Origin of the sequence: Bdellovibrio sp. (assembly GCF_047637665.1) — a bacterium.
Taxonomy (GTDB): Bacteria; Bdellovibrionota; Bdellovibrionia; order Bdellovibrionales; family Bdellovibrionaceae; genus Bdellovibrio.
The window spans coordinates 1-45370 of record NZ_JBLJBT010000001.1 but is presented as its reverse complement, the minus strand read 5'-3'; the positions used below and the strand labels follow the sequence as shown (position 1 = coordinate 45370).

The 45370-nt window shown below is 47.9% G+C and carries 39 protein-coding genes, 1 tRNA gene and 1 pseudogene; 13 read left to right on the top strand and 28 right to left on the bottom strand.

Features of this window, described 5'->3' with window-relative positions:
• The 8 genes from ACM64D_RS00205 to yihA all read right to left on the bottom strand — a co-directional run bounded on the left by ACM64D_RS00205 (nt 1) and on the right by yihA (nt 10894).
• Nucleotides 1-58: transfer RNA gene (locus tag ACM64D_RS00205), tRNA-Ala, on the bottom strand.
• 91 nt (nt 59-149) lie between these two features.
• Complete coding sequence (locus ACM64D_RS00200; protein WP_415061157.1) at nt 150-2417, bottom strand: thiamine pyrophosphate-dependent enzyme; 2268 nt, start codon at nt 2415-2417, stop codon at nt 150-152.
• A gap of 3 nt (nt 2418-2420) precedes the next feature.
• Nucleotides 2421-3449, bottom strand: a complete 1029-nt coding sequence (locus ACM64D_RS00195) for a 2-oxoacid:acceptor oxidoreductase family protein (RefSeq protein WP_415061156.1) — start codon at nt 3447-3449, stop codon at nt 2421-2423.
• 147 nt (nt 3450-3596) lie between these two features.
• Nucleotides 3597-6824, bottom strand: a complete 3228-nt coding sequence (locus ACM64D_RS00190) for an efflux RND transporter permease subunit (protein ID WP_415061155.1) — start codon at nt 6822-6824, stop codon at nt 3597-3599.
• Between the two features lie 99 nt (nt 6825-6923).
• Nucleotides 6924-7904, bottom strand: a complete 981-nt coding sequence (locus ACM64D_RS00185; protein ID WP_415061159.1) for a KpsF/GutQ family sugar-phosphate isomerase — start codon at nt 7902-7904, stop codon at nt 6924-6926.
• A 16-nt stretch (nt 7905-7920) separates the two neighbouring features.
• Nucleotides 7921-9525, bottom strand: coding sequence for a CTP synthase (locus tag ACM64D_RS00180; RefSeq protein ID WP_415061158.1), 1605 nt, complete (start codon nt 9523-9525; stop codon nt 7921-7923).
• A gap of 56 nt (nt 9526-9581) precedes the next feature.
• Complete coding sequence (gene kdsB / locus ACM64D_RS00175) at nt 9582-10322, bottom strand: 3-deoxy-manno-octulosonate cytidylyltransferase (RefSeq protein ID WP_415061154.1); 741 nt, start codon at nt 10320-10322, stop codon at nt 9582-9584.
• The gene (gene yihA / locus ACM64D_RS00170; RefSeq protein ID WP_415061153.1) at nt 10319-10894 is read right to left on the bottom strand and encodes a ribosome biogenesis GTP-binding protein YihA/YsxC; all 576 of its coding nucleotides are present in this window, start codon (nt 10892-10894) and stop codon (nt 10319-10321) included. The genes kdsB and yihA overlap by 4 nt, the downstream gene beginning before the upstream one ends.
• 155 nt (nt 10895-11049) lie before the next feature.
• Between yihA and ACM64D_RS00165 the strand changes: the two genes are divergently transcribed.
• Complete coding sequence (locus tag ACM64D_RS00165) at nt 11050-12279, top strand: sigma 54-interacting transcriptional regulator (protein WP_415061152.1); 1230 nt, start codon at nt 11050-11052, stop codon at nt 12277-12279.
• Here ACM64D_RS00165 and ACM64D_RS00160 read toward each other — a convergent pair.
• Nucleotides 12269-13246, bottom strand: a complete 978-nt coding sequence (locus tag ACM64D_RS00160; RefSeq protein WP_415061151.1) for a flagellar basal body-associated FliL family protein — start codon at nt 13244-13246, stop codon at nt 12269-12271. The two genes, ACM64D_RS00165 and ACM64D_RS00160, sit on opposite strands and share 11 nt — an antisense overlap.
• Nucleotides 13247-13349: 103 nt before the next feature.
• Here ACM64D_RS00160 and ACM64D_RS00155 point away from each other — a divergent pair, with 103 nt between their 5' ends.
• Nucleotides 13350-13985, top strand: a complete 636-nt coding sequence (locus tag ACM64D_RS00155; protein ID WP_415061150.1) for a hypothetical protein — start codon at nt 13350-13352, stop codon at nt 13983-13985.
• Between the two features lie 10 nt (nt 13986-13995).
• On the opposite strand, the gene ACM64D_RS00150 is transcribed toward ACM64D_RS00155, so the two are convergent.
• Nucleotides 13996-14604: a hypothetical protein gene (locus ACM64D_RS00150; protein WP_415061149.1), complete on the bottom strand. Its 609-nt coding sequence runs from the start codon at nt 14602-14604 to the stop codon at nt 13996-13998.
• A 103-nt stretch (nt 14605-14707) separates the two neighbouring features.
• Here ACM64D_RS00150 and ACM64D_RS00145 point away from each other — a divergent pair, with 103 nt between their 5' ends.
• Nucleotides 14708-15520, top strand: a complete 813-nt coding sequence (locus ACM64D_RS00145) for a TIGR02147 family protein (protein ID WP_415061148.1) — start codon at nt 14708-14710, stop codon at nt 15518-15520.
• 3 nt (nt 15521-15523) lie between these two features.
• Here ACM64D_RS00145 and ACM64D_RS00140 read toward each other — a convergent pair whose 3' ends face one another.
• The 4 genes from ACM64D_RS00140 to ACM64D_RS00125 are packed head-to-tail and all read right to left on the bottom strand — an operon-like array spanning nt 15524 to nt 18438.
• Nucleotides 15524-16270 carry a hypothetical protein gene (locus ACM64D_RS00140; protein WP_415061147.1) on the bottom strand — a complete coding sequence of 249 codons (747 nt, stop codon included), beginning with the start codon at nt 16268-16270 and terminating at the stop codon, nt 15524-15526.
• Nucleotides 16239-17312, bottom strand: a complete 1074-nt coding sequence (locus ACM64D_RS00135) for a hypothetical protein (RefSeq protein ID WP_415061146.1) — start codon at nt 17310-17312, stop codon at nt 16239-16241. The genes ACM64D_RS00140 and ACM64D_RS00135 overlap by 32 nt, the downstream gene beginning before the upstream one ends.
• A 7-nt stretch (nt 17313-17319) precedes the next feature.
• Entirely contained in the window at nt 17320-17880 is a 561-nt protein-coding gene (locus ACM64D_RS00130) for a YceI family protein (RefSeq protein WP_415061145.1), read from the bottom strand.
• 12 nt (nt 17881-17892) lie between these two features.
• Nucleotides 17893-18438, bottom strand: a complete 546-nt coding sequence (locus ACM64D_RS00125; protein WP_415061144.1) for a hypothetical protein — start codon at nt 18436-18438, stop codon at nt 17893-17895.
• A gap of 321 nt (nt 18439-18759) precedes the next feature.
• Here ACM64D_RS00125 and ACM64D_RS00120 point away from each other — a divergent pair, with 321 nt between their 5' ends.
• Nucleotides 18760-19167: a hypothetical protein gene (locus ACM64D_RS00120; RefSeq protein WP_415061143.1), complete on the top strand. Its 408-nt coding sequence runs from the start codon at nt 18760-18762 to the stop codon at nt 19165-19167.
• Between the two features lie 82 nt (nt 19168-19249).
• On the opposite strand, the gene polA is transcribed toward ACM64D_RS00120, so the two are convergent.
• The 9 genes from polA to ACM64D_RS00075 all read right to left on the bottom strand — a co-directional run bounded on the left by polA (nt 19250) and on the right by ACM64D_RS00075 (nt 27785).
• Nucleotides 19250-21820: a DNA polymerase I gene (polA, locus tag ACM64D_RS00115; protein WP_415061142.1), complete on the bottom strand. Its 2571-nt coding sequence runs from the start codon at nt 21818-21820 to the stop codon at nt 19250-19252.
• Nucleotides 21821-21881: 61 nt separating this feature from the next.
• Complete coding sequence (locus tag ACM64D_RS00110; RefSeq protein WP_415061141.1) at nt 21882-22181, bottom strand: XRE family transcriptional regulator; 300 nt, start codon at nt 22179-22181, stop codon at nt 21882-21884.
• Nucleotides 22182-22279: 98 nt separating this feature from the next.
• The gene (locus tag ACM64D_RS00105; RefSeq protein WP_415061140.1) at nt 22280-22585 is read right to left on the bottom strand and encodes a septum formation initiator family protein; all 306 of its coding nucleotides are present in this window, start codon (nt 22583-22585) and stop codon (nt 22280-22282) included.
• Between the two features lie 97 nt (nt 22586-22682).
• Nucleotides 22683-23951: a phosphopyruvate hydratase gene (eno, locus tag ACM64D_RS00100; protein ID WP_415061139.1), complete on the bottom strand. Its 1269-nt coding sequence runs from the start codon at nt 23949-23951 to the stop codon at nt 22683-22685.
• The gene (locus ACM64D_RS00095) at nt 23944-24936 is read right to left on the bottom strand and encodes a hypothetical protein (protein ID WP_415061138.1); all 993 of its coding nucleotides are present in this window, start codon (nt 24934-24936) and stop codon (nt 23944-23946) included. Before ACM64D_RS00095 ends, eno begins: the two co-directional genes overlap by 8 nt.
• 158 nt (nt 24937-25094) lie before the next feature.
• Nucleotides 25095-26201, bottom strand: coding sequence for a CpaF family protein (locus tag ACM64D_RS00090; protein WP_415061137.1), 1107 nt, complete (start codon nt 26199-26201; stop codon nt 25095-25097).
• Between the two features lie 18 nt (nt 26202-26219).
• A complete protein-coding gene (locus ACM64D_RS00085; protein ID WP_415061136.1) occupies nt 26220-26732 on the bottom strand; it encodes a cupredoxin domain-containing protein in 513 nt (170 codons plus the stop codon).
• Nucleotides 26692-26970 (bottom strand): cytochrome, encoded by a 279-nt coding sequence (locus ACM64D_RS00080; RefSeq protein ID WP_415061135.1) that lies wholly within the window; start codon nt 26968-26970, stop codon nt 26692-26694. Before ACM64D_RS00080 ends, ACM64D_RS00085 begins: the two co-directional genes overlap by 41 nt.
• A 170-nt stretch (nt 26971-27140) precedes the next feature.
• Entirely contained in the window at nt 27141-27785 is a 645-nt protein-coding gene (locus ACM64D_RS00075; protein WP_415061134.1) for a hypothetical protein, read from the bottom strand.
• A gap of 143 nt (nt 27786-27928) precedes the next feature.
• Here ACM64D_RS00075 and ACM64D_RS00070 point away from each other — a divergent pair, with 143 nt between their 5' ends.
• On the top strand, nt 27929-28711 hold the full coding sequence (locus ACM64D_RS00070) for a DsbA family protein (protein ID WP_415061133.1): 783 nt from the start codon (nt 27929-27931) through the stop codon (nt 28709-28711).
• A 138-nt stretch (nt 28712-28849) separates the two neighbouring features.
• Entirely contained in the window at nt 28850-29233 is a 384-nt protein-coding gene (locus tag ACM64D_RS00065) for a HEPN domain-containing protein (RefSeq protein ID WP_415061132.1), read from the top strand.
• 1 nt (nt 29234) lies between these two features.
• Here the strand turns inward: ACM64D_RS00065 and ACM64D_RS00060 are convergent, their stop codons facing one another.
• Nucleotides 29235-30014: a murein L,D-transpeptidase catalytic domain family protein gene (locus ACM64D_RS00060; RefSeq protein ID WP_415061131.1), complete on the bottom strand. Its 780-nt coding sequence runs from the start codon at nt 30012-30014 to the stop codon at nt 29235-29237.
• 126 nt (nt 30015-30140) lie between these two features.
• Nucleotides 30141-31187, bottom strand: a complete 1047-nt coding sequence (locus ACM64D_RS00055; RefSeq protein ID WP_415061130.1) for an NAD(P)-dependent alcohol dehydrogenase — start codon at nt 31185-31187, stop codon at nt 30141-30143.
• A 165-nt stretch (nt 31188-31352) separates the two neighbouring features.
• Here ACM64D_RS00055 and ACM64D_RS00050 point away from each other — a divergent pair, with 165 nt between their 5' ends.
• Complete coding sequence (locus ACM64D_RS00050; protein ID WP_415061129.1) at nt 31353-31769, top strand: CBS domain-containing protein; 417 nt, start codon at nt 31353-31355, stop codon at nt 31767-31769.
• A gap of 30 nt (nt 31770-31799) precedes the next feature.
• Here the strand turns inward: ACM64D_RS00050 and sfsA are convergent, their stop codons facing one another.
• The gene (gene sfsA / locus ACM64D_RS00045) at nt 31800-32528 is read right to left on the bottom strand and encodes a DNA/RNA nuclease SfsA (RefSeq protein WP_415061128.1); all 729 of its coding nucleotides are present in this window, start codon (nt 32526-32528) and stop codon (nt 31800-31802) included.
• A gap of 176 nt (nt 32529-32704) precedes the next feature.
• On the opposite strand from sfsA, the gene lipA reads away from it, so the two are divergent.
• The 6 genes from lipA to ACM64D_RS00015 all read left to right on the top strand — a co-directional run bounded on the left by lipA (nt 32705) and on the right by ACM64D_RS00015 (nt 40685).
• Nucleotides 32705-33664, top strand: coding sequence for a lipoyl synthase (gene lipA, locus ACM64D_RS00040; protein WP_415061127.1), 960 nt, complete (start codon nt 32705-32707; stop codon nt 33662-33664).
• Nucleotides 33654-35282: a 2-oxo acid dehydrogenase subunit E2 gene (locus ACM64D_RS00035; protein WP_415061126.1), complete on the top strand. Its 1629-nt coding sequence runs from the start codon at nt 33654-33656 to the stop codon at nt 35280-35282. Before lipA ends, ACM64D_RS00035 begins: the two co-directional genes overlap by 11 nt.
• Complete coding sequence (gene lpdA, locus ACM64D_RS00030; protein WP_415061125.1) at nt 35282-36703, top strand: dihydrolipoyl dehydrogenase; 1422 nt, start codon at nt 35282-35284, stop codon at nt 36701-36703. Before ACM64D_RS00035 ends, lpdA begins: the two co-directional genes overlap by 1 nt.
• A gap of 145 nt (nt 36704-36848) precedes the next feature.
• Nucleotides 36849-37280, top strand: a complete 432-nt coding sequence (locus ACM64D_RS00025) for a DUF3011 domain-containing protein (protein WP_415061124.1) — start codon at nt 36849-36851, stop codon at nt 37278-37280.
• Nucleotides 37281-37497: 217 nt separating this feature from the next.
• Nucleotides 37498-38487 (top strand): extracellular solute-binding protein, encoded by a 990-nt coding sequence (locus ACM64D_RS00020; protein ID WP_415061123.1) that lies wholly within the window; start codon nt 37498-37500, stop codon nt 38485-38487.
• A gap of 2 nt (nt 38488-38489) precedes the next feature.
• Nucleotides 38490-40685 (top strand): TonB-dependent receptor family protein, encoded by a 2196-nt coding sequence (locus ACM64D_RS00015; RefSeq protein WP_415061122.1) that lies wholly within the window; start codon nt 38490-38492, stop codon nt 40683-40685.
• A gap of 21 nt (nt 40686-40706) precedes the next feature.
• On the opposite strand, the gene ACM64D_RS00010 is transcribed toward ACM64D_RS00015, so the two are convergent.
• Nucleotides 40707-43709, bottom strand: a complete 3003-nt coding sequence (locus ACM64D_RS00010) for a cell wall anchor protein (RefSeq protein ID WP_415061121.1) — start codon at nt 43707-43709, stop codon at nt 40707-40709.
• Between the two features lie 66 nt (nt 43710-43775).
• Nucleotides 43776-45370 (bottom strand): annotated as a pseudogene (locus ACM64D_RS00005) (hypothetical protein); the annotation flags it as partial.

Genomic DNA, 45370 nt, shown 5'->3' with positions numbered 1-45370 from the left:
GATCGGGATCGAACCGACGACCTCAACACTGCCAGCGTTGCGCTCTCCCAGCTGAGCTACAGCCCCACGTCTTACTGAGAAAACCATTATGCTAAAATGGTTTTCAAATTTCCAGAATTAGTTCATCAACACGACGCATGAAGATATCTCTAAAGCAAGGGATGTTCAGAACGAGCCTTCAGACGACTCCATCGACGATCCACTTCTTGTTGAAAAGCCTCCAGCGCCTCTGAGTATTCCGGCTTTAAAAGATGTTTGGATTTCCCCATCATCTCCAACCACGCTTTTAAAGGAATCTTGCGCCCCTCTTTTTCAGGATCATAGCTTAACCGAGTCAATCCATGCTCCACCTCATAAAGAGGAAAGAAGCAGGAGTCCGCGGCTTTTTGCAAGATCTCTTGCCCGTACTTTTCCTCTGAGGCCCAATTCAAGGGACAACTGATCAGAATTTTGCCAAACACCAGGCCTTCATTTTTGGCATACCATTGAGCCTTCGCCGCCTTGGCAACAAGATCCGTTCCATAGGACTCAATCGCCGTGAATACGTAGGAAATTCCGGTCGCCGCCATAATCGCCACTGTGTCTTTATGATGAAAGGATTTACCAAAGGACGTTTTCCCAATATGGCTGGTGACAGTTTCTTTGCCGAAGGGCGTGGTGTAGCTAAGCTGCCCGCCCGTATTCATATATCCTTGGTTGTCATACTCCAGAATAATCATCTTATGATTGCGTAAGGCCGTGCCAATCGTCGGCCCCATACCGATGTCCATTCCTCCATCACCTGTGATCATCACAAAAGTGATATCCTCCCCGATGGCAATTTCCCCACGGCGTTTTTTCTCATAGAAAACTTCCACCAGTCCCGACAAGGTCGGAGCCCCATTTTGAAAAAGATTGTGAAGGTAGGTCACACGATGCGCACTGAAAGGATAATCTGTCGTCACCACCATGGCGCAGCCGGTGTGATAAAGAACCACGACGTCCCCTTCAATGCCTTTAAAAAACTGATCCAAACCAGAGAAAATTCCACACCCCGGACAAGCCCCATGCCCCGGAGCGATCCTTTTGGGACGAGCCACCAAAAGACTTGGATCCGCCACCGTGACTTTCAGGGGAGAATTCTTTCCCTCACTTTTCACGACTTCAACTTGGGTCAAGCCCTGACTCATTTCTTCTCGAGATAACGGTGGCAAGACTTGAGGAGGCAGATTTTTTTTACTTCCAGCCTCTGTCCCTAAAAAACCAAAAGAAGGAACAGAGCGAGGACTCGCAATAGCAGATAAAGCTTCCTCAATAAAAAGAGCAGCGCCTTCTTCACGGAAGTCCTTGCCACCAAGTCCATAGATGCGACTCAAGGTGATCACTTTACAAGAAGGATCCGCCAATAAAGTCGCTCGCACCTCATGACTCAACGGTCCTCCGGCAGAGCCCGGAGTATCGCTTCTTTCACCGATGAGAACCGATGACACCTTTTGTGTCGCCACCTTAAGGTCTTCTGCGGGGAAAGGACGAAGCAGGTTCGGGCGAAGAACTCCGACCTTTTTTCCATCAACACGAGCCTGGTCAATGACATCCTTGGACGTTTCCGCAGCCGAATTCAACAAAAAGAGTGCGGCTGTTGCGTCTTCCATTTGATAGGTCTCTAAGGCGGGATAACTGCGTCCACTCAAATCTTCAAACTCAGCGGCGATCTGTTTATAAACTTGGGCTGCCGCCTCATGCGCTTGATGAAGTTGGAATTTATTATTGATTAGATCCGGATCATTCATATATGGACCCACCGTCACAGGCTGACGGGGATTCAAAGTTGAAAAGGTGTCTTTTCTTTCACCGATAAAGTCTTGCACCACTTTGGCGTCTTTAAAGATCTTCGCCGATTGTCGTTGATGACTGGTAAAGAAACCATCACTCACCACCATCACGGGAAGCCGGACCTCGGGATGCTCCCCTAACTTTACAGCCATAATGTTCATGTCATAAACAGCCTGCGGAGTCGACGCCATCAAAATAATCCAACCCGTTTGCAGGGCGTACATTAAATCCGAATGATCACAGCGAATATCTAAAGGACCACTCACTGAACGCGTGACTAAGTTCAACACCATGGGTAAACGACTGCCAGCCTGAACTGGCAGTTGCTCAAGGCTGTATAAAAAACCATTGGCACTTGTTGCATTTAAAACACGAGCTCCGCCCGTCGTAGCACCGAAACAAGCGCCCGCCGCCCCATGCTCCCCGTCCGCCGGCAAAAGAACTGTCGACACTTCCCCTTTGGCTTTCATGCGATCAATGATCTGCGCAATTTCCGTCGAAGGAGTGATGGGATAATAACCCATGAAGTGAAATTGAATCGCCTTGGCTGCCTCGGCTGCCAATTCATTGCCCGTCATAAAACGATCAAGTTGTTCTGCTTTCATAATCTAGTCTCTCTGCGTTTTTGAATGAATCTGTGGAAAAAGATGTTGGCTCTTTTCTTCCTCTGTCAGTTCCCCTTCGGGGACTGTGACCAAGGCCTGCACCGGACAAGCCACCACACACTTCTGACATCCTTTGCAGTATTGATAGTCAATGCCTTGAAGTTGTGGTGCCTGTTTTTTTTCGGGATCGATTTTCCAGACAAAACAATAATCAGGGCAGACCATGTCACAGTAGCCGCAATTAAAACAAATCTCTGAAAGAAAGCGCGGAAGAAGACCTTTGCGACTGGCACTGTTATCTTTAAGGATGGTATTCCCTGGATTCACAATGAGGCCACCCAACGGAGCATTCTCCCACCCCATCCGAGGAAGAACCTCGGGAGGACGATCGACACTGGCTTGAGAATCTTCAAAAAGATACTCTTTGGTTTTCTTTACCCCCGCCTCATAACCCTCGGCATTGTGCTTTTGTACCTGTTCTGGCAAATGAGAGAAGAAACGCAAGAAGGTCTTTAACAAAAGATCGCTAGAGACCTCAGGACAAAACTTTGTAATGGCTCCAAGCATAATTGCGTTCAAACCACACTCATGCTTCAAAGCCAACGTGGTGGCATCAATTGTGGCGAATTTTCGAACCTTAAAACCTAAGGGGAATTGAATTTCATCGGGGCTTTTGGTCGAATTGATAAGAAGATCAGTATGAGCGGTAATGCCCTCAAGGCATTCGGGATGAGTCTGCAAAAGCGACTCATGAAATATCACAAGCACATCGGGGTGCTTGATAAACGAAGCCGTGCGAATGACTTTGCCTTCCGTTGAAAAACGGACGAACGACTTTACCGGCGTTCCCTTTTTTTCAGATCCAAAGCTAGAGAAATGATTTCCAGTATAACCCATCCCCAGAACAGCGGCCTCAGCAAATATTTTTCCTGCCGAGTTCGCCCCTTGCCCGCCAATGGCTTCCATACGAATACTGACGGTTTTGCGGGCGTAAATAGGTTCTTCTTTTGATTTCCGACCAAAGATCCACATGGTGGGCCTCCCTCAGTATCACACCACCAGAGGCCCCCTTTTGCCAAGTCTTGTTGCAGTCCAATTTAGGACTACGAGTTTGTGGGGTTCCACAATATCCTCCGAGGGACCAGCACCGGGTAAGACAATGTGAGACTGACACCTTTTTTACTTTTCAATTTCTCGAGGGTTTTTAGGCTCTTTCTTTTCTTCCTCTTCGATAAAATCCGGCATCTTTTGAAAGCTAATGCCCATACGCTCCCCCACCACCTCAAAAGCATGTTGGACATCCTTTTTTCGAACATCCCGTTTTCTAAAACGATCCACCAGGGAGTACGTCGCCGGAACAACGTAAAGGGTGAGCAAGGTCGAAACAAAAACACCGCCAATCAGTGTGATGGCCATCGGCTTAAAGGTCTCTGATCCTGCCCCCGTGGCCAAAGCAGAAGGGACTGCGGCGGCCATGGTCGCAAACGAGGTCATAATAATGGGACGAAGACGCACAGGACAGGCTTGCTTCAAAGCCTCATCGGCCCCCACTTTATCGCGATCACGAACCGCATTGGTGAAATCAATCAATAGGATCGAATTCTTCTTCACAATACCCATCAACAACAGAACCCCGATCATTGAGTACATATTGATACTTTGCCTCATTAAGACCAGCGCAAAAAAAGCTCCACTAAAACTAAAGGGCAGAGCCATTAAAACCGTGAGAGGATCCAAAAAAGAATTAAACTGTGTCGCCAAAACCATATAGGCAATCAAAACTCCTAAAAACAAAGCAAAAAGAAGACTGTTGAAGGACTCCTGAAAAGTTTTGGCAGAGCCCGATTGTGCAACCGTGTATGTCGGAGGCAACAAAGACCGGGCCTTGTCTTGAATAAATTGAAGCGCTTTTTCTTGAGAAGCCCCCGGCTTGAGATTGGCGTAAATTGAGATCGCCCGCTGTCGATCCACACGGGTAATTTGTTGCAAACTTGGTTTTTGCTCAAGCTTACTGACACTAGAAAGAGGAATGAGGTTGTTGCGATCATTGGCAATCAGAAGATCTTTAAACTCTTCACGGGGCTCGGGACGTTTTTCAAGTTGAACGTAGATGTCGTAACGATGCCCTCCCTTCGTGTACTGTCCATTTTTCACTCCTCCGATCAAGGCCTGAACGGTGTTGCCGATGTTGTCGATGCTCACGCCTCTCATCGCGGCGTTATCTCGATCAGGGACAATGCGTATTTCTGGCATTCCTTCCAGGTAATCTGAATCCACGTCCACCATCAAATCTGAATTCCGCATCTCTTTTTTCATTCTCTCATTAAGTTCGGCCAACTTATTCCACTCCGGCCCCTGCAAAATAAACTCAACCGGATAACCTCTTCCGGTTGAAAATCCCCGACTGGAAAGATCCAACATAAAAACTTTGACGCCTTCAAGCTTTCCCAACTCCGTTCGAGCAACCCCCATGAACTCCTGCTGAGAAAGTTCCTTTCCCAACTTCGGATCAATTCCTCGTTGTCCTTGATCTTTTAAAGTCACAAACATCATTCCGGTATTCGCGTCACTGCCACCAGCAGAACCCAATCCGCCTACGGCCACATAGAGATGTGACAACTCGGGGCGCGCCCTCAACCACTTTTCAATCTCTTTAGCTTTTTCATCCGTACTTGCCAACGAAGCCCCTACAGGAAGCATCAATCGCAAAATGAACAGCCCCTGATCTTGTGTTGGGGTCAGCTCTTTATTTAAAAAACTGAGAGAAAAAAATGAGGCCCCCACGAACACGACAGACCCTAGTAAAACCTTCCAACGATGTCTTAAAGTCCAACTCAACGTGCGCGAATAAAAATTTCTCCAGGCTTCCATAACCCCTTCAAACATCCTTCCCAACCGAGTCGTTCTTTCCCCTGGATGGACAAAGCTTGAACAGCGCATCGGAGTGATGGTCAAAGACTCCAACAAAGACAAAGCAACGGCCAGCGAGATGGTCACTCCATATTGAAGGAAGAATCGTCCAATCACTCCCTTCATAAAAGCCACGGGCAAAAAGATGGCAATGATGGCGATCGTCGCCGCCAACGCGGCAAAGGTGATTTCCCGAGCGCCCAGTATTGAAGACTCAATCGGGCCATAGCCCTTTTCGTTATATCTGAATATATTTTCTAGAACCATGATCGCATCGTCGACAACGATACCAATAGCCAATGTCAGCCCCAAGAGGGTGAATGTATTGAGCGTAAAACCAAAAAAGTAGATGCCAATAAAAGCTCCCATGATCGAAGTCGGAATCGCCAAGAGCACGTTCACAGTGGCGGTAAAACTTCCCAAAAACACCCAACAGACCAACGCCGTCAAAAGAACGGCCAAAGTCAGATGCTTGATCATTTCAGAGACAGCCTGTTCGATGTAGCGAGAAGAATCAAAGTTGATCTGCAACTTCATACCCGGAGGAAGTTGAGATTGAATCTCCTGCATTCGTTGTTTCACGCCCTGGGCCACCGCCACCGCATTGGCCCCTAACTGCTTTTTAATCCCCAAGCCCAAAGCCTGCACTCCATCAAAGCGAGAAAGCCGATAGACTTCAGCGAGGGACTCTTCAGCATAGCCCACTTCCTTCAAACGCACGACATTCAAGGGATCTTGAATGGTCATTCCGGCCCGACGGTTGATGATCATGTCATCAAAACCCTTGGCATCGATAAATTCCCCCAAAGTTCTGACATTAAAAGAACTTTCTTTATTTTGAATGAATCCACCTGGAACTTCAGCATGTTGGGAATTGATTGATTGAAGAACATCGCCAACCGCCATATTTTTTTGTAGAAGCTTTTTCGAATTCAACCACACCCGCATCGCCGGGGCCGTATAGCCGCCCAACAGAATGTCTCCCACACCAGGAACTGTGGTGAAATAGTTTTTCAGATAGTCCTTGGCATAAGTCATTAGAAAATACGGATCGGCCTTTTCATACGTCAAAGCCAGCCAAATAATCGGCTGATCATCAGGATTGGTTTTGGTGATGACTGGAGGATCCACATTGGTAGGCAGAAGTCGCTGGGCTTGCGCCACCTTGGTTTGCACCTCTTGCAGGGCCACATCGATATTTCTATCCAACGCAAATTCAATGGTGATATTCGAGATTCCCGTTTTACTCACCGAACTGATGCGCTCCACCCCTTCCACCGAAGAAAGCGCATCCTCCACCGGATCTACCACACTGGTTTCCATGATTTCCGGAGCCGCCCCCTGAAGGGTCAACGCCACATTCACGACGGGAAAATCCACATCTGGTAACTGACTGACCCCAAGACGCATAAAAGATATAAAACCGAAAATAATGAATGCTGCAAACAACATCCATGAGAAAACGGCGTTACGAATTGACACGTCGGAGATGCGCATTTTGCCTCCTCCGACATTTTACTAGCGATTAAAAATTCACGGGAGAGGGAGTCCATGTCCTTGGCAAGACACATGAAACCCCCTGATGGATAGCACCCTTTAGCGCACTCGGGCTCGCAAAAGATCTTGAACGTGTAAGATGCCGACCGGCTTCTTAGGATGAGAAGACTCTTTGTCTAAAACAAATAGCATATTGATCTGAAACTGCTCCATAACAAATAAAGCTTTTTCAGCCAGTTCGTGAGCATCGATTGTGCGCGGATTGATGGTCATCAAATCCTTTGCAACCCCTGTTAAAGGATCACTGCTTTTTTCAAGCCGACGACGAATTTGACCGTCAGTGATGACTCCGACAAGATCTCCCTTATCGTCTACCACGCCCGCAGCGCCACGGACATCCTTGTGAGTCATAATCGAAAAGACTTCGCGAATGGGTGTTTCAAGTCCCACCGTGGGCAAAGCCTCCCCAGTATGCATAACATCTTTTACAATCGTCAAAAGACGATAGCCAAGACTTCCTCCGGGGTGAAATTGCGCGAAATCTTCAGAGCTAAATCCTTTTTCTGCCATCACCGCCATGGCGATAGCATCACCCATCGCCAGGGTCGCGGTACTGCTGGCCGTCGGAGCCAATCCCAAAGGACAAGCCTCTTCGGAAACATGCACGTTCAAAGTCACTTGCGCCGCTTTTGCTAAAGACGACGTGGGCTTCCCTGTGATCGCGATCAAGGGAATTCCTTTTCTAGCGACAAACTTCAGAATTCCAGCAAACTCCGGGGACTCTCCGCCATAAGAAATGGCAATCACAACATCGTTGTTCTCAACGACTCCCAGATCACCATGGGAACTTTCTGCCGGATGAAGAAACACCGCCGGCGTCCCCGTTGAAGAAAAAGTGCTCGCCAACTTTCGCGCGATCTGTCCTGACTTTCCCATGCCGGTCAGAATCAACTTCCCGTCACAGGCTTTGATCATATTCACAACCTGCTCAAACTCCGCACCGATGCGTTCGCGCATTCCCATAATCGCTTGAGCTTCGACCTCGAGGACTCTAAGACCTTGTTGCACTATTTTCGACATCACTTTAGGACCTTTCTTACTTCTTCTTCAAACTGGCTTTCACAAAATGCACAAAGAGCGGATGTGGAGCCAAGGGTTTGGATTTAAATTCGGGATGGAACTGCACCCCGACAAACCAAGGATGATCCGGAAGCTCGACAATTTCGACAAGATCACGCTCTTTACAGATTCCCGAAGCAACCATGCCATTCTTTTCAAACAAAGCTTTATACTTATTATTAAATTCAAAGCGATGACGATGACGTTCCATGATCGAATTGGCCTTATACACCTGGTGAGCCCGGGTGCCTGACACTAAAGCACATGGGAAAGCCCCCAAGCGCATTGTACCCCCTTTGTTCACCAAACCTCTTTGTTCGACCATCGAGTCGATCACAAAATTACCGCTGCGTTTGTTTTCCGCATGGAATTCACGGCTGGTCGCATCTTTGATTCCGCATACGTTGCGCGCAAACTCAATCGCGGAAAGCTGCATTCCAAAACAGATTCCAAAGAAGGGAACTCTTTTTTCACGGGCATATTTGATCGCCGTGATTTTGCCTTCCACGCCTCGGGTGCCGAAACCGCCCGGCACCAAAATACCATCGACTTTTCCCAAAAGCTGATGAACTGTTTTATCCGTTACTTTTTCAGAATCCACATAGATGATTTCAACGCGGGAGTTGTTCGCAATACCGCCATGAACCAAGGCTTCATGCAAAGATTTGTACGACTCTTTCAAGTCCACATACTTACCCACAACTCCGATTTTCACGGTGTGAGCCGGGTTCTCAAGAACCTTCACCAGATTCTGCCAACCCTTCAAATTAGGTTTTCCAGGTGAAAGCCCCAAACGGGAAACAATCAGTTCATCCAGCTTTTCTTTATTCAAAGCCAAAGGCACTTCATAAATAAACCGACTGTCTTGCGCCGCAATCACGTTTTCAGTTTTCACTGAACAAAACAAGGCAATCTTGGCTTTCAAATTATCATCAATGACTTTTTCACTGCGACAAACCAGGAAATCTGGCTGCAAGCCGATCTCACGCAACTCTTTCACCGAGTGCTGAGTCGGTTTTGATTTAAGCTCTCCAGCGGCGGCAATATAAGGAACATAAGTCACATGCAAAAGAACGGAATTTTCTTGTCCCACATCCAAACGCATCTGACGAATGGCTTCCAAGAAGGGCTGACTCTCGATATCCCCGACGGTCCCGCCAATTTCCACCAGGATGATTTCACTGCCTTGAGCGGCCTCATAGATACGTGCTTTGATTTCTTCAGTGATATGAGGAATCACCTGCACCGTTCCACCTAAATAATCGCCCCGTCTTTCACGAGCCAAAACGGTGTCATAGATTTGTCCCGTCGAAACAGAGTTCGAACGATTCATGAGCGCCGAGGTGAATCGCTCATAGTGGCCCAAATCTAAATCTGTCTCAGCTCCGTCCTCAGTCACATACACTTCCCCGTGCTGAAACGGAGACATCGTGCCTGGGTCCACGTTCAAGTAAGGGTCAAACTTCATAATGGTCACACGATGACCACGCGCCTCAAGCAGCGCCCCTAAACTTGCCGCAGTCAAACCTTTGCCGATCGACGAGACCACGCCCCCCGTGACAAAGATAAATTTTTGTTTCAAAGCCTTCTTCGTCGACTTCGCTGTCGACACCTTCGTTGTTGTCTTTCTCTTCGCCATTACATCCCCTGACTTAAGAGTTTTTCGAGTCTCACCAAATCTTCGGGAGTATCCACCCCGAGACTGGCTTCCTTGACTCTGATTACTTTGATTTTTGCACCTAAATACAAAGCTCTGAGTTGCTCCAGGCTCTCGGCTTTTTCGATGAGGGCCGGTGGAGCTTCACAGAACTGTTTTAAAAATGATTTCGAATACGCATACATGCCAATATGCTTAAGGCATCCTTCGTAGGTGCCCATCTCAGAAGCCTTGCTACGCGAATAAGGAATCGCATAGCGACTAAAATACAAAGCTTCGTCTTTATGGTTCATCACAACTTTAACGGCATTGGGGGACTGCAGGTCTTCTTCTGTGATCGGATGGGCCAGCGTCGCCATATCCATACGGGGCTCGTCGATAAAAACTTGCGCCAAACGATCTATCAGCTCACCCGTAACCAGGGGTTCATCCCCTTGAATATTGACGACGACCTCACACTCTAAATTTTTAATTGCCGCATGGATGCGATCACTGCCGGTGGGAAGATCGCTGGGGGTCATCGCCACTTTAACTCCGACCGCTTCTGCCGCCGCCTTAATACGCTCGTCATCGGTGGCAACAATGACGTCACTGAGGAGTTTTGATTTCTTGGCGCCTTCAATCGTCCACTGAATCAGAGGACGACCTTGGAGATTCACTAGTGGCTTTCCTGGAAAGCGAGTGGACCCATAGCGCGCAGGAATAACTCCGAGAATCTTCATGCTTTCACCCAGTTTTCATAGACGTATTCTTCCACTTCGTCCTGCCCTTCTTTTTTCATCGAAGAGACCGGGAAGACCGCGCTTAACCCTGATGTCTTTTTGACTTTCGCCACCGCCTGCAACATCTGGCTGCGCGACATTTTATCGGCTTTCGTCAACACCACCGCCAAAGGAAAGCCTCGTTGATCAGAGAACTTCTTCAAAAGCTCTTCATCGGGAGTCCATGAACGACGAATATCCATCACTAAAATCAAACCCACCAAGTTTTCACGGGTCATCAGATAAGTTTCAATCATCTGATGCCACTCGGTCATTTCATCCCCAGAACGAGCCGCGAAACCGTAGCCCGGCATATCCACCAAAACGTATGAATCTTCCATATTAAAGAAGTTCAACAGACGAGTTTTACCAGGAGTGGAACTGACCTTTGCGACCTTCCCTTTCGACAGAGCATTGATGAAAGAAGATTTTCCGGCGTTAGAGCGACCCGCGATGGCCACTTCGGCAAGTTTGTTAAGGGGATAGTCTTTTGCCAGAACGGCACTTTTAATAAACTGAATGGTTTTAGGCATAACATAGGCTACCAGAGCCGCCCTCTTTTCTCAATTCTGAGACGTAAGTCTCTGCCTCAATAATCTGGCGAGTCGAAATCCGTCCTCCCCCGTTTAATTCGATTTAGGCCGGGCAAAACCCTTGAATAAGGGATCTGCCATAACAGGAGGCACAAATGAACCAACCCTTTCTAAAGATTCTAAGCGAAAACACGAGAACTCTTCCCCTTACCGAGTTTATGACCCTCGGCAAAGACACCCATTGCCAGATTCACCTTGAAGGACCTCAAATCTCCGAACGCCACGCCCGAATCGAAAGAAAAGACGATGCCTACTTGATTCGAGACCTGAGATCAGGCCTTGGCACCTTCGTCAACGATGCCCGCGTGATGGAGGCCTATCTTCAGGATGGCGACATCATCCGCATTGGCAGCCAAGAGCTTATCTTCTTGGCGAAACTTGAATCCGAAACCAACTTTCCGCTCAAAAGTCGCAACGAAGTTTGGAATCAAGAACTTCAGTCCCTGGGAAACGTCGCTAAAACAGATTTCCCCGTATTGATCCTCGGCCCCTCAGGAACAGGGAAAGACGTCATTGCGCAGTCCCTGCATGACTGCAGCCTTCGTTCCAAAGGGCCTTTGGTCAGCGTCAACTGCAGTGCTTTAAGCGAAACCTTGATCGAAAGTGAGCTTTTCGGTCACGTCAAGGGCAGCTTCACTGGTGCCATCAACGATCGTAAAGGAGCGTTCGAAGCCGCCCGCGGAGGCACTCTGTTCTTAGACGAAATTGGCGATCTGTCTTACAGCTTGCAGGCGAAACTTCTTCGCGCTCTTGAGAACAATGAAATTCGTCCCGTAGGTTCCGACCGCAATGTCAAAACAGATGTCCGTATCATTGCCGCCACCCACCAAAATCTGACTGAAAAAATCAAAGAGGGTGCGTTTCGTTCTGACCTGTATTTCCGTCTGAACGTTTTAACCGTCACGCCTCCTGCTTTGATGTATCGCATGGAAGACTTTGAGGAACTGATCTACAGCTTTGCACGCAAAATGAAAGTTCGTTTTTCCTTTGGAGCTTTGGCTCGCCTCAAAAAACATCCATGGCCGGGTAATATTCGTGAGTTAAAAAACCTCGTAAGTCGTGCGGCGGCTATTTATCCTCGTGAGCAGATCACCGAAACTCATGTTGAAAAACTTCTGGATCGAACACTTTTAGAAAAGCATGACGACGATGCCACAACAAATATTCCGGTCATCAAAGAGATTGAAAAGCAGATGATTTTAAAACGACTCACCGCCAATCGGGGCAATCAACGTCGCACGGCTCGAGATTTAGGAATGCCCAAGAGCACTCTCCATGATCGCTTGAAGTACTACAACATCGATATTTCAGGATTTAAGGTTTAATGATGGCGGTCTTGATGAAAACGCGTCGAACGTAACCCTTGGTCAAAACTTTATTCACTTCTTTGCGCAAACGATCGCAAAGAAGTCTTTTCCCCTCCCCCGAGGAAACCTGATCGAATGTCATTTCTTCGATCGTCCTTAGGAACAAATCTTCAACTTCAGGCTCACGGTCTTTGATTTCCACAACAACTTCAGAGGCCGTGCCTTCCACATAAAATTCGAAAGCCCCCATCGGGTTTTGACCTGACTCGGAAGAGCGACGCAAATTCACAACCATCTTCTTCATCAACAGAACATTCTGAGCTGTTCTGGTAGACTCGTAAAAAGATTCCATTTCATTCTTGGGGTCATATTGATATTTATTTTGAGACCAATCCGCCATGGAGCCGATAAAAAGGTCGCCGTCCTGAGGCATCAGGCCATGAGTTCCCAAGCGGTAGAACAGATATCCAGCAGCTCCTGTCGCGCCAATTAAACCTACAAACGAAAGCTTTTTTACGACGCTGAAGGCTTTAAAAGCATCAAAACCAACACCGATCTTGGCTTTTGATTTTGCAGCCTGTTCCCCCAAATATCTTAACAGCAAAGGGCCTGCGTTCTTGATGCGGTAAATAGCTTGCTCTTTCCACTTTCGCGAGCTCAATCGGAAAGTGGTGCGCTTCATCCTGACTTTGTAGGAAATTTTAGGAAGGAAAGGGAAAATTTTAAGAAGCTTTTTCCGTGCCCCCGTCGCCTCAGACCACAGTTTGATCTCGGCTTCCAAGGTGTACTCAAGATCCAAACCCTCATTGTAGATCTCGATCGGTTCATCATGACCAATTTGAGTCAAAGAATCCGCAAATTCCGGATCCTCACTAGAAATGATAGAGTCCAAAGATTCTAAGGATAATAGCTCCTCAGCCTCCCCTTCGGGCGCCCCCTCCTTCATTTCTTCCTCTACTTTGGTCGTACCCTCGTTGTCTACCAAGTCATGTCTCCCAAGACGATTGTAAGAAAAGAACCAAATACGTCGCAAGAACAATTTATAATCAGACGTCCATCGGCTAGTATAAAGTGCTAGGAGTTTTTTGATGAAAGCCTATTTTCTTGCTCTTTTCGTCGCTTTGCTGGTTTCTGGTTGCTCACAGTTTCAAAGAAGATCCTCAGGAAGCGGCTATGGAGACGAAATCCAGTACACCGACCAAACAAGCCGCACCGGCAGCTATGACAAAATGACCCGTCAAACTGCCTACGAGCTCGGTAAGGACCCCGCCTCCTTGAGCCCTCAAGACCTTCAAGAAATCCGTTCGCGCCAAAAGGTCAAAGAACTGGAACGCTCCCTCAGCTCCAAAAAAGAGCGCGAGCAGTACTCCAAAGTCATTTCATGGCTGAAGAACGATGATGAAAAAATTGAATTCCTCTCGGTGCCCACGATTGAAGGGCGTCAACAGTGGATCAATCGAAAAAATATCTGGTCGCGCGCCCAAGCACCACAAGAAGATATGAAAGGGCTTATTGAAGCTCAGGATATTGCTGTGGGAATGCCGCAAGAGTATGTTCGCCGTTCTTGGGGAGAACCTCTGAGTGTCGAAGTTTCAGGAAACCCTATCTACAAAAACGAACGCTGGAAGTACCAGCGTTTTGTTTCAACTTCTCAAGGGTATCGCCAAGAAACACGCTTCGTTTATTTTGAAGGCGGAAGAGTCGTGGGCTGGGAGACGGAATAGTCTCCCCCTATTAATGATGATCGTCTTCGGAAATTTCTAACGGAGGAAGCTCCATCGTTTTTAGATCTTCCAACGCCTTGGTTTGGAATATTACAGCCTCATCTTCTGACAACCCAATAAGCTCACTATATTCGTGAATCATCAATGCTGTGGACTGAATAGGAATTTCACTGTGAATGACTTTTTGTCCTAGAGAAAATGCACTCACACAGAAGGTGTTGGGTTTTCGACTGACAACACTGGCATCCACGGGCTTTGAGGCAAAGTCAAAACAAGGTCTTTCATCTTCAACCTTGGGACGAATCGTTCCCACGGCGTTGATGATATTATTGTTCCCTTCGAAAATCTTTGCATACAGATTTTGATCAGCAGGACTCATCTCATTATTCTGATATTGAGAGGCTTTGTCTTGAAGATAGATATGCACATATTTGAACGAGGCCTTCACAATCTCTTCAGCAGTTTCTCCGTCCAAAGCTTCATTTGGAGGCGTGGGATTGATCACGTTTCCACCCCCGCCGCTGACTCCGCCTTCGCGAAAGAAGGGACGCGCTTGAGACGTGCAAACAAAAAACATCATTGCCAAAATCAGACTATAACGAAGACCTGTTGAGGACATAGAACCCCCTGCTTGAGAAACTTCTACTCTTTCCTCTATTGACATTCAATTGTAATTAACTAAAAAACAAAGACGCAATTTAGCAATGCTAAAGTGAGGGCTTATGGTGAAATTATCCATTTACGAGTACAAAGATTACAAAAAGTTCCTCATCGACTGGATGGAACAGGCCCCCCAGAAAGGGCGCGGTATGCGGAAACAACTCGCAGAGGCCATTTCCTGTCAGACCGCCTTTATTACACATGTCCTATCCGGAGATTATCATTTAAGCCTTGAACAAGCCGAAGCCAGCGCACGCTGGATGGGGTTGAACGAACAGGAAAGCGAATTTCTACTGCTTCTGGTGATGCACCAACGAGCGGGAACCAAGAGTCTGGAAAATCTTCTTCGTCGTCAGATCTCTGAACGCAGGGAACAACAAGCTGTTCTTAAAAAGCGCGTGAACATTCAAGAAAGCCTCACCCTTGAGGATCAAGCCACTTACTACGGCAGTTGGCATTATGCGGCCATTCACATGGCTCTTCTTAATCCCTCGTTAAGAACCATCGAAGGACTACAGAAATATTTCCAACTCCCACCCGCCAAGCTGATGTCAGTGCTGGACTTCCTTGTTGCGCGAGGATTGGTGAAACAGGAAAAGGGATTCTTCAAAGTGGCCCAGCCCGTTCTGCATTTGGAACTCAATTCACCGCTGCTCACACAGCATCACACGCACTGGCGCTTGAAAGCGATTGATTCCATCGGAACAAAAAGTTTCGACAACCTTCATTATTCCGGAGTGATCTCACTGTCGAAAGAAGATTATGAATGGGTGAGAGAGCGCCTCTCTCACCTTTTAAAAGATGTGGTGGATAAACTCAAAGATTCGCCGGATGAACAATTGGCTTGCTTGAATTTTGACTGGTTCCAAATCTAGAACCTATTCAGGTCGGCCAGCATCAATCCAACGAATAACGAACTCAACTTCTTGAGGAGTCAACGGGCCACTATCCTCAGGTGGTGGCATCTGTTCCCCATCGGTACGAGTGAAGCTGCGCACGATCTTGCTGGTTGCTCCAGGTCCCGCCCACAAACGGCTTCTCTTGGTAATTTCACTGTAAGGATAGAACAACAATCCCGCTGCTTCCAAATCATCAGAATCTGGACTGTGACACTTCAAACATTTGGGCTGAAGAATCTTGGTCATTAAAGTCTGATAGTTCAAAGGCATCTGCTCAATGGGCGTGTTCTCGGGACTTTCTTGCGGATTGTCCGCGACTCCTTTACAAGCTGCCAAATCTCCCACGCGGGTTGTGGAAGTCTCGGGCGCCCCCTGCTGAATCCAACTATCTAAAATTGCTTTGCGACAATCAGATAACGGAGCATAACCGTTTTTTGCCGGAGGCATTGTGTTGGCATGAATCTCGGTTCGGACGGTGTTGAGATTTTGTTGAGTTGACGACAAACTTCCCAACTCTGGCGCGGAATGTCCCACATGACAAGACATGCAGGAGCTCAAAACCGAACTCTTCATCAGATTCCAATCAATCAAAGCCGACTCACTAATAGGAGCCGATTGTTTTCCATTTTGCCCTCCCAAAGCATTGGGATCCTTCACGACGTTGTAGTTACAACCGCAAAAGAAAAGGACGGAGCTACAAATAATAATGGAGTATAAACCACGCATAGTCGGCCTCCTGCCCAGCAAGGGCTAAAGAATTTTGTTTTGTCCAAGTCCCGGTGAATTCAAAGTGAGGACGAGGATAGAATTGAAAACCGATACCATAACGATTCACTTCCGTGCTGGTATCACTGACATCACCCTTCTGATACTCGCCCACGATCAAGGCATCAAAACCCTTAAAAAGGGTGTAACCCAACTTATTATAAGTCACAAAACTGTGAGTGGTTGTGGAGGAACTTTTTTTATCCTGCCAATCCAACTCATTGACCCAATAAAGACGAGGAGAAAAGCCCAGAATCATCCAAGTACCATAGAGATCTCGATCAAACCCATCGTTCTGCCCGCGCCAATAATTCAGGGCCACTTTGTAGCGATCTGCAAAAAAATACTGGGCTTGAAGAATGTACGAAGTCTCTGGATCATCGACCTCGACTTGCTTTGCCACACTGACATTGGATGTCCACTGCTCCCCGGTCCACTGAACCTCGGCCACATTTCGAGTCGCCCCCAGCCCCAGTCCCGTAAAGGACCGCGCAAAAGCAACATGCTCCAAACCATAGACCCCAAACTGAGGCACAAAGCGCCCCGCGCGAAGGGACACTTCATCTTGCGGTTTCCACATGCCATAATAAGAGGTGCCGTAGGGGTACCAGACTTCATCTTCTAATTGTCCAAGAGTCAGCACCAAAGCCCCTTGGTCCCTGACAAAGCCGACGGACATATCCGCCTGCATTTTGATAAAACGCCCGGTCTTAACGGCGGCGTTTTCTTTGTGAACTTGAACCCCGCGAATATCGCCCCCGACCAGAATCCACTGCTCCAGGGTTTCGCGATCCACGGCTCCATGAAGAAAGCCCGCCTCTTTCTCAGTCCCCCAGGTGCTCAGCACCTCTGAAGACAGACTGCGCCCGTAGGAAGTCAACAGACCTCCTCCCGAAGGAGACACATGGCAGGCCGAACAATTATTATACTGAAAACGCGTGAGCTCGGGAAAAGCCCACGCGCGCGTTCCAAACAATATCACTAAGAGCGAAATCCATTTCATAAAGAACTCACTTTAATACCGTGAAGGACGTCTCAATATCCACCTTATCGGCAACCTTCAGCCCCGCATACGCCGGGATATCAATGTTGAACTCGGACAACTTAACAGAGTACTTTGCTTTGACATTGAGATTCTTGCCATCAGCCTCAACATCAAAAACTCCCTCAACCGGTTTCGAGATTCCGTGAAAAGCCAGCGTTCCCGTGAACTTCTGACCATCCAACTTCCCTTCGATCTCAGCAGGAGCTTTTGCCAATTCAAAACTATTTAACGTCAAAGTCGCCGTCGGATAAGACCCCACCTCAAGATATTTGTTCTTCATGTGTTCATCACGAAGATCAATTCCTGTGTTGAGACTGCGCAGGTCCACCTTCAGCTCTCCAGAAACTTTTTTATTATCGATGGCGATCTTACCCTCAGGGCCGCTGCCTTCTCCACCAATGCGAAGCATGGCGGGCTTTCCGATAGCAAGAAATTTCATCTTCCCTGAACTTGCACGCAAATCGATCGTCGCTGCGTGCACAATGCCTGATACCAATAAAACACTGAGAAAAATCGCTCGTTTCATAAAGCCCCCTTCTTAGAAGCCTTGAGAGATTACTTTTCCATCCTGATCCATGTGGATAGAGTAAGTTTGTCCGTTATTAAGATTCACTAGGAACAAAACGCCCGTCGCTTCTTTCTGAATCTCAACAGATTGAACACTTTGCGCGACCACTACATTATCAGCAGACTCACTGAGGTGGTCCACAATCGCCTCTGCGCCCAGATCCAAAATTGTCGCAGCATTGGCGCCATCAAGAAGAGGTCCGTGCGGGAAACGAGAAACAAAGTTTGCAGAAGCGGACGTCGCTTTGCCGGCTTGATCAAAGGTCATCTCGAGAGTATTGGGGTTGCTCTCATCGGCAGAGGGAGAATACATCTTCACACGGAATCCGCCAGACTCTTGAGTCACCTCGACAGTTGTGACATCTGTTAGATAGCTAGCATCGATCTTTCCTTTACTAACAAGACCGGCAAGCTGATAGGAGGACTTTTCTACGACATGCATAGGGGTAATCACTTTCCCCGCGAACGCTGCTACAGAAGCTAAAACTACGGCGACAGATACAAATACCTTTTTCATGGAATTCTCCTTATGGTTTGTGGGAAAGAGCCTTCACAGCCCTTTCCATGCTCTATTCATCATCCCAAAGAGAAGAAGACTCAATTTGAATTTGTTAAATTAGTATTGAGATATTTTAGCATTACTAAAATTACATAAGTGACATCTTCATAGTGCTCTTATTTCGAGTACGAGTGACTACCGAGAGCCCACCACTCAGAACCTTATGATCACAATCAGCCTAGACAACTGTTCTCAATGAAAAAAATATCTAAGAATTGATATTCATTGCTGCATAAATAGCAACTTGTTAATCACCCAGCGCAATAACTCGGAGGCGTTATGAAAAAATTTGTTCTTATAGCTACTCTTATTATCTCTAGCAATGTTCATGCGGAAGAGCCCCGCCTAAAAACGCTCATGGCAACAATGGGAGGACACGCCCAAGGAATTTTATCCGGAATTCTATATGAAGATTATGATGTAATTCAAAACGCCGTGGCCTGGGTTAACAATCACGAACAACCCACTGGCGATCTTGCGATGATAAAAAAAGAACTCGGTCTCGAAGTGCTCAGATTCAAATGGTACGATACTCAAACCCACAATGCCGCAAATGCCATTGGAGAAGCTGCCATTGCTAGAAATATGAAAGAGGTTTCTAGAAATTATGGAATAATGATTTATAACTGCACCAAATGTCACGAAGCCTTCAGAGAACGACTTCGCAACGTCTTACACAAAGAATAGAACTTTACTTTCAAAGGTATAAAACGAAAAAGCCACTTATGAAGTGGCTTTTTCGTTTTATACAGCTTGGTTATCAAAAAAATCAATGAGCCTCGTCCCAGTTGTCGCCGATAGCATAGTTCACTTTCAATGGAACACGCAGCTTCATCACGTTCTCCATGATCGACACAAGATGTGAAGCATGTTTTTTTAAATTCTCTTCAGTCTCTTCGAAAATCAGCTCATCATGTACCTGCAAGAGCATGCGCACGGGCACTTTCTCAAAAACTTCGATCATGGCCTTTTTCACCAAGTCACTGGCGGTCCCTTGAATCGGAGCATTGATAGCAGCTCGTTCACCGAATTTTTTTAGCGCCATATTCTTAGACTTTAGCTCGTCGATATAACGGCGGCGACCAAACAACGTTTCCACATAACCCTTTTCATGAGCTTGTTTGATAGTGCCGTCGATATATTCCCGAACATTTTTAAAACGAGTGAAATAACGATCGATGATATCCTTCGCTTCGGTTCGGGAAATTCCCAGATTCTCAGCAAGACCAAAAGCTCCTTGTCCATAGGCGATTCCAAAGTTCACCGCCTTGGCTGAACGACGAAGTTCTGAGGTCACTTCTTTTAAAGGCACGCCGTAAATCTCTGCAGCAGTGGCAGCGTGAATATCTAAATCTTCAGCGAAGGCTTTGCAGAGGTTCGGATCTTCCGAAATATGCGCCAAAATGCGAAGTTCGATTTGCGAATAGTCCACCGACAACAGTTTCATACGAGGAGCAGCAATAAAAGCCTTGCGCACTTGCTGGCCCCGTTCGGTACGAATCGGAATGTTCTGCAAGTTGGGCTGAGTGCTGGAAAGGCGCCCGGTGGTGGTCAACGCTTGATTGAAGCTGGTGTGCACGCGATCGTCCTTAGGATCAATCATCTCGGGTAAGGCATCAACATACGTCGACTTGAGCTTTGCAAGCTCGCGCCACTGCAAAATCAATTTTGCAATCGGATGCTCAAGTCCCAACAAGACCTCTTCATCCGTCGAATAGCCTGTCTTGGTTTTTTTACCGACAGGAAGCTTCAGCTTTTCAAACAGGATGACTCCCAGTTGTTTGGGGCTTCCCACGTTAAAGGACTCTCCGGCTTCAGAGTGAATCTGCTTTTCAAGCTGTTCAATTTCTATCTTGAGCTCGACACTTTGTTTTGCCAAAAGCTCTTTATCAATACGAATTCCCAAGCGCTCCATGGACAACAGAACACGAGCCAGAGGAAGATCTAATTCTTGGTAGATCTTTTCACTTCCCACCGCCTTTAGTTCCTGAGTTAGAGTCGCTGCTAAATTTCGATGGGCATTATAAAGCGCCGAGGGCGAAGCCATCTCTGGCAAAACATCGGCCATATAGCGCGTATAGATCTTGCCAAAATCGGATGTATCACCCGCCTTCAACACATAAGCCGCCAACTGCGAATCCCAGACCGCCATCGGTGTCTTGGCGCCAATCTTATGCCACAAAGATTTTAAATCAAATCCATGCCAGCGCACCTGGAAGGTGTCCGTCAACTTCCCCAGATATTCTGAATCGGAAACTTCCAAAATTTCTGTCTCGGTGCCAACGAAAACTCCGCGCTGGTCTGAGAATCCCCACAAAGTTTGGTGCTCTGACAAAATTTCAGCCAATTCGCGGGTGTTGAGAGTTCTTTCCGTAAAATGCTTATCATCTTTAGCAATCACTAATGTCGGAGTTGGCTCTTCCGCCTGGGCCGACGCCCCACTTTCGTGGGGCACCTTCTTCACGGGCGCTGGAGCCACGTCTGGGCTTGTGGTGCCGAAAAGACTTTTTTCAAACGATTTAAAGTTCAGCTCGTGTAGAAGTTCTTTTAACTCTTCAGACTTAAATGGTTGCAGTCTGTAGGCTTCGTAGTCCTCGGGGACCGCTAAGTCGGTTACGATGGTCACCAGCTTCTTGGACATAAAAGCATTGTCTTTAGAGGCCATTAGCTTTTCGCGAATGCTTTTACTCTCGACCTTGTCGATGTTCTCATAAATATCTTCAAGAGTTTTAAACTGCTCTAAAAGCTTAATCGCTCCCTTTTCACCGATGCCTTTGACCCCCGGAACATTGTCAGAGGTATCGCCGACGATGGACAGATAATCGATGAATTGATCGGGGCGAACTCCCCATTTTTCAAAGACACCTTGAGCATCATAACGTACGTCCTTCATGGTATCGTAAAGCCACACATGCGGACCCACCAATTGGCCGAAGTCTTTATCGCCACTGACGATGAACACTTCCATGTTGTGATGGCGTCCCCACTTGGTCAGACCTCCAATAATATCATCGGCCTCATAACCAGGGATTTCAAAGGCGGGAATCCCCATGAGATCCGCTAACTTTTTGAAGTAAGGCACCTGTTTGGCTAAATCTTCGGGCATCTCCGTGCGATGGGCTTTATAGCCCTCATACATTTGCTTACGGAAGGACGGCTCTTTACGATCAAAACAAAAAACCAAATACTCGGGCTTTTCTTCCTTCATAAGTTTGATGATCATAGACAGAAAACCGTAAATGGCGTTCACAGGAAGCCCCGAGGGGGCTGTCAACGGCCGGATCGCGTAAAAGGCGCGAAAGAACATGGCACTGACGTCCACGAGATAGAGTTTTTTCATTTGAGTCTCCCAGTGCAAAACTTATCTCTACACTGGGCCGTCATTCTTGTCGATGACTGGCTTATTCTAAGTCTTCTTTGACGCGAGAAAAATCGATTTGCTCTAAGGCATTTTTATCACATTGATGTTCAGCAAAAGGCGCGTACTTCACTTCATCACAGCAAGCCTCGGCTTGCCGAAGAATCAGCTCAAGTTCGTTTTTGATAGACACTTCAATATGACAGTGTCCTTCTTCCCAAGATTCAATTTCTTCTGAAGAGCAGTGCAAGTGATGAGCAAGGTCGGAGCGGCTCCAGCCCAAGCGAAGACGAAGGGTGCGAAGAGATTCTTTGTTCCAGTCTAATGTGTGATTATCAACCATATAAACCTCTAAATTTATTGCCTTATTAGCATCAATTAGAGCAGTAATACTAGTCGTATTATACATGGGAGACAGCAGGTAATGCGATGGGCTAAGGCCTATTGTTCAGGAAAAACAAAAACAAGGTCGTGCTCTCCCGCCAGATCCAATTTATCGCGAGCCTGGCGCTCAATAAAGGCGGGATCTTTGGCTTGCCTCAACTGGCCCGACAGGTTGGAAATATTCTCACGAGTCTGCTGAATCTCTGCGTTAATGCGATCGAAATCCCGATGAAGGCCCCAGAGTCTGAAGAGGTTTCCATTAAGAACAATGGAAACTGAAAGAACCACAAGACAGCACATCGCCACCTTCGTGGGTTGATTTAAAAAGCGGCGAAGACCTACGGCAAACTGAGTGTAAGACATGAGTTTATTCTAACGCTCATTTATTTGTGCTGGCTACAGGACTGAAGACCAGAGTCACTGACATCTTCTGTGGATGCCAGTGACTGGAAGGAAAAAACTATCGGAAGGCCGCTTTGTCCCAGTACAAGCCCATGCCACCAAGGTCTTCCTCAATGCGAAGAAGTTGGTTGTACTTCGCGGTTCTCTCACCACGGCACAAGCTGCCTGTTTTAATTTGATGACAATTCAAAGCCACCGCTAAATCTGCAATCGTCACATCTTCTGTTTCGCCAGAGCGATGAGACATGATCGTGCGGTATTTATTTCTTTGCGCCAAGTTCACGGCTTCAAATGTTTCCGTCAATGTTCCGATTTGATTTACTTTCACCAACAAGGCATTGCCGGCTTTCTTTTCAAGCCCCATTCGCAAACGCTTGGGATTGGTCACAAAAAGATCGTCACCAATCAGCTGAACCGTCGAACCTAATTCGGACGTCGCTTTCACCCAAGAGTCCCAGTCATCTTCGGCGAAACCATCTTCAATAGAAACCAAAGGATATTTCTCTGCCCAGGATTTATAGATGCCCAAAAGCTCTGATGCTGCAATATGGCCGCCCTGCCACTCGTACTTGCCGTCTTTGTACATTTCCGTAGAAGCCACATCCAAAGCCAGGAAGACATTCTGTCCAGGATCGTATCCGGCATCGACGATCGCACTCATCAAAAGGTCCAAAGCCTCTTGATTAGAACCCAGTTTCGGCGCGAATCCACCTTCGTCACCGACCGCCGTAGAAAGACCTTTTTTCGCCAAGATCTTTTTCAACGTATGGAAAATCTCGGCCCCCGCTCTCAAAGACTCGGCGTAGGAGTTGTTGACGGTTGGCACGATCATGAACTCTTGAATATCCAATCCATTGTTCGCGTGCGCTCCACCGTTAAGAACGTTCATCAAAGGCACCGGCAAACGGCAAGCTTGCGAGCCACCGACATAACGATACAAGGGCAGCTTGCTATCAGCGGCAGCGGCTTTTGCTACGGCCAAAGACACGCCCAGGATCGCGTTAGCACCTAAATTCGATTTATTTTCTGTTCCGTCGATTTCACGTAAAATCTTATCAATGTAAACTTGCTCAGTGACTTGAAGACCCATGATTTCAGGAGCGATTTTTTCGCGAACATTATCAACAGCTTTGAAGACGCCTTTACCCAAATAACGATTTTTATCACCATCGCGAAGCTCACACGCTTCATGTGCTCCGGTGGAGGCGCCAGATGGAACGGCCGCACGGCCAATATTACCTTCTGCTGTTGTCACTTCTACTTCCACCGTAGGGTTTCCACGGCTATCCAAGATTTCACGGGATACGAGGCCGACGATTTCAGACATGATGATTTCCTTCTTTCTCGGAGTTTTTATTGTTCATTTTTTTTACTAATTCCATACTTTCAAAAACCGTGCGTGGATACTGGGCTTTGACGTGTTCCCAATCCACGCGTCTCATCGCTTCTTTCACAGCGGGAGTCATCTTTCCTTGAGCCACCAGCATGGTGATCAACTGCTGGGCTCTGACCATGTAGTCATGCATCCGCGCCAAGTTCTGATTCAAAACATAACCCGGCGATTCACTATCAAAACTCAAGTGCGACAACGAGCCCTCATGAGGAAGTAACGTGGTTTTGGCTGCCGTTTCCACGGGAGCATCCACTTGCGCCGTCAGTTGTATTTTTTGTTTTTCATAGTCACGGATCTTTTCTTCAAGATCGCCGACATATTTTTGTAAATCTTCACGTTCACGCTGAGTTCGCTGCAAATCCTCAATCAGACTTTGGAATAAAGCCGGACTGACCTGATGACCGACGCTTTCGCTAAAAATAGAATTTTGCTGGGTCGACCAGTTCAACTTGATCGTGATGCCTTCCCACTCGCAAATTGCTGGAGGCTGCCCCACATAGACCGGCAAAGACTCAAACGCCGCCCTCAGATATGTCGTCACCAAAGGATATTGCTCCGCAGGCAAGGGAAGATCAAAAGAGATACTCACTTCATCGCGACGAAGATTTTCAATCGGCGGCTTCGGAGAAATAAAATACGAAAGAAATTGTTCCGGTTGATTAAAGATCTCTTGCGGGCGAGGCATCATGCGTAGAACGCTGTCGAGAACTCCCCAAGCTCGCAGCGTGGGTCCTTCATGTCCGGCTCTTTGCAAAATATTTCCATCGCGCTTGAGCGGCAAACGCAGAGCCATCTCAAGAAAGGCCTCCATATCCGGAGCCGTGATCCAATACGACGAATCCCTAAGCAGTTCCACCGGAAGATGGGTCTGCTCATAAAGAGGCGTCAGGTCTTCACCCTGGTCCTCCAAAATATTCAAAACTGCGTTCGAAATCTTACAACTAAAGTGCACGAAGGAAGTCTTAACGTATATTCCCCCGAGAAGAAAGACGAGAAAGGTGCCTGGTGACTTATTCTAACCATGCCGCGTTATGATAGTAATGCGGCATGGTTAGAATAAGTCACCAGGCACCTTCTTTAGGCGGCTTTGTTGAATTTGGATTTGGGGAATGGGAGGTTGTTGTCGATGATTTCGTCCATGAAAAGCGGGATGTTCCCTGTGGCCTGGAGTTTTCCTTCCAGAGCTCCATCGGGACGACGAGTCAATCGAGACATTTCAAAGATCGGAACCACGTTGTATGAACCATCCGCATTAAATCCGCGCACTTCGCTGATTGCGGCAATGCGGCGAGATCCATCAGAAAAACGAGAAACTTGAATGATAATTTCGATGGCCGAAACCACCTGAGAGCGCAGCGCCTTCTCACTGATCTTCGCGTCGCCCCCTTGAGCCAGAGCCTCCAAACGCACAATCGCGTCCTCCGGAGTATTCGCATGGACCGTGCCCATACAACCCTTGTGGCCCGTATTCATCGCATTCAGAAGTTCCATCGCTTCACTCGAACGAACCTCCCCCACGATAATACGATCCGGGCGCAAACGCAGAGCACTCTTCAAAAGGTCTTTAATTGTGACTTCACCCTTACCACTTTGATCACCCTGGCGAGTTTCAAACATCACCACATGCTCGTAATCAACTTGTAGCTCGGAGGAGTCCTCAATCACCATCACACGCTGTCCCTTGGGGATGCGCGTACACAGCAAGGACAGCAAGGTCGTCTTACCCGAACCCGTCCCCCCACTCACGATGATGTTTTTTCCCAAGAACATGCAGATGTCCAAAAAGCGCGCGCCATCTTCAGTGATCGCGCCAAACTTAATGTAATCAGCAAAAGTAATTTTGTTATTTGTAAATTTACGAATGGACAACGTCGTGCCCTTGCGGGACATCGGAGGAATCACCGCCGCAATACGCGAACCATCCGGCAAACGCGCATCCAAACGAGGCGACTCATCGTCAATACGACGGCCCACGCTTTGTGCGATGCTGTTCACCGCCGCGCGCAAGTCATCTTCCGAGGGAAAGGTTTCAGCCACACGTTCAAGCTTTCCCTTTCTCTCTACGAAAATTTCTTTGTGTCCATTGACAAGAATCTCGGAGACGCCCTTGTCATCGAGGTACTTCAAAACAGGACCCAAATTCTGCTGAATGGTCTGTTTGAAAACGTTCGACTGATCCGACATGGGCTGCGCTCCCTCGATTTAGTTTGAAGCAGGTTTTCTGTCAGCAGAACCCGCGTCAGAATAGATGATAAACTTCCCCTGCACGGCCGTTTCCGGGCATTGATAAGAGAAGATGCCATCGGTTTTTGGAGTTACATAAAAAGTTTTTTGTTCCCCAAACACCGTATTATGGTGCTCAGAAAACGCATCCAAAACGAAACTGACGTTCTTTTCTTTTCCGTTCACGTTCACCACATGAATACGATAGTTGCTCCCCTTCTTCAGGCGAACTGTATCGGGCACAAAACCCTTATCCGTATTCATGATCACAATGTCTTGAGTGGGCTCTACCGACTCAAAAACTTTAGACAAAATACTTGCGGATTGATCCTCTTGAATACTTGCCGGCAAACGATCTTCGTTTTTGACTCGGTTGAACTCAACCTGTCGACGAGAGAAGTCCACTTCCCATGCCATCGCGGTTTGCGACACCAAAAGAATCAAGGCTATCTTAGTGCAACTCTGTGCGATCTTGGAACTCACAAAACTCACGCGCCACCTCCATTGCGATATAATTCACGGATCTTTGATCCATCATGTGGAGCTTCTGGATGAGTAGGTCTTTGTTCCCTTTGCATGCGTTGATTGTCTGAAACGCATCACTCAAGATTCCTGGCTGTGCCATCATCTCTTTCGTGATTTCGCTCCAATCCAATTTCAAAACAGGATCAATCGCACCTACGGTGTAGAGTGCATCAAACACTATTTGTAAATCGCCTTGAAGAAACATCGAATCCTCCTAATTGCTCCGGGCATCCAGCCCTCTCATGTTGTTTCTATCGGTAGGAGTTCGTGAGAACTTGAGTCAATTTGAGGCGATTTTTAAGGAGTTGAGGAGATCTATCGTTTGACGCTGGCCCTGGGTCGAAACGGACCAGGGCCCGGTCTGGTCGAGGGAATTTATTTCCCTGAAGAGGTCTTTTCTGCCGAACTTTCAGTCGCGGATCCCTGAGTCGCCTCAAGGGACTCCGCTTTTTCAATGTTTTGAGACAGGATCTTTTGTGCCAGTTCCGAAGGTGACACCGTCGACTTCATCGTACGAAGCTTTCGTTCGTTGACAGCTTCTTTTGAAACTTCAATCTGTGCATCCCGAATTCTTTCGACAATCTTCCTCTCAAACCCTTCGGATTTGATATAAGGTTTGACCTCTGCCAACAGATTTTCCAAGAAAATGACGTAAGTCATTTGCACCACTGGTTTAAAAGCGCGAGGATTCTTCAATGCGTTGATGGCTTCGTCAGTTAATTGACTGATCGTTTTTTCCCAGGACTCTAAATTATCCAAATTGGTCCGCAAAGGCGCCACCACTTTTTCAATCATGTCATCATCGTTGGGGCGAGAATAAACTGCCTGTAATGCTTCTTTAAGAGGCACGGCTTTTCCGCTCGCCGATTTTTTGGATTCTTTCACTTTGTCACTGACCAGTTTGTTCATCTGATCCAGATCCTTCAGTGCCAACTGTGAATAGTTAAACAACAAACCCGCTTGGGCTTGCATACAAAATACAAATGTAAACATTGTTAAAAGGAAATTTGCTTTTTTCATAAATCTCAGTTTAAAGACCTCCCTGAGCGAGACAAGGCCAGAATCGACCAGACCAAAGACTGGGATTTTTTCCTTCCCTCTAAACTGAAAATAATGTCAAATAAAGGGGCTCAAAACTTTAATAATCCATCTCGGAGGAAACATTGAAAGCACTTAAGTTTTTTGGAATTGGCGCGTTAGCACTTTCGCTTGTGAATTGTGCTCCATCTGCTAAGCAACTCAAAGAAGCCGTTGAAAAGGATCCTAGCATCGTTTTCGTCGCTATTGAAAAAGATCCAGAGCAATTTATTGAGGTCGTGAATAAAGCCGCTCAAAATGCTCAACGTAAAGCTCAAGAAAAGGCCGTTGCTGAAGAAGGTAAGAAGCGTGATGAAGAATTCGCCAATCCTTTGAAGCCAGTTGTTGAAGAAGGCCGCGTCATCTTTGGACCTAAAGACGCTAAAATTACAATCATCGAATACTCTGACTTTGAATGTCCTTATTGCGCTAAAGGTCACGCAACTGTTGATGAAGTGATGAAAGCGTACCCTAAAGATGTCCGCGTTGTTTACAAGCACTTGCCTTTGGATTTCCATCCTCTTGCAATGCCAGCCGCAAGATATTTTGAAGCGATTGCAATGCAAGACCATGCAAAAGCTGAGAAGTTCTATAACATCGTATTCGAAAACCAAGGCGATCTTCGCTCTAAAAAAGAAGGTGCTTTGAAAGACGCGGCCAAAAAAGTGGGCGCAGACATGAAGAAGCTTGAAAAAGATCTTAGCAGCGAAGCCATCACTAAGCGTATTGACGCTGACATGGAAGAAGCTCGTAAGTTCAACTTCTCTGGAACTCCTGGTTTCTTGATCAACGGTGTTTCTCTTCGTGGGGCTTACCCGTTCGCTGAGTTCAAAGACATCATTGAACGTCACCTTAAAGGTGGAAAATAGTCCTTAACATCGCTTGTTGGACTTTCCAAACCCACAGTTGCACAAACTGTGGGTTTTTTTATTGCCGCAAGTGCATTTTATTTGTGCCCTCATCTCAAGTCGAATACATTGAACCTAAACATCTCACAAAGGAACTCTATGAGCGCGCACGCAAAGTCTTTGATTCTCAAGGCTCAAGATGATCTAGATCTCGCAAAAAAACATCTCGATGATGAAAAGCAGCACGATTTGGTCGGCTACAACCTCGCGCAAGCCTGTGAAAAATATCTCAAAGCACTTTGTGACATGAGAGGTCTTGAGTACCCTGCCGATGAAGAGGGCCATGATCTGGATGCTCTGATGCAGGTCTTAGAGGAAAATAATTTTGCGGCCATCTCTTCCCACGCTGACATCATCGAGCTGACTCCCTACAACTCCACTAAGGCTCACATTCGCCCTGAAGATCGTTTGGATCTTGAAGAGTATGCGGGGTACGTGGAGAACCTGAAAAAACTCGTGGGTGAACAACTTCGTTTGCTTTAGATTACTTCGCGGCGGCATAAATCAAACTGCCGCCCTTGATCATGTTAATGACCTTATCCCGATGGGCCGTTGAAACTGCGGGACACCCCCAACTGCGGCCTTGAATCACACTGGAATCTTGCACATAGCTAGCCCCATGAACCACAATAGCCCTGGGCCGGGCATTGGAATTCGTCGCAGACAGTCCGTCGAGTTTCAAAGAGTATCCATTACTTCCCTGATACGTTTCTGCCGTTCGATAAAATCCGAGAGAGCTGGCATTCGATCCCGACACGTTACTGAACTTTTCAGCAAAACCATCATGATCGCTGTCTGAACCTTTCCCGTGAGCCACGTGAATGTTCCAAACACTTCCTGTGTTCATATTAATAAAATACCAACGCTTCTGAGTCGACTTCTGACTGAAATCAATCACCGACAAAACCGAAGGATTCTTCAGGCTGGTCTTATTTTTATGATAGTAAAGAATTGCCTCCTCTAAATGTTTCGTCGGCACAATGTGAGTGGGATCCACATAATCATACTTCTGAAGAATCGCCTCGCGTTCGCTCAACATCGGGGGCGTTGCGGGCTCCAAGGTCGGCACCTCTGGCGTCACCGATGGAAGTTCAGCACCCCCTTCCACTTCCTGAGAACCATTAGAACCTGAATTCTCAGGATTTGTAGCGCTCGGTTCATTTTGTGGCTCATCCGGCAATACGGGAGTGCCAGGTCCACAAGCCGCCAGGGTCAGTGTGGCGGCTGCGATAAACAAAAATTTCGAGAGTGAGAAAGACATCATGCCGATCCTCCGTGGTTTTCACAGAGGAAATCGGCTGCTCATTTTTAAAACTTAAAACTTTTTAGAACTGACTGAAGTCTCGACACGTTTCCGATGGAAACTGAATGTCTTCTAGACATTTTTCTTCTATTTCAACGAAGCGATATCAATCACAAACCGATAACGGACATCTCCCTTCAGCATGCGTTCATAGGCCTCGTTGATCTTCTGCACCGGAATCAATTCAATGTCCGAAGCCACACCTTTTTCAGCGCAGAAATCCAGCATCTCCTGCGTCTCTTTAATGCCTCCGATCAAAGAGCCCGCAAGACTTCTTCTGCCCATCACCAAGGGAAATGGATGGATCGGTTCAGGGCGCTCCGGAATACCCAAAAGAACCATCGCTCCGTCCCGCTTCACCAGCCCCAGGAAGCGATTTAAGTCCAAAGATGCGGAAACAGTGTTGATGATTAAATCAAAGTAGCGATTGTACTTTTTAAATGTCTCATCTTCCGACCCCAGCACATAGTGAGTCGCCCCTAAGCGATGAGCATCTTCTTTCTTTTTATTTGATGAGCTGATGACCGTGACTTCAGCACCCATAGCGGCTGCCAGCTTCACGGCCATGTGCCCTAGGCCCCCCAGCCCCATCACCGCTACTTTGCTACCGGGTCCGACCTTCCAATGGCGAAGAGGCGAGTACGTTGTGATTCCCGCGCACAACAGAGGAGCGGCTTTATCCAGAGGAAGTCGAGGAGAAATTTTTAAAACAAAATCTTCCTTCACGACAATCTTCGTCGAGTATCCACCTTGAGTTGGAGTTTTCCCATCGCGCTCTTTGGAGTTATAAGTTCCAACGAATCCTTTTTCACAGTATTGCTCCAGACCTTCCCCACAGGAGGCACACTCTTGGCAGGAATCCACCATACAGCCCACACCCACGGAGTCTCCCACTTTAAATTTCTTCACACGTGAACCCACTTGCGAAACTTTACCCACGATCTCATGCCCGGGAACCATCGGAAAAGTTGCGCCTCCCCACTCGTCACGCACCTGATGAAGATCGGAATGACAAACTCCGCAATAATGAATATCGATCATCACGTCATGGGGGCCCGGCTCTCGTCTTTCAAATTGATAGGGTTTCAAAGCTTCTTTCGCCTGATAGGCGGCATATGAATTTACAGTTGACATTGCTCACTCCCTTTTGCGAGCTACTATAACTCTTCATACCCGCTTGAGGAAGACTTTCAAATAACAAAGATTCAAACAATTTCCCTCTCAAAAAACAAAGCGTTCAGAAAACCCATCCCTTCCATCAAAAACAGACTTATTCTTTTCAAAAAAAGGAGATCCCTTATGAGAGTTCGAGAAATCATGCATCCCAAAGCCAAAGTCATCAACTTCGAACACACCGTCGAAGAGGCGGCTCGTATCATGGAGAGCGAAGACTGCGGCTCTATTCCCGTAGAAAAAAACGATAAAATGGTCGGCATGGTGACTGATCGTGATATCGCCATCCGCGTGGTTGCTCACGGAAAAGATCCACGCAAAACCAAAGTGCAAGAAATCATGAGTGAAGGTATTAACTATTGTTTTGAGGACGACGACCTCGAAGAGGTCAGCAAGAAGATGAGCGGAAAACAACATCGCCGTTTGCCGGTCGTCGATAAAAACAAACGCCTGGTCGGCATGGTCAGCCTTGGAGATATCGCCAGCCGAGGGGGCGACGCCAAGCTAACTCATAAAACACTTTCCAACGTCTCACACCACTAACAGGGAAAAGGTACGGCCTTAGGCCGTACCTTAAAGTTTTACCGGAAGTTTGGTTTCGGAAAGCTCAACGGCTTCGGGGCTTAAGTCCACAACCAACGGGGAAATCTTCAGTCCCTTTTGGAAAGCTTCGCGAAGAAGTCTTCCGTATTCGGGATCAATGTCATCCGCTGGGGCAAAGGTTCCACAATCATGACGCTGAACCGTGAACACCAATTCCACCGTGTGACCCTGCTCCATCAACATCATCAACTCACGAATGTGTTTTTGACCTCGCTCGGTCACGGCATCAGGAAATTTTGCGACGCCCTCTTCCGCCAACGTCACGTTTTTTACTTCGATGAAGTGCATCTTCTCACTGCCCTTTTTCTTCAAAGCAAAGTCCAATCGGGTTTCGGCGCTGATTTTGTATTCGGGTTTAATTTCGTCAAAGTGGGACCACTCAGAGAATGTACCCACAACTCCTGTGTGTCCCACCACCCGCTCAAGGGTTTCACGCACAATCGCATTCGGCGTGGAGGTATTCACTCCCACCCAAGCCCCCAGGGGCGACTTAATCATCTCCAAAGTGAACTTCAATTTTCGGTCGGGATTGTCACTCTCAGAAAAAAGACAATGCTGCCCGGGATTGTTAACACTCTTCAGGCTCCCCGTATTCGGGACATGAGCGGTGATCTGCTGCCCCCGCCACTCGATATCGGCAAAAAAACGTTTATAGCGCTTAAGGAAAATCCCTTCCTGCAACTTGTGAGAAAACTTCATAGGAACTCCATCAAAGGCCTTCAAATTAGACCTACTCCGTCAAATTTGTCGAAGAGTTTTGCTGGAACTCCGAATAAAGCAAAAGACCTGATATTTCTTGGTCTTTATGCGGGGCATAATCAAGTGCAAATGCTCTAGGGTGGGACTAGAAGGGAGTGTTCATAAAGGACGGTTCTATGTCGGTCAAAAAACCTCTCACTCCCAAGCCCTCTTGGCTCAAGGTGCGCGCCCCGCAAGGGGAAAGTTATACGCGTATCCGGGAAATGTTTGGTGATTTGAAACTGGCCACCGTCTGCCAAGAGGCCCGCTGCCCCAATATCGGCGAGTGTTGGTCTGGCGGAACTGCCACGATTATGATCATGGGCGAAGTCTGCACACGCGGCTGCCGTTTCTGCAATGTGAAGACCGGAAACCCCAAGGGAGCCTTGGACGCGTTTGAACCAGAAAAGGTCGCCTATTCAATCTCGCAGATGAATTTGCAGTACGTGGTCATCACAACCGTGGATCGCGACGATCTTCCCGACCAAGGGGCCGAGCATTTCTATCGCACCGTCACCACGATGAAAAAACTCTCTCCCAATTTGATTGTTGAAATTCTGGCCGGGGATTTCCGTGGAGAGCGCGATTTAGTCTATCGCCTTACCGACGCCCGTCCCGACGTGTATGCCCACAACATCGAAACCGTCGAGCGCCTGACTCCCAAGGTCCGCGATCCTCGAGCTGGCTACCGTCAATCCCTGCGTGTCCTGGAAATGGTCAAAGAACGCGATGCAACTCGTTACACAAAATCCTCTTTGATGTTAGGCCTTGGCGAAACCGACGAGGAGATCCTTCAATCCCTGAAAGATCTCCGAGAAGTTGGCTGCGACGTGGTGACATTCGGTCAGTACTTGCAACCCACGCCAAGACATCTCAAAGTGGAAGACTATGTCACTCCCGAAAAATTCGCCGAGTGGCAGAAAATCGCCGAAGACCTGGGCTTCTTATATGTCGCCTCCGGTCCTCTGGTCCGCAGCTCTTATCGTGCCGGTGAATTCTTTATGAAGGGAATCATCGAGAAACAAAGAGCCCGGGAATTGAATTTAAATATTTTAGAGACTCAACAAGGAAAGGAACTTTCTCAACATGGCAACTGACGTAAAACTGCCCGAACTTGGCGAAGGTGTTACAGAAGGTGAATTGGTAAAATGGTTGGTGAAACCCGGCGACTCTGTGAAAGCCGATCAACCCATCGCTGAAGTATTGACTGACAAAGCAACAGTTGAGGTTCCTTCTCCTGTTGCCGGTGTTGTAAAAGATTTGAAATTTAAATCCGGCGACGTTGTCAAAGTCGGCGCGACGATGATCACTTTGGATGGCGCAGGTGCGGCAGCATCAGCTCCGGCTCCGCAAGCGGCTAAACCAGCAGCCACGGCGGCGGCTCCCCAAACTTCCGCTCCGGCAACCGGCGGCGGAAAAGTTCAAGACATCAAACTTCCTGAATTGGGAGAAGGTGTTACTGAGGGTGAATTGGTAAAATGGTTGGTCAAATCTGGTGATGCCGTGAAAGCCGACCAAGCTATCGCGGAAGTCTTGACTGACAAAGCGACTGTTGAAGTTCCGACTCCTGTTTCTGGTGTCGTGAAAGAGTTGAAATTCAAATCTGGCGACGTGGTTAAAGTCGGATCTACAATGATCACTCTGGAAGGCGGCTCTGCCCCTGCGGCTCAAGCCCCAGCCGGTGCGCAACGAGAAGTTCCTGCTGCCGCTCATGCAAACTTTGCAGCGGCTCACTCAACGCCAGTACAAACAACATCTGCGGCAACCGTGGCAACGGGAGGCATTTTCCCTCCTGTGGCGGACTCTAAAGTTCTTGCGACCCCTGCGACTCGTCGTCTGGCTCGTGAAATGGGCGTCGACATCAATGCAGTCGGAGGCTCAGGTCTTGCGGGACGTGTGACTCGTGAAGATGTTCTTTCTACGAAAGGCGGAGCGCCAGCGGTTTCTGCCAAGGCTCCATCCGCTCCAGGCATGTCAATTCCTAAGCCCGCTTATCAGGGACCTGCAGGTGCGGCGGAAGAGCGTGTTCCGATGATTGGTATCCGTAAGAAGATTGCGGAAAACATGCAAAAATCAAAAACCATCATTCCTCACTTCACCATCATGGATGAAGCCAAAGTGGATGCGATGGTGGCTATGCGTGAATCCTTGAAGGAACATGCCGAGAAAAACGGAACGAAGATCACTTACCTTCCGATTGTGATGAAGGCTTTGATCGCGACGATTCGTGAATTCCCGATGTTCAACGCGTCTATTGACGATGCTGCGGGCGAAATCGTTTACAAAAAATATTTCAACCTCGGTTTTGCGGCTGACACTCCGAATGGACTTGTTGTTCCTGTGATTAAAAACGCAGATCAAAAATCCATCCTGGAAATCTCTAAAGAGATCTTGGATCTTTCCAAGCGCGCGCGTGACGGAAAGCTGAAGCCAGATGAGATGAAGGGCGCTACCATCACGGTAACCAACATTGGTTCTATCGGTGGCACTTACGCGACTCCTGTGATCAATCACCCTGAAGTGGCGATCTTGGGAATGTACAAAATCGATGAAAAGCCTGTTATCAAAAACGGTCAATTGGCAGCGATCAAAGTCATGAATTACACAATGACAGCAGATCACCGTTTGATTGATGGCGCGATCGCGGCTCGCTTCTTGGCCGCCTTCATCGCCCGCATTGAAAATCCTGGTAAACTTTTGGTGGAGTTAATCTAATGCAGAATTTTGACGTTGTCGTAATTGGTGCGGGTCCTGGCGGTTATGTGGCTGCCATCCGCGCGGCTCAACTTGGTTTTAAAACAGCAGTCGTTGAAAGAGAATTTTTAGGCGGTGTTTGCTTGAACGTGGGATGTATTCCTTCAAAGGCAATGATCACGGCCACTCACCTTTTACATAAGGCTCAGCATAACTTCAAAGATATGGGCTTGATGATCAAAGGCGGAATCGACGTTGACATGAAACAGCTTGTAAAGTGGAAACAATCTGTCAGCGATAAGATGTCTAGCGGCGTGAATCAGCTTTTGAAAGGCTATGGCGTTACCATCATCAAGGGTGAAGCGGAGTTTAAGAACTCTAAAGAAATCTCTGTGAAATCTTCTGCTGGCAATGACTCTGTTCAAGCGAAGTACTTTATCGTTGCGACGGGTTCTCGTCCAATTGAGATTCCTGGTTTTAAATTTGATGAAAAAGACATCTGCTCTTCAACAGGGGCCTTGGCTTTTGATTCAATCCCTAAGCGTGTTGCCGTTATTGGTGGCGGTTACATTGGTCTTGAGATTTCTTCTTACCTCAGAAAACTGGGCACCGAAGTGACTGTAATCGAAGCTCAGTCTTCTTTGCTTGCGGGTGTGGTGGATCCAGATTGCGCGCAGATTGTTGTCCGTAAACTCAACAAAGCGGGCGTCAATATCCTTTACGGAGCAAAGGCCAAGGGGCAAAAGAAAGTCAAAGACGGTTACGAAGTGACTGTGGAGATCAACGGCAAAGATGAAGTCGTAAAATGCGATAAAATTCTTGTGACTGTCGGTCGTCGTCCCAACGGAGACCAAGCCAACCTCAAAGCGGCGGGTATTGCCGTTGATGAGCGTGGCTTTGTAAAAGTGGATGCTCAGCGCAGAACCAATGTTCCCAATATCTTCGCGATCGGCGATATCTGTGGTCAGCCGATGTTGGCCCACAAAGCTTCTCATGAAGGCGTCTTGGTGGCAGAAGTGCTTGCGGGGCAAAATCGCGTGTATGACGCGAAAACCGTTCCTGCTGTGGTTTTCACTGATCCAGAAATCGCTTCGGCCGGCATGACAGAAGCTGAAGCGAAGGCCAAGGGTTACAATGATCTTCTGATCGGCAAGTTCCCCTTTGGAGCCAATGGTCGCGCCGTGAGCATGATGGAAACAGATGGCTTCGTGAAGATGATTGCCGACAAAAAGACTCATGTTCTTTTGGGCGTTCATATCGTGGGACCTGAGGCTTCCAACTTGATCTCTGAGGCCGTGTTGGCCATTGAAATGGGTGCTCGCATTGAAGACCTCGCACTTTCTATCCATCCTCATCCGACTTTGGGTGAAGCGATGATGGAAGCGGCGGAGGCTACTTTGGGTCACGCCATTCACATCATCCAAAAGCCTCTGCACAAATAGCTTTTGGAAGGACTTGATAAGAATTTAAAAATGGAGGGGACACCCTCCATTTTTTTTGGTGTCACTTTGGTTCGGCACTTTTTATGCATACTTCTTGGGTAAAAAAGATTTTATAGTCACAATGACACCTAATTACGGGGGAAAAATGAAAAACATCTTTATGGCCTTCTTGTTGGTGTGCGGTTTGGCACCATTGGCGCACGCCGACATCAATGACAATATGGATAACGCGGAAACATCTTACATCCGTCCCGGTCCTCGCCCGGCACCTTATCCAGGGAATCCCAATCCAGGTCGCCCTGATCCTTATCCTGGAAATCCGGGGCCTCGTCCTCGTCCCAATCCTGGCTATCCACCGCCACCACCTCCTGCGTATCGCTATGAGTATTTAAGCTGCAGTTCTTACAACTACCGCTATAACGAGTGCTATTTCAGCCCGTATGGAGTGGCGGAAGTTCGTATTTACAGTCAGCATTCCTACGAAGCCTGCATCTGGGGAAGAACTGCTGGGGTTTACAATGATCGCATCTGGGTTGATCGCGGTTGTTCAGCGACGTTTGAAATCATTCGTTACTAATCCCAAGAAATTTTTACCAGCTATAAAAAGAGCCTGCGACCCTATCGCGGGCTCTTTTCTTTTCAAATCCTCTTAATCCTGCCCATCGACAAACCTCTTAATTCTCAACTCGCTTTCATCTTCAATGCTCTTTCATTTAGACGCAAAAAACAGCGAAAGGTTGTGCCTCGTACAGAGGTTCGGTATCTCAGCGTTTCTAACTAAAAGGAGTTCTCTAATGAACAAGCTCATCGCAGCCCTGCTCTTGACTGTTTCGGCCGTTGCCGCTCATGCAGAAACTTTGACTATCTATACAGATCGTCCCACCGCTCGCCTTCAACCTCTTGCCGATCAGTTTAAAGCTCAAACCGGAACTGAGATCATCATTGTAGAAAAGCCTTACGCTGAAATCGTCGCACAGGTGACAGCGGAAGGAGAAAACACTCCTGCGGACCTGATCTTCACAAAAGATTTGGTTTTTCTTTCTGATTTGACTCAAAAAGGTCTTCTTCAACCTCTGACGAGCATGGCGGTTAAATCTCGCGTGGCTCCGGCTATGAAAGATCAAAACGATCACTGGGTGGCTGTCACTTACAGAGCTCGCACTTTGGTTTATGATTCTTCTCGCGTAAAACCTTCTGAAATTTCCAGCTACGAAGATTTGGCAGCTCCTCAATGGGCGGGTCGTGTTTGTCTTAGAACTTCCAAAGGGACTTACAACGTAGCTTTGATCGCAAGCCTGGTTCACCACAAAGGCGAAGCGGCTGCAAAAGATCTTATGGCAGGCATTCTGGATAACCTTGCATCTGACGTCTTCCCTAACGACATTGCGATGATGACCGCGATGGCGAATGGTGTCTGTGACGTAGGTATTTCTAATACTTATTACCTGGCGCAAATGTTGGTTCAAAATCCGAATTTTCCTGTGAAGCCTCTGTTTGCAAATCAAGATAGCACCGGAGTTCATGTGAACGGTTCTGGTATCGGTGTTGTGACTTACTCTAAGAAAGCCGCACTTGCACAGGAGTTCATCTCCTTGATGTTACAAGAACCCGCGCAGCTTCACCTGTCTTCCAGCCACTTGGAATATCCTGCGGCTCTTGGTGTGACTCCAAACACATTGATTAAAGACTGGGGCACCTTCAAAGCGGACGCAACCAACTGGTCTGTGATCGGCGAACAGGTTCCGGCCGCGAACCGTATCATCAAGGAACTTGACTACAAATAATCATGAACAAGTTTTATTTCACACTTCTGCTAGTTTCCTCCTTCGGCCTGTTCGCTCAGGCCGAAGACGTTTCTGAGATCTCGACAAAAATGTCCGAGCTGGGGCCTGTTAAAATCATCGGAAGTTCCGAAGAGGAACTGCTTCAGCCCAATTCAGCTCACTTCATTGACAAACAAAAGCTGGAGCAACAACAGCAAAGTGACGTCAATCGTGTTCTGAAACAAGTTCCTGGCGTCTATGTACAGGAAGAAGATGGTTTTGGTCTTAGACCTAATATTGGATTGCGCGGAACTCATCCTCACCGCAGCCGTAAGGTTGTGATCCTGGAAGACGGCATTTTGATTGGACCCGCTCCGTACTCGGCTCCTGCCGCCTATTACACCCCGTTCATGAGCAAGATCGAATCCTTGGAAGTTTTTAAGGGCGTGGCTTCTGTTCCTTTCGGTCCGAATTCTATCGGGGGAGCGATCAACTATATCACGCGCAGTCTTCCCAAAGAAAATCGCGCCGAAATGGAAGTCGCCGGCGGAACTTATGATACACAAAAATATCGCGCCAACTTAGGCCGTGTCTGGGAGCAAGGAAGTGTTCTTCTTGAGGGAACTCACTTGCAAACGAATGGCTTCAAAAAACTCGACACCTCTAAGGACACGGGATTTTCCAAAAATGATTTCCTTTTCAAAGGAGAGCAGCGCCTTTCCGGGGAACGTCGTCACTCTTTAGAATGGAAAATCGGCTATGGCACCGAGCTTTCTGACGAAACATATTTAGGCTTAACTCAAGACGATTTTTATAGTTCACCTTTTCGTCGTTACGCCGCTTCTGAAAATGACTTGATGGATTGGCAGCACGAACAGTATCAACTGACCTATAAAACTCAAGCCCAAGAAAACTGGGGCTTTTGGGGAACGGCTTATCACAATAAGTTTCATCGCAACTGGTCGCGCTTTAATAACTTTAGAAACACCTCGATTGATGTGAACTCTGTTTTAAGAGATCCCCAACAAGGAGCAAATAAACTTTATTATGATGTGATCACGGGGAAGGCAGATTCTTCCAGTGTTGGCGCTGACGCCGATATCGTTTTGACCAACAACGATCGTTATTTCTATAGCCAAGGAGTGCAAGTCGGATCTTTTTCATATCACTCTTTTAACGAGTGGACTCATCAAGTGAGCTTGGGACTTCGCCTTCACCAAGATCAGATCCGTCGCAACCACACGGAAGATATTTTCTCGATGACCAACAAGAGTTTGGTTCGCACGGCCGATGCCCGTAAGGACACCGCTCTGAATAAAGACTTCACTCAAGCCCTCAGCCTTTCGGCCACTGATGAAATTCTTTGGAACGCGTGGAAGCTGACTTTGTCGGGTCGTTATGAAAACGTGAACTATGACTCCAACAACGAACTCACCTCCAAAGCCACCAGTGGCAATGAAAATGTTTTCGTTCCAGGAATGGGGGCTCTTTATCAATTCAATGAACGCTGGTCCGCTCTTGGTGGGATCAACCGCGGTGTCACAATTGTAGGACCAGGGCAAACCCAAAGCGAAAAACCAGAAGAGAGCATCAACTACGAGACGGGAGTTCGTTACTCCAATCCGGATCACGAATTTTTTGCCGAAGGCATTGCCTTCGTCGCGGATTATCAAAACATCAAAGGAACTTGCTCTTTTTCTTCCGGCTGCACGGGTTCCACCTTGGATCAGGAATTTGACGGGGGCAAGGCGATGATTCGCGGTCTGGAGACTCGTTTTGCCAAAGGATTTTTGTGGGGAGCGGTTTACATTCCTGTGAGTTTAAATGTGACGGTGACCAAAGCGGAGTTTGCCGCAGACTCTTACACGACAAATCCAGAATGGGGTCATGGTGATATCAAGTCTGGAGATCCTCTTCCTTACGTGCCTGAAGCCCAATACAGTCTTGGTGTGGGTACTCAATACAAAAAGTACTCTCAAGAAGTGATTCTGTCGTGGACCGGAAAAATGTATGACCAAACGGTCGCAAAAGATCGACAGGAAATCCCCGCTTACGGCGTGGTTGATTGGACCATGAAGTACCAATATCTTCCGCAAGGCTCGGTTTATGCGCGAGTGGATAATATTTTGGACAATGACTATCTGGTCTCTTTAAGACCTTTTGGGGCCCGCCCCGGGAAAGCACGCAGTTTCCTCGTCGGCGTGAAACATACTTTTTAGAGTTCCCATGTAAATCACCGGCTATTCAACGTACGCAAGAATTCGAATCTTCACGTTAATAGCCGCGGCATTCCCATCTCCTAGCCGCATATCAAATCGTTTGTTGGCTTTAAGAGGAATCATCACAAAGGCATGATAACCATATCTGACGGCGGTGCCTGATTCATTCTGTCCATCGTGGGAAAGAATCACGTAGTCCCCCGCTGTTGCCGCATCGTTAGAGTCAAAGTAAAGATCCGAACCACTCGCACGCCGTTGACTCCACGTTGTCCCCGCAGCGGGAAGTGACTTACCAAACGAGCAGGTAAAGTGATCGTCTGCTCCTGAGGAAATATAAACATTGGCCATCACAAAAGTGGCGTTCGTCGCATCCAAGCCCAGATTCACATCTGTGTACGTTCCATTTCCCGTCACTGATTGTTTGATGGTGTAGGAGTAAGGTCTAAAGACCCCTTGATAGCTTGACGCCTTGACCGCGCCATTGACTTCAAGCTGTGCTGTGGGATTGGCGGTGCCAATCCCCACGTTGCCAGAACTCACCGCTATCGGGCTGTTGTTTAAGGCCGTCGAACTTGTCCAAACAGGAACATAATTGGGGGTACCACTGCCCGAGTTTGCGATGGTCGTTCCCGCGCCCGCCCACTCGACAAACACAAAACCTGGGGCTCCAGGAGATCCTCCCGTAGCCGTTCCGCCAGCGCCGACCGTGACTGTATAACTTGTTCCCGGAGTCACAACAAGGTCCGCAATTGCCAAGCCCCCGTTTCCTCCAGTTTGTCCCGTGCCGTCAACAGGATCTGAGTTGGATTGATATGTCGGGCGACCCGGTCCGCCTTGCGCTCCTCCGCCTTTGATCGAAACATCACCACCACTGCCAACACCGTGCAGGTTTCCATCTCTATCAAGTCCCCAGTCTCCGCGCGCGCCACCCAAACCACCGCTGGCCTGAACAGTGCCAAAACCGCTGTTCCCGCCATTGCCACCGTTGGTGCCAGTGTATTCACCACCACCACCGCCGCCTCCGGCCACATGCACGCGGATTTTATTAACATCCGCAGGCACCACGAAAGTGTAAGTGCCGGGAGTGGTGTAGTACTGACGACTGGTTAAAGCATTTCCATAATTTGAAGGTATCCAGGCGCTGCCATTATAATACTCGATAGCACCCGTTCCCGAGTTAAAGCGCACTGCTCCCGCGACGGGGGAGGTCGTCGGAATCATGGATGCGGGAATACGGGCACTGCCATCCAGCTCGACAAGATCTCCAGCGGATGTCCCAAAGTTTTTCGTCGCCGCCGTTCCTAAACCGGTGACTTGAGTATTCGCTATTGCAATGTTCGAACAAGAAAACGTATCAGTGATTGCACTCCAAGTTAAAGTCTTATCCGCTGTCGCACATGAGCTGGGCATTTGCAGATTACCCGTCACTGTCGAGCGCAGTTGGCCAAAACCAAAATACTGTACATTCCACTGAGCGCCTGATGAAACCAATGTCTGTCCCGCCAACGGAGTGGTCGAAGACACATTGAATCCTTGAATTTTTTCAACCTTCGTACTGGAGGTCCCTGACGTTGACGTCACATCTCCTGAAAGATTGGGAATATCGCCTGAAGATAAATTCGCACCCGAGGTCACAAGTCCTTTCGCACTCACCGTGACTTTGGAATAGGTTCCTGCCGCAACAGAATCCGTCAAAGAAATGACCGGGGCCGATCCACCCGAACTTTGTAACGGAGCGGTTGTTCCCACAGAAGTCAAAGTTCCTGTCGTTGGTGTCATCCAAGAAAGAACTCCAGAGCCCATATTCGTTAAAACTTGTCCCGCAGAGCCCGCGTTGTCGGGCAAAGAAAGACTGAGATCCGTTGTCAAACCCGCCGGAGCTTTGAGTTCGACAAAATTTGCTCCCTGATACAGGCGCAGACCATTGGAGGTTTGAATCAAACCACTGGTGTTAATGGCCGTCGTGCCACCGATGGTCCCCGATGTGATCGCACTGCCAGAAACTTTTCCCGCCATAGAAATGGTGGCTAGTTTAGAGTCAGCAATTGCGGCCCCTGTGGCAATGTCGGCGTCGACAATGGTTCCATCAGCGATTTTCACCGACGTCACAGCTCCGTCAAAAAGTTTGGCTGTTGTTATTGCGTTGTTATTGATCGTCACCGTGGCCGTGGGGCTTCCCGTCGAAGAGACCTCTCCGGTAAGACTGGTTAAGGCCCCACTGGTTCCCAAGTCATCTCCAGGGGCCCACTTCGTGCCGTCATATTTAAGAATTTTCCCTGGGCCCACACCAGTCATGTCAACAGCAACACCTTTGATCTTATCAACACGGGTCGTGCTTTGAGTGCCCGAGATATCGCCACTTAAAAGTCCCGTAAAACCTGTGGCACTTCCCGAAATATTTCCAATCACATTGCCGCCCGAGATACTGGGCGTCGCGCACTCAAAAGTTCCTACAGGAGCGATATGGCGCAGATATTGACCGCCACCACAAAGAGGAACTGTCGTTTTCAAAAGAAATTCCGAGGCCGTGTAGGCGCCTAAAGTTTTCGCCGTCTGTGCGATACGAGCATGTCCGGCAAAAGGCACCGAACGAATTTCATTGTCAGGTGTGATCAACTTCCAGCCCGTGCCGTCATGAAATTGCACTCGCAAAAGACGTTTGTCGTCAGCCACGGGAGAGTAAGTGCTTCCCCCTTCGCAGTTGAAGGTGATACTGTTATCAAAACTATCAAAAAGTTTAAAGCTAGAATCTGCAGGAAAATTCTTAGTCCCCGTTCCAATGGGAACATCAAAAACCCCCGAAGAGTTTCTCATGTCGATCGCCCCTGAAGTTTCACGATAGAGCGTGCAGGTTCCTGCCGGGTTCATGATAGAGAATTCAAAAAGAACCCCATTGGCTTCGAGAGGATCTCCTTGAGAGTTTTTGATTCGACCTTGATACGTCAAAGTGCCCGGCACCGCCAAAGCAAGAGGCGCTCCAACAAGGAGCAGAACTGAATATAAAAGGACGTTCAAGATATTCATTAAAGTCTTTATCGGCATCTTTTCACCAGGACTTGATGAAATGCGAGTGACAGAATCATTCTAATTTTAATTGAACGGAATCCAATAAACAGCGTCCGGCGCACAACTATAAGTCGTGGTGACTTTCCAGTAATCATTTTTGCGAACGGGGATCGTCGCACCCGCCTGACTCCCGCCGCTGGTAAAAGCCTTCCCTTTAATTCTTTCGACAGTCGGAGGATTGCTGGCATCCGAATAAACTGAATAATAGCCATAAGAACAACCGGACGGATTGACGACTACAAATCCATCCGTTGCCGCCTGATAAACAACGTCAGATGATTTTGCTTCCCAGGCGCCCAACGACTTTGTTGCTCCTCCGGCCATCGACACCCAGGTCGTGGCATTACAATACTCCATCAGCTTTGTTGTACTATTGTATCTCATTGCACCTTCATTGGTGGCCGAACATCCCGTGGAAGTATTTCCCACTCGCACTTCCCCCGAGACATCCAAAGCCGTGCGTGGATTATTTGTACCCACTCCCACGTTCCCGCTGGAATAATAGATTTTCCCCGCTCCTCCATCTTGCCAAAACGTGGCGGATGAAGGAAGTCGAGCGGCCGCGATCGTTCCCGCTGTCAAAACTCCCGCATCCAAACCAGCGATGTTTTGACACTCAATTTTGTCGGTGATCGACGACCAATTCAGAGTCTGAGCCGCCGTACAGGAGGCCACATTAAAAGCACTTCCACCCGTGGCATTGACTAATTCTCCCAATTTTAAAGCCGCTGCGGTCCAGTTCGTGCCATCATACTTTAAGACTTGCCCCGAAGTCGTTGGATTCGACGCAACGGTTTTGCCTTTTATTTTATCGACAGAAAGGGAGTTGTAGGAGCCACTCACATCTCCGGCAAAGGTTGTTGCCGTGCTCAACTTGGCATTGAAGGTTGTCCAATCTGCAGCGGAAAGATAGCCATTTGTCGAACCGTTGGCTTGAGAAATCGAGAGTGTCGGCGTAGTTCCTCCGCTCGAAGACAGCGGGGCCGATGCGGAAACGGCCGTCACGGTCCCACCGGCATTGCTATCCACTCCGCATTCCCAGCGGGCTTGGGCCGCATTCCATTTTAGGACCTGCTGATCAGAGCAGGCCACATTGCTGGGTTTATAAGAAAAGTATTTTCCGCCACCACTGGTAATTTTATCGATGGCAAGACTTGAAATCATGCTGTCAGAAAAAGTTCCGGACGTAATCTGACTCGCACTGAGGGCGATCGTGTTACACGTAAATGCATCGGTCACCGCACTCCAGTTCAAAGTCTGATTCACCGGACAACTGGTGGGAAATTGTGTCGTTCCCAAGGAATTTTTTAATTCAAAAGCATTCACTGCCCCGGGAACCCATGCAGAGCCATTCCATTTCAAAACCTGTCCCGCGCCTCCTAAAGGTAAAGCGGCTTGCTTGGAGTTGAACACTTCATAATCTGCTTTGGAAAGAAGACCCGCCGTCACTCCGTTGGTCGCAGCCAAAGGAAGATGTAAGGTATGAGTGCCACTGCCGTCGTGAATCCAGTTGGGTGAAGTTCCGGCACTTCCTAGCTGTAGCAAGTGCGTGGAACTCATATCTCCAGACAAAGACTGAATTCCCCCTCCACTGACTCCCATCTGATCGGTCACACAAA

What these genes read in the sequence shown, in the direction of transcription:
- ACM64D_RS00025 (WP_415061124.1), top strand. Translation starts at nt 36,849, where the DNA reads ATGAAAAACATCTTTATGGCCTTCTTGTTGGTGTGCGGTTTGGCACCA.
- ACM64D_RS00140 (WP_415061147.1), bottom strand. Translation starts at nt 16,270, where the DNA reads ATGCGTGGTTTATACTCCATTATTATTTGTAGCTCCGTCCTTTTCTTT.
- polA (WP_415061142.1), bottom strand. Translation starts at nt 21,820, where the DNA reads ATGAAAAAACTCTATCTCGTGGACGTCAGTGCCATGTTCTTTCGCGCC.
- ACM64D_RS00155 (WP_415061150.1), top strand. Translation starts at nt 13,350, where the DNA reads ATGAAAGCCTATTTTCTTGCTCTTTTCGTCGCTTTGCTGGTTTCTGGT.
- ACM64D_RS00190 (WP_415061155.1), bottom strand. Translation starts at nt 6,824, where the DNA reads ATGCGCATCTCCGACGTGTCAATTCGTAACGCCGTTTTCTCATGGATG.
- ACM64D_RS00110 (WP_415061141.1), bottom strand. Translation starts at nt 22,181, where the DNA reads ATGGTTGATAATCACACATTAGACTGGAACAAAGAATCTCTTCGCACC.
- yihA (WP_415061153.1), bottom strand. Translation starts at nt 10,894, where the DNA reads ATGCCTAAAACCATTCAGTTTATTAAAAGTGCCGTTCTGGCAAAAGAC.
- ACM64D_RS00105 (WP_415061140.1), bottom strand. Translation starts at nt 22,585, where the DNA reads ATGTCTTACACTCAGTTTGCCGTAGGTCTTCGCCGCTTTTTAAATCAA.
- ACM64D_RS00050 (WP_415061129.1), top strand. Translation starts at nt 31,353, where the DNA reads ATGAGAGTTCGAGAAATCATGCATCCCAAAGCCAAAGTCATCAACTTC.
- ACM64D_RS00015 (WP_415061122.1), top strand. Translation starts at nt 38,490, where the DNA reads ATGAACAAGTTTTATTTCACACTTCTGCTAGTTTCCTCCTTCGGCCTG.
- ACM64D_RS00075 (WP_415061134.1), bottom strand. Translation starts at nt 27,785, where the DNA reads ATGAAAAAAGCAAATTTCCTTTTAACAATGTTTACATTTGTATTTTGT.
- ACM64D_RS00035 (WP_415061126.1), top strand. Translation starts at nt 33,654, where the DNA reads ATGGCAACTGACGTAAAACTGCCCGAACTTGGCGAAGGTGTTACAGAA.
- ACM64D_RS00010 (WP_415061121.1), bottom strand. Translation starts at nt 43,709, where the DNA reads ATGAATATCTTGAACGTCCTTTTATATTCAGTTCTGCTCCTTGTTGGA.
- lipA (WP_415061127.1), top strand. Translation starts at nt 32,705, where the DNA reads ATGTCGGTCAAAAAACCTCTCACTCCCAAGCCCTCTTGGCTCAAGGTG.
- ACM64D_RS00020 (WP_415061123.1), top strand. Translation starts at nt 37,498, where the DNA reads ATGAACAAGCTCATCGCAGCCCTGCTCTTGACTGTTTCGGCCGTTGCC.
- lpdA (WP_415061125.1), top strand. Translation starts at nt 35,282, where the DNA reads ATGCAGAATTTTGACGTTGTCGTAATTGGTGCGGGTCCTGGCGGTTAT.
- ACM64D_RS00145 (WP_415061148.1), top strand. Translation starts at nt 14,708, where the DNA reads ATGGTGAAATTATCCATTTACGAGTACAAAGATTACAAAAAGTTCCTC.
- ACM64D_RS00185 (WP_415061159.1), bottom strand. Translation starts at nt 7,904, where the DNA reads ATGTCGAAAATAGTGCAACAAGGTCTTAGAGTCCTCGAGGTCGAAGCT.
- ACM64D_RS00120 (WP_415061143.1), top strand. Translation starts at nt 18,760, where the DNA reads ATGAAAAAATTTGTTCTTATAGCTACTCTTATTATCTCTAGCAATGTT.
- ACM64D_RS00060 (WP_415061131.1), bottom strand. Translation starts at nt 30,014, where the DNA reads ATGATGTCTTTCTCACTCTCGAAATTTTTGTTTATCGCAGCCGCCACA.
- ACM64D_RS00065 (WP_415061132.1), top strand. Translation starts at nt 28,850, where the DNA reads ATGAGCGCGCACGCAAAGTCTTTGATTCTCAAGGCTCAAGATGATCTA.
- ACM64D_RS00150 (WP_415061149.1), bottom strand. Translation starts at nt 14,604, where the DNA reads ATGTCCTCAACAGGTCTTCGTTATAGTCTGATTTTGGCAATGATGTTT.
- ACM64D_RS00200 (WP_415061157.1), bottom strand. Translation starts at nt 2,417, where the DNA reads ATGAAAGCAGAACAACTTGATCGTTTTATGACGGGCAATGAATTGGCA.
- ACM64D_RS00090 (WP_415061137.1), bottom strand. Translation starts at nt 26,201, where the DNA reads ATGTCGGATCAGTCGAACGTTTTCAAACAGACCATTCAGCAGAATTTG.
- eno (WP_415061139.1), bottom strand. Translation starts at nt 23,951, where the DNA reads ATGTCTGAAATCGTCGGCCTCGTATCCCGTGAAATCTTGGATAGCCGT.
- kdsB (WP_415061154.1), bottom strand. Translation starts at nt 10,322, where the DNA reads ATGAAGATTCTCGGAGTTATTCCTGCGCGCTATGGGTCCACTCGCTTT.
- ACM64D_RS00130 (WP_415061145.1), bottom strand. Translation starts at nt 17,880, where the DNA reads ATGAAACGAGCGATTTTTCTCAGTGTTTTATTGGTATCAGGCATTGTG.
- ACM64D_RS00135 (WP_415061146.1), bottom strand. Translation starts at nt 17,312, where the DNA reads ATGAAATGGATTTCGCTCTTAGTGATATTGTTTGGAACGCGCGCGTGG.
- ACM64D_RS00055 (WP_415061130.1), bottom strand. Translation starts at nt 31,187, where the DNA reads ATGTCAACTGTAAATTCATATGCCGCCTATCAGGCGAAAGAAGCTTTG.
- ACM64D_RS00125 (WP_415061144.1), bottom strand. Translation starts at nt 18,438, where the DNA reads ATGAAAAAGGTATTTGTATCTGTCGCCGTAGTTTTAGCTTCTGTAGCA.
- ACM64D_RS00165 (WP_415061152.1), top strand. Translation starts at nt 11,050, where the DNA reads ATGAACCAACCCTTTCTAAAGATTCTAAGCGAAAACACGAGAACTCTT.
- ACM64D_RS00195 (WP_415061156.1), bottom strand. Translation starts at nt 3,449, where the DNA reads ATGTGGATCTTTGGTCGGAAATCAAAAGAAGAACCTATTTACGCCCGC.
- ACM64D_RS00080 (WP_415061135.1), bottom strand. Translation starts at nt 26,970, where the DNA reads ATGTTTCTTCAAGGCGATTTACAAATAGTGTTTGATGCACTCTACACC.
- sfsA (WP_415061128.1), bottom strand. Translation starts at nt 32,528, where the DNA reads ATGAAGTTTTCTCACAAGTTGCAGGAAGGGATTTTCCTTAAGCGCTAT.